Source organism: Streptomyces monomycini (genome assembly GCF_022271435.1).
Lineage (GTDB): Bacteria > Actinomycetota > Actinomycetes > Streptomycetales > Streptomycetaceae > Streptomyces > Streptomyces monomycini.
Genome location: NZ_JAFIQY010000034.1, coordinates 1 through 57369, shown reverse-complemented (window position 1 = coordinate 57369; position 57369 = coordinate 1). Strand labels below are relative to the sequence as shown.

General features: G+C 72.2%; 48 protein-coding genes and 2 pseudogenes (1 of these 50 only partly in view). 20 read left to right on the top strand and 30 right to left on the bottom strand.

Annotated elements, in window-relative coordinates:
• Positions 1-119: the end of a LacI family DNA-binding transcriptional regulator gene (locus tag JXZ78_RS29755; RefSeq protein ID WP_372498455.1), read on the top strand. 1015 nt of this gene lie to the left of the window's left edge; only the last 119 of its 1134 coding nucleotides appear in the window; its start codon lies beyond the left edge, outside the window; the stop codon is at positions 117-119.
• A gap of 153 nt (positions 120-272) precedes the next feature.
• Here JXZ78_RS29755 and prcA read toward each other — a convergent pair whose 3' ends face one another.
• From prcA to arc, 6 genes and pseudogenes are all read right to left on the bottom strand, one after another.
• Positions 273-1058 (bottom strand): proteasome subunit alpha, encoded by a 786-nt coding sequence (prcA, locus tag JXZ78_RS29750; protein WP_030017434.1) that lies wholly within the window; start codon positions 1056-1058, stop codon positions 273-275.
• 63 nt (positions 1059-1121) lie between these two features.
• A complete protein-coding gene (gene prcB, locus JXZ78_RS29745) occupies positions 1122-1967 on the bottom strand; it encodes a proteasome subunit beta (RefSeq protein WP_030017433.1) in 846 nt (281 codons plus the stop codon).
• A pseudogene (locus JXZ78_RS29740) lies at positions 1919-2097 on the bottom strand (endonuclease domain-containing protein); the annotation flags it as partial. The gene prcB and the pseudogene JXZ78_RS29740, both read right to left, overlap by 49 nt.
• 277 nt (positions 2098-2374) lie before the next feature.
• On the bottom strand, positions 2375-2593 hold the full coding sequence (locus tag JXZ78_RS29735; RefSeq protein WP_030017432.1) for a ubiquitin-like protein Pup: 219 nt from the start codon (positions 2591-2593) through the stop codon (positions 2375-2377).
• Positions 2594-2771: 178 nt separating this feature from the next.
• Positions 2772-4283 carry a depupylase/deamidase Dop gene (gene dop, locus JXZ78_RS29730; protein WP_341865863.1) on the bottom strand — a complete coding sequence of 504 codons (1512 nt, stop codon included), beginning with the start codon at positions 4281-4283 and terminating at the stop codon, positions 2772-2774.
• Positions 4284-4559: 276 nt separating this feature from the next.
• Positions 4560-6326, bottom strand: a complete 1767-nt coding sequence (gene arc, locus JXZ78_RS29725) for a proteasome ATPase (RefSeq protein ID WP_030017429.1) — start codon at positions 6324-6326, stop codon at positions 4560-4562.
• Between the two features lie 241 nt (positions 6327-6567).
• Here arc and JXZ78_RS29720 point away from each other — a divergent pair, with 241 nt between their 5' ends.
• Positions 6568-6855 carry a ferredoxin gene (locus tag JXZ78_RS29720; RefSeq protein WP_030017428.1) on the top strand — a complete coding sequence of 96 codons (288 nt, stop codon included), beginning with the start codon at positions 6568-6570 and terminating at the stop codon, positions 6853-6855.
• A 15-nt stretch (positions 6856-6870) separates the two neighbouring features.
• On the opposite strand, the gene JXZ78_RS29715 is transcribed toward JXZ78_RS29720, so the two are convergent.
• From JXZ78_RS29715 to JXZ78_RS29705, 3 genes are all read right to left on the bottom strand, one after another.
• Complete coding sequence (locus tag JXZ78_RS29715) at positions 6871-7470, bottom strand: hypothetical protein (RefSeq protein WP_030017427.1); 600 nt, start codon at positions 7468-7470, stop codon at positions 6871-6873.
• 226 nt (positions 7471-7696) lie between these two features.
• The gene (locus tag JXZ78_RS29710; RefSeq protein ID WP_003981600.1) at positions 7697-8605 is read right to left on the bottom strand and encodes a tRNA (adenine-N1)-methyltransferase; all 909 of its coding nucleotides are present in this window, start codon (positions 8603-8605) and stop codon (positions 7697-7699) included.
• 1234 nt (positions 8606-9839) lie between these two features.
• The gene (locus tag JXZ78_RS29705) at positions 9840-11150 is read right to left on the bottom strand and encodes a site-2 protease family protein (RefSeq protein ID WP_030021485.1); all 1311 of its coding nucleotides are present in this window, start codon (positions 11148-11150) and stop codon (positions 9840-9842) included.
• 486 nt (positions 11151-11636) lie between these two features.
• Between JXZ78_RS29705 and JXZ78_RS29700 the strand changes: the two genes are divergently transcribed.
• Together JXZ78_RS29700 and JXZ78_RS29695 are read left to right on the top strand one after the other, a co-directional pair.
• Positions 11637-12584: a RecB family exonuclease gene (locus tag JXZ78_RS29700; protein ID WP_078624403.1), complete on the top strand. Its 948-nt coding sequence runs from the start codon at positions 11637-11639 to the stop codon at positions 12582-12584.
• Positions 12585-12597: 13 nt separating this feature from the next.
• On the top strand, positions 12598-13269 hold the full coding sequence (locus JXZ78_RS29695) for a response regulator (RefSeq protein ID WP_003981597.1): 672 nt from the start codon (positions 12598-12600) through the stop codon (positions 13267-13269).
• A 107-nt stretch (positions 13270-13376) separates the two neighbouring features.
• On the opposite strand, the gene JXZ78_RS29690 is transcribed toward JXZ78_RS29695, so the two are convergent.
• The 4 genes from JXZ78_RS29690 to metH form a co-directional block, all read right to left on the bottom strand.
• The gene (locus tag JXZ78_RS29690) at positions 13377-14966 is read right to left on the bottom strand and encodes an ABC transporter substrate-binding protein (protein ID WP_030021483.1); all 1590 of its coding nucleotides are present in this window, start codon (positions 14964-14966) and stop codon (positions 13377-13379) included.
• A gap of 164 nt (positions 14967-15130) precedes the next feature.
• Positions 15131-16741: an ABC transporter substrate-binding protein gene (locus tag JXZ78_RS29685; protein ID WP_030021482.1), complete on the bottom strand. Its 1611-nt coding sequence runs from the start codon at positions 16739-16741 to the stop codon at positions 15131-15133.
• Between the two features lie 374 nt (positions 16742-17115).
• On the bottom strand, positions 17116-17817 hold the full coding sequence (locus JXZ78_RS29680) for an HAD family hydrolase (protein ID WP_030021481.1): 702 nt from the start codon (positions 17815-17817) through the stop codon (positions 17116-17118).
• Positions 17818-17976: 159 nt separating this feature from the next.
• Positions 17977-21486, bottom strand: a complete 3510-nt coding sequence (gene metH / locus JXZ78_RS29675; protein ID WP_030021480.1) for a methionine synthase — start codon at positions 21484-21486, stop codon at positions 17977-17979.
• Positions 21487-21795: 309 nt separating this feature from the next.
• On the opposite strand from metH, the gene JXZ78_RS29670 reads away from it, so the two are divergent.
• The 4 genes from JXZ78_RS29670 to JXZ78_RS29655 all read left to right on the top strand — a co-directional run bounded on the left by JXZ78_RS29670 (position 21796) and on the right by JXZ78_RS29655 (position 26779).
• Complete coding sequence (locus JXZ78_RS29670; RefSeq protein WP_030021479.1) at positions 21796-22569, top strand: IclR family transcriptional regulator; 774 nt, start codon at positions 21796-21798, stop codon at positions 22567-22569.
• Positions 22570-22795: 226 nt separating this feature from the next.
• Complete coding sequence (locus JXZ78_RS29665; RefSeq protein WP_030021478.1) at positions 22796-23584, top strand: MIP/aquaporin family protein; 789 nt, start codon at positions 22796-22798, stop codon at positions 23582-23584.
• Positions 23585-23624: 40 nt separating this feature from the next.
• On the top strand, positions 23625-25166 hold the full coding sequence (gene glpK / locus JXZ78_RS29660) for a glycerol kinase GlpK (RefSeq protein WP_030021477.1): 1542 nt from the start codon (positions 23625-23627) through the stop codon (positions 25164-25166).
• 2 nt (positions 25167-25168) lie between these two features.
• Positions 25169-26779 (top strand): glycerol-3-phosphate dehydrogenase/oxidase, encoded by a 1611-nt coding sequence (locus tag JXZ78_RS29655; RefSeq protein WP_030021476.1) that lies wholly within the window; start codon positions 25169-25171, stop codon positions 26777-26779.
• Positions 26780-26851: 72 nt separating this feature from the next.
• Here JXZ78_RS29655 and JXZ78_RS29650 read toward each other — a convergent pair whose 3' ends face one another.
• Entirely contained in the window at positions 26852-28348 is a 1497-nt protein-coding gene (locus JXZ78_RS29650; protein ID WP_033038370.1) for a GMC family oxidoreductase, read from the bottom strand.
• Between the two features lie 236 nt (positions 28349-28584).
• On the opposite strand from JXZ78_RS29650, the gene JXZ78_RS29645 reads away from it, so the two are divergent.
• From JXZ78_RS29645 to JXZ78_RS29620, 5 genes are all read left to right on the top strand, one after another.
• A complete protein-coding gene (locus tag JXZ78_RS29645) occupies positions 28585-29181 on the top strand; it encodes a 1,2-dihydroxy-3-keto-5-methylthiopentene dioxygenase (protein ID WP_030021474.1) in 597 nt (198 codons plus the stop codon).
• Positions 29178-30569, top strand: a complete 1392-nt coding sequence (gene mtnC, locus JXZ78_RS40435; RefSeq protein ID WP_078624397.1) for an acireductone synthase — start codon at positions 29178-29180, stop codon at positions 30567-30569. The genes JXZ78_RS29645 and mtnC overlap by 4 nt, the downstream gene beginning before the upstream one ends.
• A gap of 134 nt (positions 30570-30703) precedes the next feature.
• Positions 30704-31459 (top strand): phosphorylase family protein, encoded by a 756-nt coding sequence (locus tag JXZ78_RS29630; RefSeq protein ID WP_030021472.1) that lies wholly within the window; start codon positions 30704-30706, stop codon positions 31457-31459.
• The gene (locus JXZ78_RS29625; protein ID WP_030021471.1) at positions 31456-32799 is read left to right on the top strand and encodes an amidohydrolase; all 1344 of its coding nucleotides are present in this window, start codon (positions 31456-31458) and stop codon (positions 32797-32799) included. The genes JXZ78_RS29630 and JXZ78_RS29625 overlap by 4 nt, the downstream gene beginning before the upstream one ends.
• A gap of 182 nt (positions 32800-32981) precedes the next feature.
• A complete protein-coding gene (locus JXZ78_RS29620) occupies positions 32982-33653 on the top strand; it encodes a FadR/GntR family transcriptional regulator (protein ID WP_030021470.1) in 672 nt (223 codons plus the stop codon).
• 39 nt (positions 33654-33692) lie between these two features.
• On the opposite strand, the gene JXZ78_RS29615 is transcribed toward JXZ78_RS29620, so the two are convergent.
• The 9 genes from JXZ78_RS29615 to JXZ78_RS29575 form a co-directional block, all read right to left on the bottom strand.
• Positions 33693-34439, bottom strand: coding sequence for a glucose 1-dehydrogenase (locus JXZ78_RS29615; protein WP_030021469.1), 747 nt, complete (start codon positions 34437-34439; stop codon positions 33693-33695).
• Positions 34440-34625: 186 nt separating this feature from the next.
• Positions 34626-35021 (bottom strand): hypothetical protein, encoded by a 396-nt coding sequence (locus tag JXZ78_RS29610; protein WP_030021468.1) that lies wholly within the window; start codon positions 35019-35021, stop codon positions 34626-34628.
• Positions 35022-35079: 58 nt separating this feature from the next.
• Complete coding sequence (locus JXZ78_RS29605; protein WP_078624396.1) at positions 35080-35946, bottom strand: amidohydrolase family protein; 867 nt, start codon at positions 35944-35946, stop codon at positions 35080-35082.
• Positions 35943-36959 (bottom strand): aldo/keto reductase, encoded by a 1017-nt coding sequence (locus tag JXZ78_RS29600; protein ID WP_030021466.1) that lies wholly within the window; start codon positions 36957-36959, stop codon positions 35943-35945. The genes JXZ78_RS29605 and JXZ78_RS29600 overlap by 4 nt, the downstream gene beginning before the upstream one ends.
• An 87-nt stretch (positions 36960-37046) precedes the next feature.
• Entirely contained in the window at positions 37047-38081 is a 1035-nt protein-coding gene (locus JXZ78_RS29595; RefSeq protein WP_030021465.1) for an ABC transporter permease, read from the bottom strand.
• Positions 38078-39727, bottom strand: coding sequence for a sugar ABC transporter ATP-binding protein (locus JXZ78_RS29590; protein ID WP_238783460.1), 1650 nt, complete (start codon positions 39725-39727; stop codon positions 38078-38080). The genes JXZ78_RS29595 and JXZ78_RS29590 overlap by 4 nt, the downstream gene beginning before the upstream one ends.
• A gap of 12 nt (positions 39728-39739) precedes the next feature.
• Positions 39740-40762 carry a sugar ABC transporter substrate-binding protein gene (locus JXZ78_RS29585; RefSeq protein ID WP_030021463.1) on the bottom strand — a complete coding sequence of 341 codons (1023 nt, stop codon included), beginning with the start codon at positions 40760-40762 and terminating at the stop codon, positions 39740-39742.
• A gap of 85 nt (positions 40763-40847) precedes the next feature.
• Positions 40848-41663, bottom strand: coding sequence for an SDR family NAD(P)-dependent oxidoreductase (locus JXZ78_RS29580; RefSeq protein WP_050502652.1), 816 nt, complete (start codon positions 41661-41663; stop codon positions 40848-40850).
• Entirely contained in the window at positions 41660-42991 is a 1332-nt protein-coding gene (locus JXZ78_RS29575) for an enolase C-terminal domain-like protein (RefSeq protein ID WP_030021461.1), read from the bottom strand. Before JXZ78_RS29575 ends, JXZ78_RS29580 begins: the two co-directional genes overlap by 4 nt.
• Before the next feature lie 327 nt (positions 42992-43318).
• Here JXZ78_RS29575 and JXZ78_RS29570 point away from each other — a divergent pair, with 327 nt between their 5' ends.
• Both JXZ78_RS29570 and JXZ78_RS29565 read left to right on the top strand, forming a co-directional pair.
• On the top strand, positions 43319-44518 hold the full coding sequence (locus JXZ78_RS29570) for a PAC2 family protein (protein WP_078624394.1): 1200 nt from the start codon (positions 43319-43321) through the stop codon (positions 44516-44518).
• A 150-nt stretch (positions 44519-44668) separates the two neighbouring features.
• On the top strand, positions 44669-45865 hold the full coding sequence (locus tag JXZ78_RS29565) for a serine hydrolase domain-containing protein (RefSeq protein WP_033038368.1): 1197 nt from the start codon (positions 44669-44671) through the stop codon (positions 45863-45865).
• Between the two features lie 13 nt (positions 45866-45878).
• Here JXZ78_RS29565 and JXZ78_RS29560 read toward each other — a convergent pair whose 3' ends face one another.
• Positions 45879-46877 carry an NADP-dependent oxidoreductase gene (locus JXZ78_RS29560; protein ID WP_030021458.1) on the bottom strand — a complete coding sequence of 333 codons (999 nt, stop codon included), beginning with the start codon at positions 46875-46877 and terminating at the stop codon, positions 45879-45881.
• 129 nt (positions 46878-47006) lie between these two features.
• Between JXZ78_RS29560 and JXZ78_RS29555 the strand changes: the two genes are divergently transcribed.
• Entirely contained in the window at positions 47007-47552 is a 546-nt protein-coding gene (locus JXZ78_RS29555; RefSeq protein WP_030021457.1) for a TetR/AcrR family transcriptional regulator, read from the top strand.
• A gap of 118 nt (positions 47553-47670) precedes the next feature.
• Positions 47671-48582, top strand: coding sequence for a ribosome-inactivating family protein (locus JXZ78_RS29550; protein WP_238783459.1), 912 nt, complete (start codon positions 47671-47673; stop codon positions 48580-48582).
• Between the two features lie 101 nt (positions 48583-48683).
• On the opposite strand, the gene mshC is transcribed toward JXZ78_RS29550, so the two are convergent.
• From mshC to JXZ78_RS29530, 4 genes are all read right to left on the bottom strand, one after another.
• Positions 48684-49913 (bottom strand): cysteine--1-D-myo-inosityl 2-amino-2-deoxy-alpha-D-glucopyranoside ligase, encoded by a 1230-nt coding sequence (mshC, locus tag JXZ78_RS29545; RefSeq protein WP_030021454.1) that lies wholly within the window; start codon positions 49911-49913, stop codon positions 48684-48686.
• A gap of 213 nt (positions 49914-50126) precedes the next feature.
• Positions 50127-50945, bottom strand: coding sequence for an SCO1664 family protein (locus JXZ78_RS29540; RefSeq protein ID WP_050502656.1), 819 nt, complete (start codon positions 50943-50945; stop codon positions 50127-50129).
• Positions 50946-51142: 197 nt separating this feature from the next.
• Positions 51143-51733, bottom strand: coding sequence for a DUF3090 domain-containing protein (locus JXZ78_RS29535; RefSeq protein ID WP_078624393.1), 591 nt, complete (start codon positions 51731-51733; stop codon positions 51143-51145).
• Between the two features lie 129 nt (positions 51734-51862).
• On the bottom strand, positions 51863-52561 hold the full coding sequence (locus tag JXZ78_RS29530; RefSeq protein ID WP_030021451.1) for a histidine phosphatase family protein: 699 nt from the start codon (positions 52559-52561) through the stop codon (positions 51863-51865).
• 111 nt (positions 52562-52672) lie between these two features.
• Here JXZ78_RS29530 and corA point away from each other — a divergent pair, with 111 nt between their 5' ends.
• Complete coding sequence (gene corA, locus JXZ78_RS29525; RefSeq protein WP_030021450.1) at positions 52673-53656, top strand: magnesium/cobalt transporter CorA; 984 nt, start codon at positions 52673-52675, stop codon at positions 53654-53656.
• A 13-nt stretch (positions 53657-53669) separates the two neighbouring features.
• On the opposite strand, the gene JXZ78_RS29520 is transcribed toward corA, so the two are convergent.
• Positions 53670-54458 (bottom strand): hypothetical protein, encoded by a 789-nt coding sequence (locus tag JXZ78_RS29520; RefSeq protein WP_030021449.1) that lies wholly within the window; start codon positions 54456-54458, stop codon positions 53670-53672.
• 322 nt (positions 54459-54780) lie between these two features.
• A complete protein-coding gene (locus tag JXZ78_RS29515) occupies positions 54781-55836 on the bottom strand; it encodes an LLM class F420-dependent oxidoreductase (RefSeq protein ID WP_030021448.1) in 1056 nt (351 codons plus the stop codon).
• 197 nt (positions 55837-56033) lie between these two features.
• On the opposite strand from JXZ78_RS29515, the gene JXZ78_RS29510 reads away from it, so the two are divergent.
• Both JXZ78_RS29510 and JXZ78_RS29505 read left to right on the top strand, forming a co-directional pair.
• A complete protein-coding gene (locus tag JXZ78_RS29510) occupies positions 56034-57017 on the top strand; it encodes an aldo/keto reductase (protein ID WP_030021447.1) in 984 nt (327 codons plus the stop codon).
• Positions 57014-57369: pseudogene (locus JXZ78_RS29505) on the top strand (hypothetical protein); the annotation flags it as partial. The gene JXZ78_RS29510 and the pseudogene JXZ78_RS29505, both read left to right, overlap by 4 nt.

Sequence of the window (57369 nt, the reverse complement as noted above, 5' to 3'; positions counted from 1 at the left end):
AGGAGGTCGGGGCCGCCGGGATGCGCGCCCTGATGACCGCCCTGGACGGCGGCGCTCCGGAGCCCGTGACCTTGCCCGTCGAACTGCTCGTGCGCGGCTCGACGGCACCGCCGCCGTAGGGGACGCGGGCTGGGCGGCCACAGCGGTCGCACAACGCGGCGCGCCCCGGCGGGTGCATACCCACCGGGGCGCGTGAAGGCCCGTGGCCGTACGGACGGCAGCGCGTCCGCGCGCGGCGGCCTACGGTCCCGCCGTACGCCGCCCGCGTCGCGTCACGACGTGCCGGCGCCACCCTCGGAACCGGAAGTGCCCTCGGAGTCCGAGGCGTCGTCCGCGGCTTCGTCGGAGGCGGCGGTGCCGTTCTCCTCCAGCAGCCGGGAGAGCTGACGGCCCAGGATCCGCTTGAACTTCCGCTGCTGCGGACGCGTACGGTCCAGGGTCGCGACCTCCAACTGGTCGGCCGCCAGCGCGCGTTCGCCGCCGTTGTTGTCACGGGAGAGCGACTCGACGGCCAGCTTCAAAGCCTCGCCCAGCGTCATGCCGTCGCGGTGCCGCTGATCGAGGTAGCTGCTGATCTGATCGGCGTTGCCGCCGACCGCGACCGAGCCGTGCTCGTCCACGATCGAACCGTCGTGCGGCAGGCGGTAGATCTGGTCGTCCTCGGGGGCGTTGCCCACCTCCGCGACGATCAGCTCCACCTCGTAGGGCTTCTCGGCGGCGCTGGAGAAGATCGAACCGAGGGCCTGGGCGTAGACATTGGCAAGGCCGCGCGCGGTCACGTCCGCGCGGTCGTAGGTATAGCCGCGCAGGTCGGCGTAGCGCACGCCGGCGATGCGCAGTGCCTCGAACTCGTTGTACTTGCCGACCGCCGCGAAGGCGATGCGGTCGTAGATCTCGCTGACCTTGTGCAGGGCACGGGACGGGTTCTCGGCGACGAAGACCACGCCGTCGGTGTATTGCAGCACCACGACGCTGCGGCCGCGTGCGATGCCTTTGCGGGCGTACTCCGCCCGGTCGGCCATGGCCTGCTGGGGTGAGACATAGAACGGCGTCGACACCGGCTATCCGTCCCTTTCTGTCAATGACTCTCTCAGTGGCGCGTGCATGACGGTCTCCCGTCCTCAGAGCAGCGCGGCACGCGGGCCGTCGGGCTGGTCGAGCCGCCGCTCGTGGATGGCGCGGGCGATCTCCGACACCTCCGCCTCGGTGTACCGCTTGAAGCCCTCGTCGGTGATCACCGTGACGATCGGGTAGATCCGGCGGGCCAGGTCCGGGCCGCCGGTCGCCGAGTCGTCGTCCGCGGCGTCGTACAGCGCCTGGACCACGGCCGTGGCGGCCTGGTTCTCCGTGAGGTCTTCGCGGTAGAGCTTCTTGAGGGCGCCGCGCGCGAAGACCGAGCCGGAGCCCGTCGAGGCGAAGCCGTGCTCCTCCGAGCGCCCGCCGGTCACGTCGTACGAGAAGATCCGGCCCTTCTCGCGGTCCACGTCCCAGCCGGCGAACAGCGGCACCACGGCCAGGCCCTGCATGGCCATGCCGAGATTGCTGCGGATCATCGTCGAGAGGCGGTTCGCCTTGCCCTCCAGGGAGAGTTGGGCGCCCTCGACCTTCTCGAAGTGCTCCAGCTCCAACTGGAAGAGCTTGACCATCTCGACCGCGAGACCGGCCGTGCCGGCGATGCCGACGGCCGAGTACTCGTCGGCCGGAAAGACCTTCTCGATGTCGCGCTGCGCGATGACGTTGCCCATCGTCGCGCGGCGGTCACCGGCGAGCACCACCCCGCCGGGGAACGACGCCGCGACGATCGTGGTGCCGTGCGGCGCCTCGATGGTCCCCTGCACGGGCAGCGGCGGACGCCGGCCCGGCAGCAGCTCCGGCGAGTGCTCCCCGAGGAAGTCCATGAACGACGAGGACCCGGACGTCAGGAAGGCAGCTGGTAGATGCCCGGCGTTACGAGTGTTGGCTTCCACACGTTTCCTTCCGGATATTCGGCCGCCGCCCCAAGACGTCCGGCCGATCCTTGAATTGGCCCAGCGCTGCGTTGCAGCTGAAGCACAGTACGTCCCGGACCTTACCTGTCCTGCGGTCATGATCCACATGCACGCGGGAACGGACCGGACGACGGCGGTGGCGGCCCTTCGCCTTCCGGCTCCGCGGTCGTGCGCCGGCGCCCGGGACGGCCTGTGCGCACGCGCTCACCGAGCGCGAACCGGCACGTCCGGGAGCGCGCGGCAGCCTGTGCGACCGCGCGCCCCCGGAGCCGGAGCCGGGAACCGTCACGCCGGTCCGTGCGCACGGACCGCGCGGTGTGCGCGGACCGTGGCCCGCCGCGCCCGCGCCTCCGGCGCACCGGCTGCCGACGGAACCCGGCGATCCGTTACTGTCCGCCCTTTTGCACGAACGACCGCACGAAATCCTCGGCGTTCTCTTCGAGCACGTCGTCGATCTCGTCCAGCACGGAGTCGACGTCGTCCGACAGCTTCTCCTGCCGCTCCTTGAGATCGTCCGCGGCCTGCGCGTCCTGCGACTGCTCCTCGGCCTCCTCGGTCGAACGCGTCGCCTTCTGCTGTCCGCCGCCGGTGTCCTTGGTCGCCATGTCCCTCACCCCGCTCGGTTCGCCCCGCTCGATGTGACTGTCAAGATCAGACCCTACAAGGAAGGTCTGACATCGGCCCTGTTCTCGGTCGTCTTCGTACAACGTCCGGGAGTCACCCCGATGATTCCCGGCCGGGGGACCTTTCAGCCCCGGTTCGCGTGCCCGATCGAATCCGCGGTCACCCTCCGGACAGGACCCGCACCAGGTCCTCGGCCGTACGGCACCGGTCGAGGAGTTCCTTGACGTGGTTGCGCGTCCCGCGCAGCGGCTCCAGCGTCGGCACCCGTTGCAGCGAGTCACGGCCCGGCAGATCGAAGATCACCGAGTCCCAGGAGGCCGCCGCCACGTCGTCCGCGTACTGCTCCAGGCACCGGCCGCGGAAGTACGCCCGGGTGTCCTCCGGCGGCGCCTGGGCCGCCCGCGCGACCTCCTCGTCGGTCAGCAGGCGCTTCATCTTGCCGCGGGCCGCGAGACGGTTGTAGAGGCCCTTGTCGGCCCGTACGTCGGCGTACTGGAGGTCGACGAGGTGGAGGCGGGCCGCGTCCCACTCCACGCCGTCCCGGCGCCGGTAGCCCTCCATCAACTCCCGCTTGGCCACCCAGTCCAGCTCACCGGACAGGCTCATCGGGTCGTGCTCCAGGCGTCCCAGCACGTCCTCCCAGCGGGCCAGGACGTCCTTGGTCTGCTCGTCGGCGTCCGCGCCGAGCCGGTCCTCCACGTACTTGCGCGCCAGCTCGAAGTACTCCATCTGGAGTTGTACGGCGGTCAGGGTCCGGCCGCTGCGCAGGGTGATCAGGTGGCGCAGCGTCGGGTCGTGGGAGACCTGGTGGAGGGCGCGTACGGGCTGGTCGACGGCGAGATCGACGGCGATGAACCCGTCTTCGATCATGGACAGGACCAGTGCGGTGGTGCCCAGCTTCAGATACGTGGAGATCTCGGAGAGGTTCGCGTCTCCGATGATCACGTGCAGCCTGCGGTACTTCTCGGCGTCGGAGTGCGGCTCGTCGCGGGTGTTGATGATCGGCCGCTTGAGCGTGGTCTCCAGGCCGACCTCGACCTCGAAGTAGTCGGCCCGCTGACTGATCTGGAAGCCGTGCTCGTGGCCGTCCTGGCCGATGCCGACCCGGCCGGCGCCGGCGTAGACCTGACGGGAGACGAAGAAGGGCGTCAGGTGCCGCACGATGTCCGAGAACGGGGTCTCCCGCTTCATCAGGTAGTTCTCGTGCGTGCCGTAGGAGGCGCCCTTGTTGTCGGTGTTGTTCTTGTAGAGGTGGATGGGCTGGGCGCCGGGGACCTGGGCCGCGCGCTCGGCGGCCTCGGCCATGATGCGCTCCCCGGCCTTGTCCCACAGCACCGCGTCGCGTGGATTGGTGACCTCCGGCGAGCTGTACTCCGGATGCGCGTGGTCGACGTACAGACGTGCCCCGTTGGTGAGGATCACATTGGCCAGCCCGATGTCCTCGTCGGTGAGCTGGCTGGCGTCGGCGTTCTCGCGGGCGAGGTCGAAGCCTCGGGCGTCCCGCAGCGGGTTCTCCTCCTCGAAGTCCCAGCGGGCGCGTCGCGCCCGGTGCATCGCCGCCGCGTAGGCGTTGACGACCTGGGACGAGGTGAGCATGGCATTGGCGTTCGGGTGGCCGGGGACGGAGATCCCGTACTCCGTCTCGATTCCCATTACTCGCCGTACGGTCATGCGGCCCTCCTTGCCCGGCGGCGCCCCCGGATGGGGTCGGCGCTCAAGTACCGCTGCGCTTCCGGTCCGTGTGCGGCCCCCGCTTCCGCAGTGCGCGACGCGGCGGTACCGAAGAGCCTAGAACGCCTTTGCGGCGCTGGGGAGATCATTACAGTCATTGCTCCAGTCCGGTTTTCACCTGCTCCGTCGCGGCCTTCCGGGGATCACCCGCGGAGTCCCGGAAATGCGTCCGGCTGCGGACGCCCCGTGCAGGACATCCGCAGCCGGTCGGCGGTGTTACAGGTATTGGCCGGTATTCGCCACCGTGTCGATGGAGCGGCCGGTGTCCGCGCCCTGCTTGCCGGTGACCAGGGTGCGGATGTAAACGATCCGCTCGCCCTTCTTGCCGGAGATGCGGGCCCAGTCGTCCGGGTTGGTGGTGTTGGGCAGGTCCTCGTTCTCCTTGAACTCGTCCACGCACGCCTGGAGCAGGTGGGCGACGCGAAGACCCTTCTGGTTGTGTTCGAGGAATGCCTTGATGGCCATCTTCTTGGCGCGTCCGACGATGTTTTCGATCATTGCGCCGGAGTTGAAGTCCTTGAAGTACAGGACTTCCTTGTCACCGTTGGCGTAGGTGACCTCCAGGAAGCGGTTCTCCTCGGATTCCGCGTACATCTGCTCGACGACCGACTGGATCATCGCGCTGACCGCGGCCTTGCGGGAGTCGCCGTGCTCGCCGAGGTCGTCGGCGTGCAGCGGCAGGCGCTCGGTGAGGTACTTCGAGAAGATGTCCTTGGCCGCCTCGGCGTCCGGACGCTCGATCTTGATCTTCACGTCCAGCCGGCCGGGGCGCAGGATGGCCGGGTCGATCATGTCCTCGCGGTTGGAGGCGCCGATCACGATGACGTTCTCCAGGCCCTCCACGCCGTCGATCTCGGAGAGCAGCTGCGGGACGATGGTGTTCTCCACGTCCGAGCTGACCCCGGAGCCGCGGGTGCGGAAGAGGGAGTCCATCTCGTCGAAGAAGACGATGACGGGGGTGCCCTCGCTCGCCTTCTCCCGGGCCCGCTGGAAGACGAGGCGGATGTGCCGCTCCGTCTCACCGACGTACTTGTTCAGCAGCTCGGGGCCCTTGATGTTGAGGAAGAAGCTCTTCCCCGCGGGCTGGCCGGTCACCTCGGCGACCTTCTTGGCGAGCGAGTTGGCGACGGCCTTGGCGATGAGCGTCTTGCCGCAGCCGGGCGGTCCGTAGAGCAGTACGCCCTTGGGCGGGCGCAGTTCGTGCTCCTTGAACAGGTCGGGGTAGAGGTACGGGAGCTCGACCGCGTCGCGGATCAGTTCGATCTGGCCGCCCAGACCGCCGATCTTCGTGTAGTCGATGTCCGGGACCTCTTCGAGGACGAGCTCCTCGACCTCGCTCTTGGGAATGACCTCGTAGACATAGCCGGAGCGGGGCTCCAGGAGCAGGGCGTCGCCGGCGCGGATGTTGATGTCCAGCAGCGGCTCGGCGAGCCGCACCACCCGCTCCTCGTCGGTGTGCCCGATGACCAGGGCGCGCTCGCCGTCCTCAAGGATCTCCTTGAGGGTGACGATGTCCCCGGCGTTCTCGTACTCCATGGCCTCGACCACGTTGAGCGCCTCGTTGAGCATGACCTCCTGGCCACGCCGGAGCTCGTCGAGGTCGACGCTGGGACTGACGTTCACCCGGAGTTTTCGGCCTCCGGTGAAGATGTCGGACGTGCCGTCCTCGTTCGCCTGCAGGAAGACGCCGAAACCGGCCGGCGGCTGCGCGAGCCGGTCGACCTCTTCCTTGAGGGCCACGATCTGGTCGCGCGCCTCGCGCAGTGTGTTGGCGAGTCGCTCGTTCTGTGCCGAAACACCGGCCAGGTTGGTCTGCAGCTCGACGATCCGCTCTTCGAGAATCCTCGTGTGACGCGGAGAGTCGGCGAGCTTGCGTCGCAGGACGGCGATCTCCTGCTCAAGATAGGCAACCTGGCCGGCAGGGTCGTCAGACCCCCGCCCCGGCCGGATGCCGCGGTTGATGTCGTCGTCGTGGGCTGCCACGGTCCTCACCTCCTCCAAGGGGAGCTGGACGCTTCCTGACCCTACCTGGGCCGGTGCAGGTTGAAACCCCTAGATCGAAAAGACTGTCGGGGTGTGTCCGATCTTCACCCTTGCGCACGTCCTCACCTCAGGGGGATACCCACCCAACAACATCAGAAAGCGACCGGTTGTATCGTCGAGACGGTCAACACCCGTCAGGGTGGGCCCCATTTGATTCACGTACGCAGGAACGGCAGGCGAGATGACGGCGCAGGACGAAGCACTGGAGGTCTGGATCGACCAGGACCTCTGCACCGGCGACGGCATCTGTGCGCAGTACGCGCCGGAGGTCTTCGAACTCGACATCGACGGTCTGGCTTATGTGAAAAGCGCCGACGACGAGCTGCTCCAGGACAAGGGGGCCACCACCCCCGTCCCCCTGCCGCTGCTCAATGACGTACGGGACTCCGCCAAGGAATGCCCGGGCGACTGTATTCACGTACGCCGCGTAGCGGACCGGGTGGAGGTCTACGGCCCGGACGCGGAGTAGTCACCGTGTGACCGATCACACACCCTCGGTGTCGGACGAGGCGGGAAGTTCGCTCTGGACGAACTTCCCGCCTTTCCATTGCCACTTGGTCCGCACGCGGACGTCCGGGCAGCAGCGCGGCACGCCGGTCGAGGAGTAGCCCAGGAGTGTCGCGGCGACCGCACCGTCGCGTACGGCGAAACCGTCCACGCTGCGCTGCTGTGCGGGCGCGAGAAGGGTCGCGACGACCCGCGGGGCGCCCTGGCCCGTCTTACCCGCCGCGGGACCGCTGAGGACGTACACGCCGCTGGGCGGGGTGCCGGTCTCGGTGTGGCAGCGCACCACGGCGACGGTCTCGGGGCTGCCGTCGCCGTCGAGGTCGCCGGTGGCGCTGTCGACCACGTCGAGGCGGTTCGGGCCGCAGTCCACCGGATAGGACGCGGCGTGCGGGTCCGGGGCCGGGGCGGCGGCCGCGCGGGCGGCGGAGGCGGCGTCGGTGGTGGCCGTGGCCGTGGCATCGGGGGGCTGGACGAAGGACGCGGCCGCGACGACCGCGGCCAGGGCGGCAGCGGTGGCGAGCCAGTGCAGGGCGCGGGTGCGGGTGTGCGGAAGGTCCTGGCCGGCCGTGAACTGCACGCGGGGTAACTCCTGTGAAGAGCTGTGGCGGTGGGAGTGCCCAGCATCGTTCCACAGGCCGGGCCGCCGGGGAACACTCGGGCGGGGTTTCCCGCCAGGCCTCCACCCGCTGAACGCGACGGCGCCGCCGACGGTTCCCGCGGGACGGGAACTGGTCGGCGGCGCCGGACGGTTCGAGGGGGCGTGCGAGGCGCGTCGGCCGCGCTACGCCGGGGCGTGCGCCGGGTCAGCCGCGCTCCGCGCCCCCGCTGGAGCTGCCGGGACCGGAGTAGTCCTCGCCGTACGCGCCCTTGGCGGGGCGGCGGCGGCGCAGCGGCGGCTCGACACCGTCCGCGAGACGGCGGGCGGTCAGCAGGAAGCCGGTGTGACCGATCATGCGATGGTCGGGGCGGACGGCCAGGCCCTCGACGTGCCAGGTGCGGACCATGGTCTCCCAGGCCGACGGCTCGTTGAAGGTGCCGTGCTCGCGGATGGCCTCGACGGTACGGGCCAGCTGCGTCGTGGTGGCCACGTACGCGCACAGGATGCCGCCCGGGACGAGCGCCTTGGAGACGGCCTCCAGGCACTCCCAGGGAGCGAGCATGTCCAGGATGACCCGGTCGACGTCGGTGTCGGAGAGGTTGTCCTGAAGGTCACCGACGGTGAGCGTCCACGCCGGGTGCGGACCGCCGAAGTACCGCTCGACGTTCTGCGTGGCGATCTCGGCGAAGTCGGCGCGCCGCTCGTAGCTGTGCAGCATGCCCTGGTCGCCGATGGCGCGCAGCAGGAAGCTGCTGAGCGAGCCGGACCCCACCCCCGCCTCGACGACGCGGGCGCCGGGGAAGATGTCGGCCATCGCCAGGATCTGCCCCGCGTCCTTGGGGTAGACCACGGCGGCACCGCGGGGCATGGACAGGACATAGTCGGGGAGCAGCGGGCGCAGCGCGAGGTAGGCGACGTTCCCGGTGGTACGGACAACACTGCCCTCGGGAGCACCGATCAGCTCGTCGTGGGGGAAGGCTCCCTTGTGGGTGTGGAAGCTCTTGCCCTCTTCGAGCGTGAACGTGTAGTGGCGTCCCTTGGGATCGGTGAGCTGGACCTGGTCCCCGACCTTGAAGGGCCCGCGACGGCGGGCGGCACCGGTCGGTTCGGACATGTGACCAGCGTACCGGGCGATGGGGGTGCTCTTTACCAGGGTGGTGGGGGGCGGGGGTGCGGGTCGGGGGCGGGAGGGCGGGTCGGAGGCGGGCGGGGTGGGGGCGTGGCCGGGGCGGTGGGGCGGGGTGCGTGGCGGCGCTCGGCGTGCGGGGGGGTCTGGCGCGTGCGGGCGCTTGGCGTACGGGGTGATGCCGTGCCGGGGTGCGTGGCGGGCGCTCGGCGTACGGGGTGGGGTCTGGCGTGCGGTCGCTTGGCGTACGGGGTGAGCCATGCCGGGGTGCGTGGCGAGCGCTCGGCGTACGGGGCGGGACCGGGGCGCGTGGCAGGTGCCTTGCCCATGTGAGGTGAGGCCTGGGGCCCGTGGCGGTCGCCTGCCGGAGCGAGACCTGGGATTCGTGGCAGTCTGCCCGCCATACGGGGCACACACGAACGTCCCCCAGCGGGGGTTTACCCAGGTGGGGCGGGCACCAAGCGGCCGAGAGGGGCCGGGGCAGGGCCCAGGCCGTCGTCCGCCGCACGGGGTGAGATCGCGTTCGTGGCAGCCGCCCGCCATACGGGACAGCACACGAACATCCCCCACCGGGGGTCTACCCAGGTGCGGCGAGCACGAAGCCGCCGAGCCAGGCCCAGTGGGGCCGGGACAGAGCCCGGGGGCGGAGCGCGGGGCAGTCGCTCGCCATACGGGGCGGAACCCGAACATCCCCCAGCGGGGGTTTACCCAAGTGCGGCGAGCACGAAGCCGCCGAGCCAGGCCGAGTGAGGGCCCGGAGCGGGGCCCGGGGAGGCAGGCCCGGAACCCGGGCGGCGGGCCGGGCGGCGTGGACGGTCGCCCTACGGGGTGAATCGAACGCGATCATCCCCCCGGACCCAGGGGTGGGGGCCGTGAAGCCTGCGGCCGGCGGGGGCTTACCCGCGGGTGCCCGCGGGTGGGGACGGGAAGCCTGCGGCCGGCGAGGGGCTTACCCAGGCTGGCGGGGGGGCTCACCCGCGTGTGGGGGACGGGAAGCCTGCGGCCGGCGAGGGCTTACCCGCTGGTGCCCGCGGGTGGGGGCCGTGAAGCCTGCGGCCGGCGAGGGCTTACCCGCGGGTGCCCGCGGGTGGGGGCGGGAAGCCTGCGGCCGGCGGGGGCTTACCCGCGGGTGCCCGCGGGTGGGGGACGGGAAGCCTGCGGCCAGCGGAGGCTTACCCGCTGGTGCCCGCGGGTGGGGACGGGAAGCCTGCGGCCGGCGGGGTCAGGACGGGCGGGCCATGGCGGCCATGAAGGCGCGCTCGACGTCGGCGGTGGACAGGACGCCGTAGATCTCGCCGGTCTCCTCGACCACCAGGTACTCGGTGGCGGGGGTGGCGCGCAGGTAGTCCAGAAGGTCCTCGCCGGCCAGTTCGGCGGAGACCCGCATGCCGTCCTTGAGGTCCTGGGCGAGGCCACTGACGGCGACCCAGGGGCGGCGGTGTTCGGGGACGCCGACGATGGCGGTCTCGCGGACCACGGCGGTGGGCCGGCCCACCCGGTCCACGACGACCAGGGCGCGGGCGCCCGCGTCGTTGGCGCGGCGCAGGGCCTCGGACAGCGGGGTGTCGGCCTCCACCGGGACCGCGCGCCGGGTGAGCGTGCGGGCCTGGAGGGCCGGGAGGCGTTCGCGCAGGCGGGCCATGCGCAGGCTGTTGCCCGCGCCGGTCCAGATGATCGCGGCGAGGATCGCGGCGAGCAGCGCGTCGGTGATCGAGTCGGCGCCGCCGAGGTCGGTGGGGGCGTTGCCCAGGGCGCCGGTGTGGGTGAGCAGCGGCAGGCCGATCAGGACGGAGACGGCGAGCGCGCGGCCGACCCAGGCGGCGGCGACGGTGCCGGTCATCGGCTTGCCGGTGAGCTTCCACACGACGGCGCGGAGCATCCGGCCGCCGTCGAGCGGCAGGCCGGGCAGCAGGTTGAAGACAGCGACGATGAGGTTGGAGATCATCAGTCCGGCGAGCAGCACACCGGGTACGGTGCCGGGCTCGACCACCTTCATCCCGCCGTAGAAGACGCCCGCGAGGACCAGCGAGAGCAGCGGGCCCACGAAGGCCAGGACGAACTCGCGGCCGGGTGTCTCGGACTCCTTCTCGATCTCGGAGACGCCGCCGAAGAACTGGAGCTGGATACGGCGCACGGGAAGCTTGAAGCGCAGCGCGGCGACGGTGTGCGCCAGCTCGTGGACGAGCACCGAGGCGTAGAAGGCGACGGCGAAGAAGAGCGAGACGAGGTAGCGGGCGGAGCCGAGCTCCGGCAGGATCCGTTCGAGCTGGCCGCCGAAGACCCAGGTGATCAGGGCGGCGACGACGAACCAGCTGGGGGCCACGTAGACCGGTACCCCGAAGGGGCGGCCCATGAGGATGCCGCCGCCGGTGCGCCTGCCCTGGCCGCCCTTGGCCGGGCGCTGCGCGGAGGGGCGGTTCCCGGACGGCCGCGTACGGCCGGTGGCGCGGGCCGGGTCGGACGGTCCGGGCGGGTCGGGCGGTCCGTGGTGCGCGGACTCCTCAGGGTCCTGCGGCTTCCCACTCTCGTCCACGGCGTCCCCTCGTCGATTGCGGCCTTCGCTCCTGTCCGTCCGGGTGCTGTCCGGTACGGCATGTCGATCATGCAGGGCGAAGGGGTCTGGCGTCGATGGTATGCGGAGCGCTTCGCGTCACCCCGCCTCGGTCTCCCATTGTGATCCCTCGGTCGCGGTAGCTGTCAGTGGCGGGCCGTAGGGTCGGGTGTCATGGGAACGAGCACCGAAGAGGCCGGACCGGACGCCGCGGACGGCGGTCAGGGCGAACAGGGCGGGCAGGGCCGACCGGGCCCGCTGAGCCCGCTGGGCCCGGTGGGCCGACAGGGCGGGGCGTCCGGGGCGGCCCCGGACGCCGGAGCCGCCGGGGAGAGCGACGCCCCCGGCGCGCCTGGCGACCCCAAGGCGGTCGGCGCGCGCGGCCTCGCTGTGACATCCGCCGCACTCATCGTTCCCGTGCCGGACGCCGGGCCGGCCACCGCCGCCGGAGCCACCACGGACGCTGGTATGGACACGGCCGGCACCGACACGGGCACGGACACGGCCGGCACGGACACAGCCACCGGTACCCCCGCTCCCCCGCCCGCCGCCCGTCCCGTCGCCCTCTCACCGTCACGGGCGGGCGACTTCATGCAGTGCCCGCTGCTGTACCGCTTCCGTGTGATCGACAAGCTGCCGGAGAAGCCGAGCCCCGCGGCGACGCGCGGCACGGTGGTGCACGCGGTGCTGGAGCGCCTCTTCGACGCCCCGGCGGCGCAGCGCACGGCGGGCGGTGCGCGCTCGATGGTGCCGGGTGAGTGGGAGAAGCTGCTGGCGAAGCGTCCCGAGCTGGCCGGGCTGTTCGAGGACGATCCGTCGGGTGAGCGGCTGGCGGCGTGGCTGGCGGACGCCGAGGCGCTGGTGGAGCGGTGGTTCACGCTGGAGGACCCGACGCGTCTGGAGCCCGCCGACCGCGAGCTGTACGTGGAGACGGTGCTGGACTCGGGGCTGCGGCTGCGCGGCTTCATCGACCGGGTGGACGTGGCGCCGACGGGCGAGGTGCGGCTCGTCGACTACAAGACCGGCAAGGCGCCCCGCCCGGAGTACGCCGACGGTCCGCTGTTCCAGATGAAGTTCTACGCGCTGGTGATGTGGCGGCTGCGCGGCCGGGTGCCGCGGCGGTTGCAGCTGGTGTACCTGGGCAGTGGTGACGTGCTGACGTACGACCCGACCGAGGCCGACCTGCGGGGTGTGGAGCGCAAGCTGCTGGCGCTGTGGGACGCCATCCAGCGGGCGACGGAGACCGGTGACTGGCGGCCGCGCCGTACGAAGCTGTGCAGGTGGTGCGACCACCAGGCGGTGTGCCCGGAGTTCGGCGGTACTCCCCCGCCGTATCCGCTGCCGGTCGCGGGTCCCGGCCAGGCGCTCCCCGTGGCGGTGTCCGGGGCGGGGCAGGGCAGAATGGACCTGGTCTAACGAAGGAGTCCCTGTGGCAATCCGCGTCCTGCTGGTCGACGACCAGCCGCTGCTGCGTACCGGTTTCCGGATGATCCTGGAGGCCGAGCAGGATCTCGCGGTCGTCGGCGAGGCCGGGGACGGTCTGCAGGCGCTGGAGCAGGTGCGGGCGCTGCAGCCCGACGTGGTGCTGATGGACATCCGGATGCCGCGGATGGACGGGGTCGAGGCGACCCGGCAGATCACCGGGCCGGCGAAGGACGGTCCGGCGAAGGTGCTGGTGCTGACCACCTTCGATCTGGACGAGTACGTGGTCGAGGCGCTGCGCGCGGGGGCCAGCGGCTTCCTGCTGAAGGACGCGCCGGCCCAGGAGCTGGTGCAGGCGATCCGGGTGGTGGCGGCGGGCGAGGCGATGCTCGCGCCGAGCATCACGCGTCGTCTGCTGGACAAGTACGCGGGTCATCTGCCGTCCGGTGAGGAGCCGGTGCCGGACACGCTGCACACCCTCACCGAGCGGGAGGTGGAGGTGCTGAAGCTGGTGGCGCGCGGTCTGTCGAACGCGGAGATCGCCGCGGATCTGTTCGTGAGCGAGACGACGGTCAAGACGCACGTCGGGCACGTGCTGACGAAGCTGGGGCTGCGGGACCGGGTGCAGGCCGCGGTGTACGCGTACGAGAGCGGGCTGGTGCGTCCCGGGGCCCAGTAGTCCCGGCCCGTCGGCGCCGCCCGTCCGAGGTGGCTGCGAGAACGGCCCGGCCCGCCCCGCTCCCGGAAGGAGCGGTGGCGGGCCGGGCCGTTGCCGTAGCGGGCGGGTCAGCCCTTCTTCAGCTCCCAGAAGCGGAAGACGGTGGTGGCGTCCAGCGTCCACTGGAGGCCGTCGACGTTCTGGCGGGCGACGGCGTACTGCTTGCCCTGCCACACCGGTATGACCGGCAGGTCCTCGGCGACGATGTCCTGCACCTCGCGGAAGGCGGTCTTGGTCGCCTGCCGGTCGGGCTGGCCGGCGGTGCCGGGCAGCAGCTTCGAGGTGATGCGCTTGGCGTCGTAGTTGTTGCGCAGGACGTTGTCCTTGCCGAAGAACGGCTGGGTGAAGTTGTCGGGGTCCGGGTAGTCGGGGACCCAGCCCTTGACGTAGGCGCCGTACTTCCCGGCTTCCACGCCCTGCTCGAACTCCTCGATGGGCACGCTCTTGACCTTGGCGTCGAAGAGGCCGCTGGCGTTGAGCTGCTGGGCGATCTCCTGGAAGGCCGGGACGGTGCCGGGGCCGTAGCGGACGGGGGTGGCCCAGAGGGTGAGCGGCACCTTCTTGTTGTTGTAGCCGGCGTCGCGCAGGGCGGCGAGGGCCTTGTCGGTCTGCGGCCGGTCGCCGTAGGTGGAGAAGAACGCCGTGTTGTGGCCGGTGATGCCGGCGGGCACGATCGAGTACAGCGGTTCGGCGGTGCGCTTGTAGACGTCGCGGACGAGCGTGGAGCGGTCCAGCAGGTAGGCGATGGCCTTGCGGACACCGAGCTTGCCGGCCACCGGGTCGCGCATGTTGAACACCAGGTGCATGACCTCGGCGCTCTTGCCTTCGACCACCTGGACGCCGTGCGTCTGGCTGTCGGACGCCTGGTCCAGCGAGGCGATGTCCTTCATGGCCAGACCGCGGTAGGCGATGTCGATGGAACCGTCCTGGACCGCCTTCTTCAGCGTGTCCTGGCTGGTGAAGAACTTCATGGTCATGCCGGAGTTCTTGACCTTGGCGGGGCCCTTGTAGGAGCTGTTGACGCCGAAGACGGCCTGGGAGGAGGCGTCGTACTCGTTGAGGGTGTAGACGCCGGAGCCGACGGCCTTGTCGTCGGTGCGCAGCTTGTCGGGCGCGTACTCACGGTGGTCGACGATGGAGCCGGCACCGGAGGCGATCTTCATGGGGAAGGTCGCGTCGGGGGTCTTGAGGCGGAAGACGACGGTCTGGGCGTCGGGGGCCTCGACCTTCTCCAGACCGGCGAACATCACGGCGGGGCCGCGCTTGTCGTTGATCTGCTTGATCCGGTCGAAGGAGAACTTGACGTCCTCGGAGGTGAGGCTGTTGCCGTTGCTGAACTTCAGGCCGTCCTTGAGGGTGCACTTGTAGACGGTGCTGCCGCCCTCGACGAAACCGCAGGAGTCGGCGGCCTCGGGTTCGGGGGTGGTGCTGCCCTTGGGGAAGCTCAGCAACGACTGGAAGACGTTGTTGAACAGCAGCCAGGAGACCGGGTCGTAGCCGGCGGCGGGGTCGGTGGACACGACCTTGTCGGTCATGCCCATCACCACGGGCTCCCCGCTCCCGCCGTCCGAGCCCTCGCCGGTTCCGCAGCCGCTGAGCAGAGCGGCGACGAGCCCTGCCCCCAGCGGTGCGGCGAGCCACTGGTCGCGTTTCCTCACGTGCGTGTTCCTCACAGTCGTCCTGGCGGTTCAGCGGTGTGTCCGCGCCGGCGGGTGCCGGTGTCGGTGTGCCGGCAGGGTGCCGTCATCGGTTGTGGTGGTGCGCGCCGTCTCGGGGATGCGGCAGCCGGCCGGCGCGCGGTGGCGCCGGCCGGAAGTCGTCGTCAGTTGCTGCTCACGCCGCGGCCCAGTTCCCAGATCTGGAGGGCCGAGGAGGAGTTCAGGGCCCACTCGGCGCCGGTGATGTCGTCGCGGGAGGCGACGTACTGCTTGCCCTGCCACGGCGGGAGGACCGGTACGTCGTCCGCGATGATGTCCTGGGCCTGCTTGAAGCCCTCGGCGGCGGAGTTGCGGTCGGTCTGCTGCCGGGTGGTGGGGATCAGCTGGGACTCGATCTTGTTGTTGCGGTACGGGGAGTTGAGGAAGTTCCCCTTGCCGATGAACGGCGCGATGTAGTTGTCCGCGTCGGGGAGGTCGGCGAACCAGCCCATGCCGTAGACGGCGTACTTGCCTTCGGACTGCTCCTTGCGGAACTGCGTCCAGTTGTCGACGCCCTTGATCTCGACGTCGAACAGGCCGCTCTTGTTGAGCTGGGACTGGAGTTCCTTGAACTCCTTGGCGGTGCTGGAGCCGTAGTGGTTCGCGGTGTAGGTGAGGGTGAGCTTCACCGGGGTGTTGATGTGCGCCTGCTGGAGGATCTTGCGGGCGGCGGGGACGCTCGGGTTGCCGTACTTGGTGAAGAACGAGTTGATGTGGCCGGTGAGGCCCTTGGGCACCAGGGAGTACAGCGGGTCGCCGGCGTAGGAGTACACGTCGCGGACCAGCGCGGAGCGGTTGACCAGCTGGGCCATGGCCTGGCGGACGGCCTTGTCGGAGACTGACGGGTCGTCGGTGTTGAAGGCCAGGTAGCGGATCTCGGAGCCGGGTACGGCCGTCAGGGCGACGTGTTCGTCGCGGGCGTTCTCCAGGCCCTTGATCTGGTCGGGGGCCAGGCTGCGGTTCATCAGGTCGATGTCGCCCTTGCGCAGGGCCTTCTCCATGCTGTTGGAGTCCTCGAAGAACTCCATCTCGACGTGGGAGTTCTTCGCCTCGATCCCGCCCTGATAGTCGGGGTTCTTGGTGAAGACGGCCTTGCTGATGCGCTCTCCGCTGTGCTCGACCTTGACGGTGTACGGACCGGAGCCGGACACCTCGAAGCCCTTGTAGAGGCCCTTGGCCGGATACACCTCGCTGTCGACGATGGCCGCCGCCGGGGTGGCGAGCTTCTGCGGGAAGGTGGCGTCCGGCTTCTTGAGGTGGAAGACCACCTCGGTCTCGCTGGGTGTCTCGACCTTGTCGACGTTGTCCACCAGGGAGATGGGGCCGCGGTCGTACTTGATGGCCAGCATCCGGTCGATGGAGAACTTCACGTCCTTGGACGTCAGGGCGTGCCCGTTGGAGAACTTCAGTCCGTCGCGGAGTTTGCAGCGGAACTGCTCGTTCTGGGTGTCCCGGAATCCGCAGGACTCGGCGGCCTCGGGAACCGGCGCGGTGCCGCTCCGGGGCAGGCGCATGAGCGTCTGCAGGGTTCCGCGCAGCACGTTCCACGCGTCGACGTCGTACGCCTGGGCGGGGTCGAGCGGGGCGGGCGCGTCCTTGGTGGCCTCCAGTTGGGCGGTGGTGCCGACCTTGATCGGCTTGCCGCCTTCGCCGGAGCCGTCCGAACTGCCGCAGGCGGCGAGTGTGGGGACGAGCAGACCGGCCAGAGCCGGCAGCACCAAGGTCTTGCGATTCATCGTCGGCAGGTTCCTTATCAGCGCAGAGGTGTTGCTCGCGTTGACATTAGTAGGAACGGCCAGGGCCTCCGGGACACAACAGAGTTGAACGGATATCACGCCCGGATAACGGATGCCCGATGATCGATATCCGGACGGTGGAACGAACCGTACGTGCCTCCATCAATCCGGACACTTACCCCCAGGGAAACCAGGCGAAAGCCCCCTTGGAACGACCACGTGCCGCACTGTCGACGGGTCTGCGCGTGAGAAACGTCACTCCGCCATTGAGGTGAACGTCCGGCTGAATTCAGCCGCCGCATTCGTCACGGAAAATGAGCGGACCGCTCCTTACAGTTTCTTCCGTTTTCAGCGGAACACGCTCAGTGCACACCTCACCGGCCGTCCGTGATGAGCGACCGGAGAAATGGGAGATCGACTTCTTCCAGCGATCCGACCACGGTGCGGCCCGCGCCAGGGCCGATCGGGGTCACCGACGGCACCGCGACGACCTGGCAGCCGGCCGCCTCGCCCGCCGTCACACCGGTGACGGTGTCCTCCACCACGGCGCAGCGCCGGGGGTCCACGCCGAGCCGGGCGGCCGCGGTCAGGTAGGGGTCCGGGTGGGGTTTCGTACGGGGCAGGTCGTCGCCGGCCAGCGTCAGGCGGAAGTGCTCGGGGCCCAGGGAGTGCAGCATCCGGTCGATGACGGTGCGGTGCGAGGCGGAGACCAGGGCGGTGGGCACGCCGTGCGCGGACAGTTCCGCGAGCAGCCGGCGGGCGCCGGGCATCAGCGGCACGCCGCGGGCGATGCGCTCGGAGAACCGGGCATTGAGCAGCACGCTCAGGTCGGCCAGGCCGATGTCGGCGCCGGTCACCTCGATCAGGTACGCGGCGCTGCGCTGCATCGGCCCGCCGACGACGACCTGGCGGTGGTGGTCGTCCAGTACGTGGCCCAGCTCGGCGAAGACCTGGGTCTCCGCCTCCCACCAGAAGCCCTCGGTGTCGACGAGGGTGCCGTCCAGGTCGAGGAAGACGGCCTGGAGGGTGGCGCCGTCGGCCGTACGGGTACCTACCGCGGGGATGCTGCTGGTCATCCGTGCACCTCCGTACTCGCGCGTCCCCGGAGGGACGAAAGGGCCGGTCGCTCTCCCACGCGGGAGAGCGACCGGCCGCTACCGGACCGACCAGTGTACGACGGTGCGGGGGGACGCGCGTGGCCCGCGGGAACTTCCGTGGCCTCGCCGGTCCCGGTGCTACCGCGCGTTGAAGTACTTCGCCTCCGGGTGGTGGATGACGATCGCGTCGGTGGACTGCTCCGGGTGCAGCTGGAACTCCTCGGAGAGTTGTACGCCGATCCGCTCCGGCCGCAGCAGGTCGGCGATCTTGGCGCGGTCCTCCAGGTCGGGGCAGGCCCCGTAGCCGAGCGAGAAGCGGGCGCCGCGGTACTTCAGCGCGAACATGTCCTCGACGTCCGCGGGGTCCTCACCGGCGAAGCCCAGCTCGGCGCGGACGCGGGCGTGCCAGTACTCGGCGAGGGCTTCGGCGAGCTGCACGGACAGGCCGTGCAGTTCCAGGTAGTCGCGGTAGGAGTCGGAGGCGAACAGTTCGGCGGTGGCCTCGCCGATCTTCGAGCCGACGGTGACGACCTGGAGGCCGACCACGTCCCGCTCGCCGGACTCCTCCGGGCGGAAGAAGTCGGCCAGGCACAGCCGGCGGCCGCGGCGCTGGCGCGGGAAGGTGAAGCGGGTGCGCTCGGTGCCGTCCTCGTTGAGCAGGATCAGGTCGTCGCCCTTGGAGTAGCAGGGGAAGTACCCGTGGACGACGGCGGCCTCCAGGAGGTTCTCGGTCTGGAGCTTGTCCAGCCAGCCGCGCAGCCGGGGCCGTCCCTCGGACTCGACCAGTTCCTCGTACGAGGGTCCGTCCCCCGTACGGGCCTGCTTGAGGCCCCACTGGCCCTTGAACAGGGCGCCCTCGTCCAGCCAGGACGCGTAGTCGGCGAGCTGGATGCCCTTGACGACGCGGGTGCCCCAGAAGGGCGGGGCGGGGACAGGGTTGTCGGTGGACACGTCGGAGCGGACGGTGCCCTCCTCCTGCTCCGGCTCCTTGATCTCGATGTCGCGCTTGGGGACGCGGCGCTGCTTGAGCTCGGGCAGGGTGGCGCCGGGCACGCCGCGCTTGACGGCGATCAGGGCGTCCATCAGGCGCAGGCCCTCGAAGGCGTCACGGGCGTAGCGGACCTCGCCCTCGTAGATCTCGTGCAGGTCCTGTTCGACGTAGGCGCGGGTCAGGGCGGCGCCGCCGAGGATGACGGGGAAGTCGGCCGCCATCTTGCGCTGGTTGAGCTCCTCCAGGTTCTCCTTCATGATCACCGTGGACTTGACCAGCAGGCCGGACATGCCGATGACGTCGGCGCGGTGCTCCTCGGCGGCTTCCAGGATGGCCGAAACCGGTTGCTTGATGCCGAGGTTGACGACGTTGTAGCCGTTGTTGGACAGGATGATGTCGACGAGGTTCTTGCCGATGTCGTGCACGTCGCCGCGGACGGTCGCCAGGACGATGGTGCCCTTGCCGTCGGCGTCGGTCTTCTCCATGTGCGGCTCCAGGTAGGCCACCGCGGTCTTCATGACCTCGGCGGACTGGAGCACGAACGGCAGCTGCATCTGGCCGGAGCCGAACAGCTCACCGACCACCTTCATGCCTTCGAGCAGGGTGTCGTTGACGATGTCCAGGGCCGGGCGTTCGGCGAGCGCCGCCTCCAGGTCGGCGTCCAGGCCGTTCTTCTCGCCGTCGATGATGCGGCGCCGCAGCCGCTCCTCCAGGGGCAGCGCGAGCAGTTCCTCGGCCTTGCCGGCCTTCAGCGACTTGGCGGTGGCGCCCTCGAACAGCTCCAGGAGCCGCTGGAGCGGGTCGTAGCCCTCTTCCCGACGGTCGTAGATCAGGTCGAGGGCGACCTTGACCTGCTCCTCCTCCAGGCGGGCGATCGGCAGGATCTTGGAGGCATGCACGATCGCCGAGTCCAGTCCGGCCTTGACGCACTCGTCGAGGAAGACGGAGTTGAGCACGATGCGGGCGGCCGGGTTGAGGCCAAAGGAGATGTTGGACAGGCCGAGCGTGGTCTGCACGTCGGGGCGACGCCGCTTCAGCTCGCGGATGGCCTCGATGGTGTGGACGCCGTCCTTGCGGGACTCCTCCTGACCGGTGCAGATGGTGAACGTCAGGCAGTCGATGAGGATGTCCGACTCGCGGATGCCCCAGTTGGTCGTCAGGTCCTCGATGATGCGCTCGGCGATGGCGACCTTGTTCTCGACGGTACGGGCCTGGCCCTCCTCGTCGATGGTCAGCGCCATCAGGGCGGCGCCGTGCTCCCGGGCCAGCGCGGCGACCCTGGCGAACCGCGACTCGGGGCCGTCGCCGTCCTCGTAGTTGACGGAGTTGATGACCGCGCGGCCGCCGAGCTTCTCCAGCCCCGCCTGGATCACCGGGACCTCGGTGGAGTCCAGCACCAGGGGCAGGGTGGAGGCGGTGGCGAAGCGGCCGGCCAGTTCCCGCATGTCGGCGACGCCGTCCCGGCCGACGTAGTCCACGCACAGGTCGAGCAGGTGGGCGCCCTCGCGGATCTGGTCGCGGGCCATCTCCACGCAGTCGTCCCAGCGGCCTTCCAGCATCGCCTCGCGGAACTTCTTGGAGCCGTTGGCGTTGGTGCGCTCGCCGATGGCCAGGTACGAGGTGTCCTGGCGGAACGGGACGGTCTGGTAGAGGGAGGCGGCGCCGGGCTCGGGGCGCGGGCTGCGCTCGGTGGGGGCCAGGCCCCGTACCCGCTCGACGACCTGGCGCAGGTGCTCCGGCGTCGTACCGCAGCAGCCGCCGACGAGCGAGAGCCCGTACTCGGCGACGAAGGTCTCCTGGGCGTCGGCCAGCTCGCCCGGGGACAGCGGGTAGTGGGCGCCGTCCTTGCCGAGGACGGGCAGACCGGCGTTGGGCATGCAGGACAGCGGGACGCGGGCGTTGCGGGCGAGGTAGCGCAGGTGCTCGCTCATCTCGGCAGGGCCGGTGGCGCAGTTCAGGCCGATCATGTCGATGCCGAGCGGCTCCAGCGCGGTCAGCGCGGCGCCGATCTCCGAGCCGAGCAGCATGGTGCCGGTGGTCTCGACGGTCACCGAGCAGATCACCGGCAGGTCGGTGCCGGTGGCTTCCAGGGCGCGGCGGGCGCCGAGGACGGCGGCCTTGGTCTGGAGCAGGTCCTGGGTGGTCTCGACGAGCAGCGCGTCGGCGCCGCCGGCGATCATGCCTTCGGCGTTCTGCTGGTAGGCGTCGCGCAGGGTGGCGTAGTCGACGTGGCCGAGGGTGGGCAGCTTGGTGCCGGGGCCCATGGAGCCGAGCACCCAGCGCTGCTGTCCGGTGGAGGCGGTGTACTCGTCGGCGACCTCGCGGGCGATGCGGGCGCCCGACTCGGACAGTTCGAAGACCCGTTCGGGGATGTCGTACTCGGCGAGGGCGGCGTAGTTGGCGCCGAAGGTGTTGGTCTCGACGCAGTCGACGCCGACCGCGAAGTACTCCTCGTGGACCGAACGGACGATGTCCGGACGGGTGATGTTCAGGATCTCGTTGCAGCCCTCCAGCTGCTGGAAGTCCTCCATCGAGGGGTCCTGTGCCTGGAGCATCGTGCCCATCGCCCCGTCGGCCACCACCACGCGGGAGGCGAGGGCCTCGCGGAGTGCCGTGGTGCGGGATGTGCGGGTGGACGATGGCGTGTACGAGGCCATGGAGGTGCTCCCCTGGTTGCGACGGCTGTCGGCTTTGCGTCTTCCGGTAGAAGGCGCACCCGGTCAGGGTAGCGGGCGTGGCTGCCGGTGGCCCGGGTGTCTTACGGCGTGGACGGTTCACCGGCCGTGTCATGCCCGGTTCCGGGCCGGTTCCGGACTTGGTCAAGATCATTGACAGGTGTCGGTCGACTGCCACAGGGTCGGCATTCACCGATATCGTTCAGCATTGCCGAACCGCTCTCCCGGGCCGGTCGCGCGCCGTACACCGCACCATGTCACCCGCTTCACCGCTTCACCGGAGGTTGCCCGATGGCACGGAACATCCAGTCACTGGAACGTGCCGCCGCGATGCTGCGGCTGCTGGCCGGCGGTGAGCGGCGGCTGGGCCTCTCCGACATCTCGTCCGCGCTGGGCCTGGCCAAGGGCACCGCGCACGGCATCCTGCGCACCCTCCAGCAGGAGGGCTTCGTCGAGCAGGACCCGGCGTCCGGCCGCTACCAGCTGGGCGCCGAGCTGCTGCGCCTCGGCAACAGCTACCTGGACGTGCACGAGCTGCGCGCCCGCGCGCTCGTGTGGACGGACGACCTGGCGCGCTCCAGCGGCGAGAGCGTCTACCTGGGGGTGCTGCACCAGCAGGGCGTGCTGATCGTGCACCACGTCTTCCGGCCCGACGACAGCCGCCAGGTGCTGGAGGTCGGCGCGATGCACCCGCTGCACAGCACGGCGCTGGGCAAGGTGCTGACGGCGTACGACCCGGTGGCGCACAGCGAGGCGGCGGAGGCCGAGCGGCAGGCGTTCACGCCGCGCACGGTGACCGCGCTGGAGGACCTGGAGGGTGTGCTGGATCTCACCCGGGCGCGCGGCTGGGCGGCCGACGTGGAGGAGACCTGGGAGGGCGTGGCGTCGGTGGCCGCGCCCATCCACGACCGGCGCCGGATGCCGGTCGGCGCGGTCGGCGTGACCGGTGCGGTGGAGCGGGTCTGCCGGGACGGTGAGCCGGGTGAGCTGCGGCCGGAAATCGTCGCCGCCGTGCGGGACTGCGCCCGTGCGGTGTCCCGGGACCTCGGCGCAGGGCGATTCTGACCCTTCCAGTCCCATATGTTCACCTAAGTTTTCAGTCACAGAACCCTTGACGGGTTGCTACGTGTGAAGAAAACTGCCGTTCGTCGGTCGGCATTGTCGAACACCAAACGACAATATTGGTTATGGTGGACAGTGCCGGAGGCCGACCAACGCCCTCTCGGAGGGCGCGGACCTCGGAGAGACCCGGGGTCCGCCTTCCCCTGGACGAAGGACAAAGGAGTCGCGGGTGTCCAGCTCCGACATCTTCATCAGCGAGACCATCGGTACCGCTGTTCTGATCCTGCTGGGCGGTGGCGTCTGCGCCGCCGTCACGCTGAAGCGCTCGAAGGCATTCGAGGCGGGATGGGTGGCCATCGCCTTCGGGTGGGGTTTCGCCGTACTCACCGGCGCGTACATCGCGACGAAGTCCGGCGCGCACCTCAACCCGGCGGTCACCGTGGGACTGGCCGTCAAGGGCGGCACGCCGTGGGGCGACGTACCGGTCTACTTCGCCGGGCAGCTGCTCGGCGCCATGATCGGCGCGGTGCTCGTGTGGCTCGCGTACTACGGCCACTTCAAGGCCCATCTGACCGACCCGGAGATCGTGGGCGAGCAGAGCGGCCAGGAAGGCATGGTCGACAAGGCGGCGGCCCCCAAGGCCGGCCCGGTTCTCGGGGTCTTCTCCACCGGACCCGAGATCCGCAACGCGGTGCAGAACGTGACCACGGAGGTCATCGCCACCATCGTGCTCGTGCTGGCGATCCTCACGCAGGGCCTCAGTGACGACGGCAAGGGCGTCGGCGTCATCGGAGCGCTGCTGACCGCGTTCGTGGTCGTCGGCATCGGTCTGTCACTCGGCGGCCCGACCGGCTACGCGATCAACCCGGTTCGCGACCTCGGTCCGCGTATCGTCCACTCGCTGCTTCCGCTGCCGAACAAGGGCGGGTCGGACTGGGGCTACGCGTGGATCCCGGTCGCCGGTCCGCTGATCGGCGGCGCGATCGCCGGTGGTATCTACAACCTCGCGTTCGCCTGAGCCGCGCCGCCCGACCGAAGATTTTTGGAGCACACACACCATGAGCGACAACCACAGCACCGCCTCGCACGGCCACGGGCCGTTCATCGCGGCCATCGACCAGGGCACCACGTCCAGCCGCTGCATCGTGTTCGACAAGGACGGCCGGATCGTCTCGGTCGACCAGAAGGAGCACGAACAGATTTTCCCCAAGCCGGGGTGGGTCGAGCACGACGCCAAGGAGATCTGGGAGAACGTCCAGCAGGTCGTGGCCGGTGCCGTCGAGAAGGCCGGCATCACCGCCAAGGACGTCAAGGCGATCGGCATCACCAATCAGCGTGAGACCACGCTGATGTGGGACAAGAACACCGGCGAGCCGGTCCACAACGCCATCGTCTGGCAGGACACCCGCACCGACGGGCTCTGCCGCGAGCTGGGCCGCAACGTCGGCAAGGACCGCTTCCGCCGCGAGACCGGCCTGCCGCTGGCCTCGTACTTCGCCGCCCCGAAGATCCGCTGGCTGCTGGACAACGTCGAGGGCCTGCGCGAGCGCGCCGAGGCCGGCGACATCCTCTTCGGCACCATGGACTCCTGGGTCATCTGGAACCTGACCGGCGGCGCCGAGGGCGGCGTGCACGTCACCGACGTCACCAACGCCTCGCGCACCCTGCTGATGAACCTGCGCAAGCTTGAGTGGGACCAGAAGATCCTGCACTCCATCGACATCCCGGCCGCGGTGCTGCCGGAGATCCGCTCGTCGGCCGAGGTGTACGGCACCGCCGCCGCGGGCGCGCTGGCCGGCGTGCCGGTCGCCTCGGCACTGGGCGACCAGCAGGCCGCGCTGTTCGGCCAGACCTGCTACGACAAGGGCGAGGCCAAGTCCACGTACGGCACCGGCACCTTCATGCTGATGAACACCGGTGACGAGCCCGTCAACTCCTACAACGGGCTGCTGACCACGGTCGGCTACCGCATCGGCGACGAGCCGCCGGTGTACGCCCTGGAGGGCTCGATCGCCGTCACCGGTTCGCTGGTGCAGTGGATGCGCGACCAGATGGGCCTGATCAACTCGGCCGCCGAGATCGAGACGCTGGCCAGCACCGTCGAGGACAACGGCGGCGCGTACTTCGTCCCGGCCTTCTCCGGCCTGTTCGCCCCCTACTGGCGCTCGGACGCGCGCGGCGTGATCGCGGGCCTGACCCGCTACGTCACCAAGGCGCACATCGCCCGCGCCGTCCTTGAGGCCACCGCCTGGCAGACCCGCGAGATCACCGACGCCATGACCAAGGACTCCGGCGTCGACCTGACCTCGCTGAAGGTCGACGGCGGGATGACCTCCAACAACTTGCTGATGCAGACCATCTCGGACTTCCTGGACGCCCCCGTGGTGCGCCCGATGGTCGCCGAGACGACCTGCCTCGGCGCCGCCTACGCCGCCGGACTGGCCGTCGGCTTCTGGCCGGACACCGACGCGCTGCGCGCCAACTGGCGCCGGGCCGCCGAGTGGACCCCCCGCATGGACGCGGAGACCCGCGACCGCGAGTACAAGAGCTGGCTCAAGGCCGTCGAGCGGACCATGGGCTGGATCGAGGACGAGGAGTAATCATGAGCACCCTGCAGAGCGTCCCGGCCCTCGGGACGCACCCGGCCGACGGTTCGACCCAGAGCCGCGCCGAGACTCGGGAGCAGCTTTCCAAGGCGACGTACGACCTCCTGGTGATCGGCGGCGGCATCCTGGGCATCTCCACTGCCTGGCACGCCGCGCAGTCGGGGCTGCGGGTTGCGCTGGTGGACGCCGGTGACTTCGCCGGCGCCACCTCCTCCGCCTCCTCCAAGCTGCTGCACGGCGGTCTGCGCTACCTGCAGACCGGCGCGGTCAAGCTGGTGGCGGAGAACCACTTCGAGCGCCGTGCGGTCTCGCGTGAGGTGGCCCCCCACCTCGCCAACCCGCTGACCTTCTACCTGCCGGTCTACAAGGGCGGTCCGCACGGCGCGGCCAAGCTCGGCGCGGGCGTCTTCGCCTACTCCGCGCTGTCCGCCTTCGGTGACGGTGTCGGTCACGTCATCAGCCCGTCCAAGGCCCAGCGCGACGTGCCGGAGCTGCGGACGGACAACCTCAAGGCCGTCGCGGTGTACGGCGACGACCAGATGAACGACGCGCGGATGGCCCTGATGACGGTCCGCGCGGCCGTCGAGGCCGGCGCCACGGTCCTCAACCACGCCGAGGTCACCGGCCTGCGCTTCACCCAGGGCCGGGTCACCGGTGCCGAGCTGAAGGACGGCACCGACGGCTCCGAGTTCGGTGTCAACGCGCGCCTGGTCCTCAACGCGACCGGCCCCTGGGTCGACCACCTGCGCAAGATGGAGAACCCGAACGCGGCGCCCTCCATCCGCCTGTCCAAGGGCGCGCACCTGGTCCTCAAGCGCACCTCCCCCTGGAAGGCCGCGCTGGCCACCCCGATCGACAAGTACCGCATCACCTTCGCCCTCCCCTGGGAGGACATGCTGCTGCTCGGTACCACCGACGAGGAGTTCGAGGGCGACCCGGCGGACGTCCGCGTCACCGAGAAGGACACCGCGCAGATCCTGGACGAGGCGGCCTTCTCCGTCCGCGACCAGCAGCTGTCGCGTGACCTGATCACGTACTCCTTCGCGGGCCTGCGGGTGCTGCCGGGCGGCCCCGGCGACACCTCCAAGGCCAAGCGCGAGACGGTCGTCACCGAGGGCGCGGGCGGCATGCTCTCCGTCGCGGGCGGCAAGTGGACCACCTTCCGCCACATCGGCCGTACGGTCATGAACAAGCTGGCGGCGCTGCCCGGCCAGCCGCTGGCCGAGGACATGGAGCCGATCGCGCACCTGCCGAAGAAGCTGCCGCTGCCGGGTATCGCCAACCCCAACGCGGTCGCCCACCGCCTGCTGGTCGACGGCTCGGTCCCCGGCCCGCGCATGGCGCCGGAGACCGCCCGCCACCTGGCCACCCACTACGGTTCGCTGTCCTTCGACATCGCGCGGCTGGCCAACGAGGACGCGGCGCTGGCCGAGCGCATCCACCCGGACGCGCCGGAGATCTGGGCCCAGGTCGTCTACGCCCGTGACCACGAGTGGGCGGAGACGGTCGACGACGTGCTGCGCCGCCGCACCACGCTGACCATCCGCGGCCTGGACACGGAGGACGTCCGCGCCCGGACCAAGTCGATACTGGAGCAGCGCGGCTGACCCGCTGCCTCCCCTGTCGTCCTGAGGGCGGCTCCCCGGCGGGGAGCCGCCCTTCGGCGTGCCGGAGGAACCTCAGAGTCCCCGCACGCAGTGCTCGGCGACGGCCATGGCGGTGAGGTTGGTGTTGGCGGCGGGCAGCGTCGGCATCACGGAGGCGTCGATGACGTGCAGGGCCTCGACTCCGTGCACGGCGCCGGTGGTGGAGACCACCGCTCCGGGGTCCGTTGCCGGGCCCATCCGGCAGGTCCCGGCAGCGTGCTGGTAGCCGCTGACGGTCTGCCGCAGCGCTTCCGCCAGCTGTACGTCGGTGGTGACGGCGGGGCCCGGCGCGCGCTCCTCGCGGAGCAGGCCGGACAGGGGTGCGGTACGGGCGAGGGAGCGGGCCAGCCGCATGCCCGTCAGCAAGCGGCGGGTGTCCCCCGGGTCGCGCAGGAAGCCGGCGTCGATGCGCGGGGCATCGCGGGGGTCGGCGGAGCGCAGCCACAGTCGGCCGCAGGAGGAGGGCCGCAGCAGCGCCACCCAGAAGGTGAGCACCGTCGCCCCGTTCTCGTCCGTTTCGGGGCCCGAGGGGAAGACCTGGAGGTCGGGCGGGCCGTCGCCGCCGCTGAGGTCGCAGGTCAGGAAGGTTTGCAGCACCGGGTCGCGCGGGCCGGGCGGCGGGGCGTCGGTGGCGTACCTGAGGGTGACGGCAGGGTGGTCGCGCAGGTTCTCCCCCACGCCGGGCAGGTCGGCCGTCACGGGGATGCCGAGGCCGCGCAGGTGGTCCGCCGGGCCGATGCCGGAGCGCAGCAGGACCGGCGGGCTGCCGTAGGCGCCGGCGGCGAGCACGACCTGCCGGGCGGGCAGCACCGTACGGGCCGGGTCGGCCAGCTGGACGCCCGCCGCCCGGCCGTCGCGCAGGACGACCCGGTCGACCAGGATGTCGCCGCGCACGGTGAGGTTGTCCCGGCCGCGGGCCCGGGCGAGGTAGGTGAGGGCGGTGCTCTGCCGGACGCCGCCGATCCGGTTGACCGGGACCGGGCCGACACCGCGGGCGCCGGGGGCGTTGTGGTCGGCGACGGGCGGGTGGCCGAGGGCGGTGCAGGCGTGGTGGAAGGCGCGCTGCCACCGGTTCGTCTCGTCCTTGCCGTACCGCCGTACGGGGACCGGGCCGTCCGTGCCGTGCCAGGGCGGCCCGGCGTCCAGGTCGCGTTCGACGCGGCGCAGGCTGGGCAGGAAGTCCGCGAACGACCAGCCGTCGTTGCCCTGGGCGGCCCAGGCGTCGTAGTCCTGCGGATGCCCGCGCAGGGCGATCGCGGAGTTGATCGCCGAGGAGCCGCCGACGAGCTTGCCGCGGGGCAGCGCGACGGTGCGGCCGAGAGCGCCGGGCTCGCTCACGTACCCCCAGTCGTGGCTGTGCGTGGCGGCGGGGCTGGTGGCCACGTCGTCGGGCAGGCCGTCGGGCGAGCTGCCGTGGTCGGGCCCGGCCTCCAGCAGCAGTACGGAGCGTCCGGGGTCCTCGGTGAGCCGGTCGGCCAGTACGCCTCCGGCCGAGCCCGCGCCGACGACGATCACGTCCCATGCGTCCATGACCTGCGCTCTTCGCCTCCTGCCGGTTTCGTCTTCGCGCTTCCGGCTCCCTGAGGTACCCGCCGGGCAAAGATCGCACACGTACCGGGCGGGCCGTCGCGAAGAGGGCGCGGACGGGCCCGTATCCGAGGGTCCGGCTCCGGACGCCCGCACTAGCATCGCCAGGCAGGGGCCCGGCCACTCCTGCGGCCCGTGTCCCGTGTTTCTCCAGCCCGTCACCGACCTTGGAGATCCTCATGACCTTGCTGACCACCTGGCCGGAGAGCGGCCCGGAGACCGTGCTGCGGCGCACGGCCGAGCCCGCGGAGATCGCCGCGGCGCTGGCACCGATCGGAGTGCGGTACGAGCAGTGGCCGGTGCGTACGGACGTGGCGCCGGACGCGGAGCCCGCGGCCGTCCTCGCGGCGTACCGGGCGGAGATCGGCACGCTGACCGCCGAGGAGGGGTTCGCGACGGTGGACGTGGCGTCCCTGCACCCCTGCGACGATCCGGCGTGGCCGGACCGGGCGAAGGCGGCGCGGGAGAAGTTCCTCGCCGAGCACACCCACGAGGACGACGACGAGGTGCGGTTCTTCGTCGCCGGGTCAGGGGTGTTCTATCTGCACGCGGGCGGCGAGGTGCACGCCGTGCTGTGCGAGGCGGGCGATCTGCTGGGTGTGCCGCGGGGCACCACCCACTGGTTCGACATGGGCACCCGCCCGTCGTTCACGGCCCTGCGCTTCTTCCACGAGGAGGACGGCTGGATCGGCACGTTCACGGGCGACGACATCGCGCTGCGGTTCCCGGACTTCGACACGCTCACGGCCGGCCGGGCGGAACGGGGTGCGGTGTGACGCACACGTTCGACGTGGACCATGTGGTGCTCGACATCGAGGGCACCACCAGTGCGACGGGTTTCGTCGTCGGCGAGCTGTACCCGTACGCACGCAAGCGGTTCGGGCGGCTGCTGACCGAGCGGGCCGCGGAACCCGAGGTGCGGCGGGCCGTCGGGCAGATACGGGCGATGCTGGACGAACCGGCCGCCGACGCGGCGCGGATCGAGCGGGCGCTCGGCGCGTGGCTGGACGAGGACCGCAAGGCCACGCCCTTGAAGACCCTCCAGGGCATCGTGTGGGCCGAGGGCTTCGCGAGCGGGGAGCTGGTCTCGCACTTCTACCCGGACGTGCTGCCCCGGCTGCGGGAGTGGCACGCGGCGGGGGTACGGCTGCACGTGTACTCGTCGGGGTCGGTGGCAGCGCAGCGGGCGTGGTTCGGGCACAGTCCGAAGGGCGATCTGCGGCCGCTGGCCGGGGAGTTCTACGACACGGAGAACGCCGGGCCCAAGCTGGTGGCCGCGTCGTACGAGGCGATCACCGCCGACCTGGGGGCCGCGCCGGGGCGCATGCTGTTCCTGTCCGACCGGCCCGGTGAGCTGGACGCGGCGCGGTCGGCGGGCTGGCGCACGGCCGGGGTGCGGCGGCCGGGTGAGCCGTACTACGAGAGCGGGGTGGGTGATCATCCCGAGGTGGCGTCCTTCGCGGAGCTGGAGATCCGTACGGGAGACGGGGCCCGCGCGTCGGCCGGGACCGTGGCCGCGGCGCCGGACGGTCCGGTCGTCGGCGTCGACGAGGTGCGGCGGGCCGGGGCCCGGCTGGCCGCCGAGGCCGCGCGGTTCGCCGGGCTCGGCTGGATGCGCGGGACGTCCGGCAACCTGTCGGTCGTGCTGGCGCGCGATCCGCTGCGGCTCGCGGTGACCGCGAGCGGCCGGGACAAGGGCGAGCTGACCGCTGACGACGTGGTGCTGGTCGACGGCCGGGGCGCCGCCGCCGCGGGGACGGCGGGCGTGGTGGCCGGGTCCGGGAAGCCGTCCGCCGAGGCCGGGCTGCACGCGCGGGTGGTGCGGCTGACCGGGGCGGGCGCGGTGGTGCACGTCCACACGGTCGCCGCCGTGGCGATGGGACGGCGGCGGCCCGGCGGCATCGTCTTCCGGGACCTGGAGATGCTCAAAGGGCTCGGCCTGCCCGCCGAAGGGACGGCGGTGCGGCTGCCGGTCATCGCCAACAGCCAGGACATGGACGTACTCGGAGAGCGTCTGGAGGCGGCAAGGGAACCGCGGATGCCTGCTGTGGTCGTCGCAGGGCACGGCCTGTACGTGTGGGGAGCCGACCTGCTCCAGGCCCGGCACCACGCCGAAGTCGTGCAGTGGCTGCTGGAGTTGGAGGTGGCGTCGGGGCGGGGATGAGCGCCTGCCGGGACGGCCGCGCGGGACCACGTTGCGGGTGTGCCGGGGCGGGCCCGTAGGTTGGGGGGCGACCGCCGTCCCGTCCGCATTGTCCCGTGTCCCGGGCCGTGCGCCCGACCCCCTGGAGCCCACCCGTGTCCCCAGAGTTGTCCCCCATCGCCCGCCTGCCGCGCGGCGGGCTGCCGCCGCAGGCCGTCGTGGTCGGCGACCCGGCCCGCGCCGCCGCCGTGGCCGAGCTGCTCGACGGCGCCGAGGAGATCGCGTACCACCGCGAGTACCGGACGTTCACCGGCACCTGGCAGGGCCTGCCGGTGGTCGTCGCCTCGCACGGCGTGGGCGCGCCCGGGGCGGTGCTGCTGTTCCAGGAGCTGGCCGACGCGGGCGTACGCACCTTCGTACGCCTCGGTACGGCGGGCGCGGTCCGGCCGGGGATCGGTGACGGCGACCTGGTGATCACCGAGGCGGCCGTACGGGACGACGGGGTGACGCAGCAGCTGGTGCCGCCGGAGTACCCGGCCGTGGCCGCGCCGGAGGCGGTGCTGGCGCTCGCCGGGGCGGCGGCGCGGGCCGGGGCGCCGTACCACCGTGGGGTGGTGTGGACCCGTGCGGCGTTCCAGCCGGGGCTGCTGCCGCTGCCGGTGGCGGCGTACACCGCGGCGGGCGTGGCGGCGATCGAGATGGAGGTGTCCGCGCTGCTGGTGACCGCCGGGCTGCGCGGGCTGACGGCCGGCGCGGTCCTGGTGATCGACGGGGTGAACGCGGACGAGCTGGTCGACGAGGCGGCCACCGGCGGGTACGACCCGCACCGGGACGCCGTCGCCGAGGGCGTGGCGCGCGGCTCCGTCGTCGCGCTGGAGGCCCTGCGGACGCTGGCGGAGGAGGCCCGGTGAGCGCGGTACGGAACACGGAGGCGACGGGGCGCGTCCCGGCGGCGGCCGATCTGCTGGTGCACGGCGGTACGGTGCTCACCGTCGACGCGGCGGGCACCGTGCTGACCGACGGCGCGGTGGCCGTACGGAACGGGGAGATCGTCGCGGTCGGCGCGGCCGACGGGCTGCGGGCCGCGTACCGTGCGGCCGAGGAGATCGACGCCGGCGGGTGCCTGGTCCTGCCCGGGCTCGTCAACACCCACACCCACCTGGCGATGACGCTGCTGCGCGGGCACGCCGACGACCTGGACCTCCAGGGGTTCCTGGGGCGGGTGGTGCCGCGGGAGAACGCGCTGCTGTCCCCGGAGGCGGTGACCGCGGGCCTGCGGCTGGCCGTCGCGGAGAGCGTACGGGGCGGGGTGACCACCGCCCTGGACATGTACTGGTTCCACGAGGCGGCCGAACGGGCGGCGCGGGACGCCGGCTGGCGGCTGCTGTCCGGCCCGACGTTCATGGACGTGCCGGGGCCGCCCGACCGGATGCCGTACGGGAACCGGATGGCGTGGGCGCACGGCTACCTCGACGGCCGCGCCCCCTCCCCCGGCACCCGCCCGGTGGTCTTCGCACACAGCGCCTACACCCTGGACGCCGCGCAGCTCACGGACATCGCGGCGCTGGCCAGGGAGCACGGCGCGCTGCTGCACCTGCACGCCGCGGAGAACGCCAACGAGGTGGCGACGGTACGCGAGCGGCACGGCAAGCGCCCCGTCGAACTGCTGGACTCCCTGGGGCTGCTGGGCCCGGACACGCTGCTCGCGCACGCCGTCGAGCTGACCGCCACCGAGATCGCCGCGCTGGCCGCGACGGGTACGGGCGTCGCGCACTGCCCGGTCTCCAACCTGAAGCTGGGCAGCGGCATCGCCCCGGTCCCGGAGCTGCTGCGGCAGGGCGTCCGGGTCGGACTCGGCACGGACGGCGCGGTCAGCTCCAACTCCCTGGACATGGTGGGCGCGTTGGGGCTGGCGGCACTGGTGCACAAGGCGGGCGGCGACCCCACGGCGGTCGGCGCCGAGCAGGCCGTACGCATGGCGACGATCGAGGGGGCGCGGGCCCTGGGGCTGGGCGGGCAGCTCGGCTCGCTGGAGGTGGGCAAGCGCGCGGACCTGGCGGTGCTCGACCTCGGCGGTACGCACTTGGCGCCCCGGCACGACCCGTGGTCGACGCTGGCGTACTCGGCGCGGGCCGGTGACGTCCGGGACACGGTCGTCGACGGCCGGGTGCTGATGCGCGACCGGCGGCTGACGACGCTGGACGAGGCGGCCGTGTCGGCCGACGCGGAGGCGCTCGTCCGGGCCGTCTGAGGGCGACGGCGGACTCCCGGGCCGCGGGGCGCACTCCTTACGCGGCCCGGGAGTTCACCCGGCGCGGACTTTCCCGCGCGGTCCGCACCAGGCTCCCGAGGCCGTGCTTCCGTGGCCATAATGACGCAGACATCGGATGTCTGCGGGCATCCGGCGGCGGCGCGAGCGGGAAGGCTGCGGACATGGCGGTCACGGACGAGGCCATAGAGAAGATCAAGGCGATGATCGTCTCCGGTGCGCTGCGGCCGGGCGACCGGCTGCCCAAGGAGAGCGAACTCGCCGCGGACCTGGGCCTGTCCCGCAACTCGCTGCGCGAGGCGGTACGGGCCCTGTCGCTGATCCGCATCCTGGACGTCCGCCAGGGCGACGGCACCTACGTCACCAGCCTGGACCCGCAGCTCCTCCTCGAAGCGCTGAGCTTCGTGGTGGACTTCCACCGCGACGACACGGTCCTGGAGTTCCTGGCCGTCCGGCGCATCCTGGAGCCGGCCGCCACCGCGATGGCGGCCGGCCGCATCCGGGCCGCCGAACTGGACGAGCTGGAGCGGCAGTTGGACGCGCTCGGCCCGCATCCGCCGGTGGAGGGCCTGGTCGCCTGCGACCTGGAGTTCCACCGGCGGATCGTGGCCACCGCCGGCAACTCGGTGCTGTGCTCCCTGCTCGACGGCCTGTCCGGGCCGACGACCCGGGCCCGGGTCTGGCGCGGGCTGACGCAGAAGGACGCCGTGAGCCGCACCCTCACCGAGCACCGGGCGATCCTCGGCGCCCTCCGCGACCGGGACGCGGAGGCGGCGCGGGCCTGGGCGACGGTGCACATCGCCAACGTCGAGCAGTGGCTGCGCTCGGCGCTGTGAGGAGGGCCGCTCCCCCGGAAGCGGCCTTCCCCTTCCCGGTCAGGCGGTGAACCCGCCGTCCACCGCGATCGACGCGCCGGTGACGTACCGGCCGTCCTCCCCCGCCAGGAACGCCACGGCCGCCGCGATGTCCGACGGCTGCCCGTAGCGCCCGAGCGCGGTCAACTGGGCCTGCACCGGGGCGCTCTCGCCGTCGGCCGGGTTCATGTCGGTGTCGACCGGGCCCGGGTGGACGAGGTTGGCGGTGATGCCGCGCGGGCCCAGTTCCCTGGCCAGGGTTCTGGTCAGGCCGGTGAGCGCGGCCTTGCTCGTCGCGTACAGCATGCCGCCGGGGAAGGGGGCGCGCTCGGCCATGCAGCTGCCGATGCCGATGATCCGTCCGCCGTCGCCCATCCGGCGGGCCGCGGCCTGCGCGGCCAGGAACGGCCCCCGGACGTTGACGGCCAGCACGCGGTCCACGTCCTCCTCGGCGATCTCCTCGATCGGCCCCAGCACGCCCGCACCCGCGTTGTTGACGAGGATGTCCAGCCGCCCGAACCGCTCCACAGTGCCGTCGACGGCCGCGCGTACGGCCGCCGCGTCCGCGCTGTCGGCCCGCACCGCCCAGGCACGCCGCCCCAGTTCCTCGATCCGGACCACCACCTTGGCGGCGGAGGCCTCGGCACCGCGGTAGGTGAACGCCACATCGGCCCCGTCGGCGGCGAGCCGTACCGCGACGGCCTCCCCGATCCCCCGGCTGCCGCCGGTCACCAGTGCCACCTTGCCGTCGAGCTGTGCGGTCGTCATGTCCGCCCCTTCGTATGCGCCGCGCCTGTCGCGCGATGTACCGAGCTGCACGGGAATCCACCGAGATACATGCGGATCCACTTGCATGTCGTGATGTGTCGCCTCGGCGACCTGTCTCGATACTCGTGCGCGGCGGACGGCGAAGCCGGCGGAATCCGGACGGCGCATCGGGGCCGCCCGCGCCCGTCACCAGATGATCACTCCGCCGCCCGCCTCCCGGGCCCGGCGAGCCGCGTCGATGATGTTGTCCAGCCGCTGTCCGAGCCCGAGCAGCAGTGCCTCGTACGTCGTGGACGGCGCACTGCCCTCCGCCTCCAGCACGGCCCGGGCGACCGTCTCCAGGTGATCGCGCAACAGCAGGCACTCCTCGGTGAACTCAGCCACTTCCTGCGGCTGTACCCGGCAGTCGTCGTCGAGCAGCCGGGGCAGGAACCGCGCGCCCAGCGACCGTACGGCCGGGGAGCCCCACACCGTCCGGCGCCAGCTCTCGAAGCCCGCGAGGTCCGAGGCTCCGGGCGGTACGTCGAGCACGTCCCGCTTCCCGTCCGCCCCGACCATGAACACATCGACCGAAAGACTCATGGCTCCAGTGGATCATTTCGGCGGACAGCACCGCGGCACCGGTCCGGCGGCCGCGCGGTCACACCCCGTACACCCGCGCCGCGTTCCCCCCGAAGACCGCCGCCCGTTCGTCCGGAGTGAGGTGGGCGGTGGACGTCCCGGCGAGGGTCACGACGACGTCGTACGGGGCGGCCAGGGTGCAGACCGGCCAGTCGGAGCCGAACAGGACGCGGTGCGGGCCGAACGTGTCCAGGACGTGCCGGGTGTACGGGGTGATGTCGACAGGGCGCCATGTCGGCCAAGAGGCCTCGGTGACCAGGCCGGAGAGCTTGCACACGGTGTTCGGCAACCGGGCCAGGGCGGCCAGGTCGTCGGCCCACGGCTGCCACGCGCCGACCGCGATCGCGGGCTTGGCAGCATGGTCGAGGACGAGGCGGAGGCCGGGGAGCGCGTGGGCGACGGCGGACGCGGCGGGCAGGTGGTGCCGGGTGATCAGGAGGTCGTAGACGAGTCCGGCGTCCGCGACGGCGGCCAGTCCGCGCCGTACGGCGGGCCGGGCCAGCCAGTCGGGGTCGGGCTCGTCCTGCACCTGGTGGCGGAGGCCCACGAGCTGCGGGGGCATCGCCGCCAGGAGGTCCGGCAGCCCGGGGTCGGTGAGGTCGGCCCAGCCGACGACACCCCTGACGGCGGGTGCGCGGGCGGCGAGCGCGAGGAGTTCGGCGGTCTCGGCGGCGGAGGCCGAGGACTGGACCAGGAGGGTGCCGTCGATGCCGTGGGCGGCGAGGTGCGGGGTCAGGTCGTCGAGGGTGTAGGTACGGCGGACGGGGTCGGCCCAGGCACCGTCCATCCAGGGCTGCGGGCGGCGGGTCAGGTCCCAGAGGTGGTGGTGCGCGTCGATGCGGACGGCCGGGGGCGGCTGACCGGGCCCGGCGGCGGGGGCGGTCACGAGGGGGCTCCGGGGTCGGCGGTGGGCAGCGGCAGGCCCGCGTCGAGGAGTCCGCGGTCGGTGAGCGCGTGCCAGAGGGCGTCGGGGACGTCGTACGTGAACAGTTCCGCGTTCTCCCGGGCCTCCTCCGCCGACGCGGCGCCGACCAGCGCTCCCGCCACGGCGGGGTGGCCGAAGGGGAAGCGCAGGGCCGCGGCCTTGAGAGGGACGCCGAACTCCGCGCACACGGCCCCGAGCCGCCGCGCCCGCTCCACCAGCGCGGCGGGGGCCGGCGTGTAGTCGTACGGCGCGCCGGGCGACGGGTCGGCCAGCAGCCCCGAGTTGTAGACACCGCCGACGACGACCGACGTACCGCGGCGCACGCAGACCGGCAGCAGGTCGTCGAGGGCCGACTGGTCGAGCAGGGTCCAGCGCCCGGCGCACAGCACCACGTCCACGTCGAGATCGGCGACGAACCGGGCCAGTGGGCCGCTGCGGTTCATGCCGAAGCCGATGGCGCCGACCACGCCCTGCGCGCGCAGTTCGGCGAGGGCGGGGAAGCCGGATGCGTGCACCGCGGCCTCCTGCCCCTCGACGTCGTGCAGGTAGACGATGTCGACGGCGGGGACGCCGAGCCGTTCCAGAGAGGCGTCGAGCGTGCGGCGGATGCCGTCGCGGGTGTAGTCCCGTACGCGGGCGCGCGGCGGGGTGGCGGTGTAGCCCTGGCCGTCCACCGCCTCGCCCGGCGCGAGGGGACGCAGCCGCAGGCCGACCTTGGTGGACAGGACGTACGAGGCGCGGTCGCGGCCTGCCAGCGCGCGGCCGAGGCGCTCCTCGGACAGGCCGAGTCCGTAGTGCGGCGCGGTGTCGAAGTGGCGGACGCCGGTGTCGAGGGCGGCGCGCACGGTCTGCTGGGCGCGGTCCTCGGTGAGGGGCCGGTAGAGGTTGCCGAGGGGCGCGCAGCCCAGTCCGAGGGGCGGTACGGTCACGTGCGTGCGCCCCAACCGGCGTCGCCCGTGCGGGGTGTACGGCATGTCGGCCTCCTTGGAGCTGCTGCTCGGTTCCGGTTCCCGGGCCTGCTCTTCTGCCTGTTTCCCAGCCCTGTTTCCCAGCCCTGTTTCTCAGTCCTGTTTCTCGCCGCCGGTGAAGCGGGAGATGACCAGCGCGATGATGATGATCAGTCCGTTCAGGAACTGCGTCCACAGAGGTGGTACCCCGCCCAGCGTCATGACGTTGATGACGAGCTGGAGGGTCAGCACGCCGGTGAGCGCGCCGAAGAGGGTGCCGCGGCCGCCCTTGAGGCTGATGCCGCCGATGACGGCGGCGGCGAAGACCTGGAAGATCCAGCCGTTGCCCTGACTGGCGGAGACGGCCCCGTAGTGGCCGGTGTAGAGAATGCCCGCGAAGGCCGCCAGCAGGCCGCCGACGGCGAGGACGGTCCAGGTGATCCGGTCCACGCGGATCCCGGCCGAGCGCGCGGCTTCCGGGTTGCCGCCGATCGCGTACAGCGCGCGGCCGTGCCGCAGGTACCCTAGGGCCGCGCCTCCGAGGGCGAACAGCGCCAGGCAGAGCCAGACGGCGGCCGGGACGCCCAGCCAGACGGCTTTGCCCAGGTAGGCGAAGGACTCCGGGACGTCGCCGATCGACCGGCCTTCGGAGAGACCGAGGTGCAGGCCGCGCAGCATGGTCAGCATGCCGAGGGTGGCGATGAAGCCGTTGACGCGCAGCTTCAGCATGAGGAAACCGTTGGCCGCGCCGATCGCGGCGCCCACGGCCAGGCACAGGGGTACGGCCGTCCAGGCGGGGAGCAGTTCCAGGCCCTCGAAGCGCCCGCCGTGCGCGGGGGTCACGAGCCACAGGGCGGCGACCGGCGCCAGGCCGATGGTCGATTCCAGCGACAGGTCCATCCGGCCGCTGATCAGGATCAGCGCCTCGCCGAGGACGAGCAGGCCGAGTTCGGTGGACTGCTGGACGACGCCGATCAGGTTGTCGCGGGTGAGGAAGGCGGGCGAGACGACGAAGCCGGCGACGCCGAGGACGAAGATCACGGGGACCAGGGAGACGTCGCGCCAGCGGGCGAACGCGGGGTGCGGGCGGCGGCCGGCGGCGAGCGCGCCCGCCCGGCCGGTGGGCCGCTGCTGTGCCGTGTCGGTCATGGCCTGGGGCCTCCGTCCGTCTCGGTCACGGCCTGGGGCCTGACGCCCCTGTCGGTGGGCCTGTCGGTGGGCCTGTCGGTGGGCCTGTCGGTGGGCGCGGCCGGGCCCGGCGCGCGGTCCGGGCTCTCCCCGGCCCCCACCCCCTCCATCGCCGCCACCAGCTCCCGTTCCGCCCAGTCCCGCCCGAACCGGGCGACCACCCGCCCGCGGTGCACCGCCAGCACCCGGTCGCAGATCCGCAGGTCGGCCGGCTCGTCCGAGACGAGCAGTACGCCGCTGCCCGCCGCGGCCACCTCCCGTACGACGCCCAGCAGCGCTTCTTTGGACTTCACGTCGACCCCGTTGGTGGGCCGGACCGCGACCAGGACGGCCGGGTCGCGCGCCAGGGCCCGGGCGACCACGACCTTCTGCTGGTTGCCTCCGGAGAGCCCGGACACCGGCTGTCCGGGGCCGGCCGTCCGGATGTCCAGGGCGCTGATCATGCGCCGGGCGACGGCGCGGGCCCGGGAGGGCAGCACGGTGCCGAGCGGGCCGAGCCGGTCGGTGACGGCCAGGGTCGTGTTCTCGGCGACGCTGCGGCCGGGGACCAGCCCGTCGCGGTGCCGGTCCTCCGGTACGTATCCGATGCCCGCCGCGATCGCGTGCCGCACGCTGCCGGTCCGTACCGGCCGTCCGCGCACCTCGATCCGCCCGTGGTCCGGTGTCCGCACCCCGGCCAGGGTCTCGCCGATGGCGGTGGTGCCGCCGGCCGCCGCCCCGGCCAGTCCGACCACCTCGCCCGCCCGTACGGTCAGGTCCAGGGGCGCGAACGCGCCGCGCAGGGCCAGCCCTTCGGCGTGCAGCACCGGTTCCCCCGGCGGCCGCCGGGCGGAGCGCGCCGGAGGGCCGGACGGCGCCGCCTGCCCTCCCGTCATCGCCGCCACCAGGTCGTCCTCGGCCAGCCCGGCCACGGGGGCGGTGAGCACCGGGCGGGCGTCGCGCAGGACGGTGACGGTGTCGCACAGGTCGTACACCTCGTGCAGGTGGTGCGAGATGAACAGGAACGCGGCGCCGGTGGCGCGCAGGGCGTGCAGCTTGGTGAAGAGGCGCGCGATGCCGCCCGCGTCGAGCCGGGCGGTGGGCTCGTCGAGGATGATCAGGCGGGCGCCGTCGGACAGCGCGCGGGCGATCTCGACGAACTGCCGCTGCTCGACGCCGAGGTCCTTCATCCGGGCCGCGGGGTCGACCTCGACGCCGTACTCGGCCAGCAGGCGGGCGGCCCGCGCGCGCAGCGCCCGCCACCGGATGACGCGGCCGTCCGGGAACCGGTCGAGGTGGAGGTTCTCCGCCACGGTCAGCTCCGGGACGGTCATCGGCCGCTGGTGGACGCAGGCGGCCCGGCGCCGCCAGGCAGCGGTGTCGCCCCAGCGGGGTGCCGGGAGGCCGTCGAAGGTGACCTGTCCCGCGTCCGGCCGCGCCAGGCCGGTGAGGACGGACACCAGGGTGGACTTGCCGGCGCCGTTGCGGCCGACGAGGGCGTGCGCCTCGCCGCGCCGTACGGTCAGGGTGGCGCCGTCGAGGGCGACGGTCGGGCCGTAGCGTTTGACGATGCCCTCGGCGTGTACGGCGGGCGGTTCTCCCGCCGTCTCCTCCGTCGCGTTCCGCACGGCCGCCACCGCCTACCTGCCCGCCGGCTGATTGGCCCACAGCTTCGGGTCGTCCACATTGGCCCGGGTCACGAGCGGGGCCGGGAGCCGGTCCTCCAGGCCGTTCGGGATCTTCACGATCTTCGAGCCGTGGCCGGTCGGACCGGGCCGGAAGGTCCGTCCCGCCAGGCCGGCGCGGGCGTAGTACAGCGCGTACTTCGCGTAGAGGTCGGCGGGCTGGGAGAGGGTGGCGTCGATCGTCCCCGCCCGGATCGCGGCCAGCTCCTCGGGGATGCCGTCGTTGGAGACGATGGTGATGTGCCCGGCGGTACCGGCCGGTCTGAGCAGTCCCTTCTGTTCGAGGAGGGACAGGACGGGCCGGAGGAAGGCGCCGCCGGCCTGGAGGTAGACGCCGTCGGTGTCCGGGTGCTGGGCCAGCAGGCTCTGCAGCTTGGCGGAGGCGACCTCGCCCTTCCAGTCGGTGGGCAGCTCGTGCACGGTGATCCCGGGGTACTTCCGCCGCATGCAGGCCGCGAACGCCTCGGAACGGTCCCGGCCGTTGACGGAGCTGAGGTCGCCCTGGAGTTCGGCGACCCGGCCCCGGCCGCCCAGTTTCCGGCCCAGGTAGTCGCAGGACTTCTGCCCGTACGCGCGGTTGTCGGCCCGTACGACCATGTAGACGGCGCCCTCGTCCGGCCGGGTGTCGACGCTGACCACCGGGATCTTCTTCGCCGCGAGGCGGTGCAGTTCGGCGGTGATCGCGCCGGTGTCCTGCGGGGCGATCACGACCGCCTCGGCGCCCTGGCCGGTCAGGGCCTGCACGTTGGAGACGACCTTGGCGATGTCGTTCTGGGAGTTGGACAGCGGCAGCGCCCGGACCGTCCCCGAGGCCAGCTCCCGCTCCAGGTACTCCTGGTAGGAGTTCCAGAAGTCGGTGTCCGTGCGCGGCAGGTCGATGCCGATCCTGCCCCGGGCGTCGCTGCCGCGGTTGCAGCCGGTGAGCGCGGCGGCGAGCAGTACGGCACAGGCCGCCGCGCCGGTCGTACGCAGTCTCATGGTTCCGGTCCCGTCCTTGGTCGGGGTGTACGGCCGTGCCGCGTCGTCACCCGCTTCCGTACGACTCGCGTTCCTCTCCTACGGCTCAGGTGGCGGGGCGCGGCCTCAGCCCCTGCATCCCGCCGTCGACCGCGAGCGAGGCACCCGTGATGCCGGAGGCCGCCGGGGACGCCAAGTGGGCGATGGCGGCGGCCACTTCGTCCGCGGTGACCATCCGGCCGGTCGGCTGCCGGGCGTTGAGCGCGGCCCGCTCGGCAGCCGGGTCCGGGGCCTGGTCCAGCAGCCGTCCGATCCAGGGGGTGTCGGCCGTACCGGGATTGACGCAGTTGACGCGGATGCCCTCACGGACGTGGTCGGCGGCCATCGCGAGGGTGAGGGAGAGCACGGCTCCCTTGCTGGCGCTGTACAGAGCGCGCTGCGGCAGTCCGGCCGTGGCGGCGATCGAGCAGGTATGGGTGATCGAGGCACGGCCGGGCCGGGCGGCGGCCGTGCGCCGCAGGTGCGGCAGGGCGGCCCGCGCGGTGCGCACCAGTCCCGACACGTTGACGTCGAGGACGTGCCGCCACTCCGCGTCGGTGTTGTCCTCCACCGTGCCGACGGCGCCGATGCCCGCGTTGCCGACGAGGGTGTCCAGCGCACCGCCCAGCGCGTCCACGGCCGCCGCGACGGCTGCCCGTACGGCGGCGTCGTCGGTCACGTCGGCCGTGACGGGCACGGTGCCGGGCGGCGCCCCGGACGGGTCGCGGTCCAGTACGGCGACCCGGGCGCCGCGGCGCAGCAGGAGGGCGGCGGTGGCGGCGCCGATGCCGGAGGCGCCGCCGGTGACGAGCGCCGTCATACCGGCGAAGTCGCGTCCTTCCGTGGGGGCCGGGGATGCGTACGGTCCGACGGCGCCGCTCATTCCGCGTCCTCCTGTCCCCCGGCCCGCCACACCGGTCCGTCCGGGAAGCGGTACGCGGCGACCGAGGCGGGCTTCATGCGGGCCGAGAAGCCGGGGGCCGTGGGCGCCCGGTAGCGGCCGCCCTCGACGACGGCCGGGTCGGTGAAGTGCTCGTGGAGGTGGTCGACGTACTCGATCACCCGGTCCTCCCGGGTCCCGGACACCGCGACGTAGTCGAACATGGCCAGGTGCTGCACCAGCTCGCACAGCCCGACCCCGCCCGCGTGCGGGCACACCGGCACGCCGTACTTGGCGGCGAGCAGCAGGATCGCCAGGTTCTCGTTGACGCCCGCCACCCGGGCCGCGTCGATCTGCACGAAGTCCACCGCCCGGGCCTGGAGCAGCTGCTTGAAGACGACGCGGTTGGCGGCGTGCTCCCCGGTGGCGACCTTGACCGGCTGGCCGGCCCGTACGGCGGCGTGCCCGAGGATGTCGTCGGGGCTGGTCGGCTCCTCGATCCAGTACGGCCGGTACGGCGCGAGCGCGGTCATCCAGCGCACCGCGTCGGCCACGTCCCAGCGCTGGTTGGCGTCGACCGCGATACGCACCGCGGGCCCGACGGCCTCCCGCACCAGCCGCAGCCGCCGCAGGTCGTCGCCGAGGTCGGCGCCCACCTTGAGTTTGATCTGCCCGAACCCGTCGGCCACCGCCCGCTCGGCCAGCCGTACGAGGGTGGCGTCGTCGTGGCCGAGCCAGCCGGGCGAGGTGGCGTACGCGGGGTAGCCCTCGGCGCGGAGCCGGGCGGCGCGTTCCGCGCGGCCCGGTTCGGCGGCCCGCAGGATCGCCAGCGCCTCGTCCGGGGTCAGCGCGTCGGTGAGGTGGCGGAAGTCGACGAGGGAGACCAGTTCCTCGGGCGACATGGCGGCGAGGAAGGCCCACAGCGGCAGGCCGGCGCGGGTGGCGGCCAGGTCCCAGGCGGCGTTGACGAGCGCCCCGGCCGCCATGTGCGTCACCCCCTTCTCCGGGCCGAGCCAGCGCAACTGCGAGTCGTGGGTCAGATCGCGGTGCAGGGCGGCCAGGCCGGCCGCTGTCGTGGGGGCCGGGCGGCCGGTCACGAACGGGGCGAGGACGCGGATCGCGGCGGCGGCGAGGTCGTTGCCGCGGCCGATGGTGAAGCACAGGCCGTGCCCCCGGCCGCCGTCGGCGGTGTGCAGGACGACGTAGGCGGCGGAGTAGTCGGGGTCCGGGTTCATGGCGTCCGAGCCCTCGCGCCGCCGCGAGGTGGGGAAGCGGACGTCGTGGACCTCGACCTCCGTGACGGGCGCGGGTGCGGGTGCGGTGACGGCCATGCGTACGCCTCCGGCGAGGTGCGGAAGGAACATCGGACCTTTCCCGGACCTCCGATGTATAGCGCCGCTCTCGCACCACCGTCCAGAGGACGCGGCGAAGTTGCCCGCCCCGGTCCGAACCCGGACGCGGGGCGGGGTTCTCCCGGCCGCGGGCGGCGGACGGGAGGCGAGCCGGACGGAATCCGAACACGTCGGATGTATGCACACTCGTTCGTGCACAGGGGCTGCGTCGGGGTCCCACGGACGCCGTAGGCTGGGGGCGCACGCAATGGAACTGCTGCCGGTGACCGTCCCGAGGAGGCGGCGCCGGTCGGAAGGAGGCGCTGGGTGATCGAGCTCGACGGAGTTCCCGAGCTGATCGACCCGGTCATGGTGGCCGCGTTCGAGGGCTGGAACGACGCCGGCGACGCCGCCTCCGCCGCGGTCGCGCACCTGGACCGGGAGTGGAAGGGGGAGGTGTTCGCCGCGCTGGACGCGGAGGACTACTACGACTTCCAGGTCAACCGCCCGACGGTCTGGCTGGACGGCGGCGTCCGCAAGATCACGTGGCCCACGACGCGGCTCTCCGTCGTGCGGATCGCCGACGCGAACGGCAAGGGCAAGCCACGCGACCTGGTGCTGGTGCGCGGCATCGAACCCAGCATGCGCTGGCGCTCGTTCTGCAACGAGATTTTGGGCTTCGCCCACGAGTTGGGCGTGGAGATGCTGGTGGTGCTGGGCGCGCTGCTCGGCGACACCCCGCACACCCGGCCGGTGCCGGTCAGCGGTGTCACCTCCGACCCGGACCTGGCCCGCACGATGGACCTGGAGGAGACCCGGTACGAGGGCCCCACCGGCATCGTCGGCATCCTCCAGGAGGCGTGCACCCACGCGGGCGTCCCGGCGGTCAGCCTGTGGGCGGCGGTCCCGCACTACGTCTCGCAGCCGCCCAACCCGAAGGCGACCCTGGCCCTGCTCAACCGCCTGGAGGACCTGCTGGACCTGCGCATCCCGCTGGGCGAGCTGAGCGAGGACGCGCGCGCCTGGCAGCTGGGCGTCGATCAGCTGGCGGCCGAGGACAGCGAGGTCGCCGAGTACGTCCAGTCGCTGGAGGAGGCCCGGGACACCGCCGACCTCCCGGAGGCGTCGGGCGAGGCCATCGCCCGGGAGTTCGAGCGCTACCTGCGGCGCCGGGACCCGCAGGCCGGGCCCGGCCTGGCGACCGAGGGCGGGGTCGCCGACGGCCGCGACGGCTCGTACCTGCGCGACACGGCGAGCGGCCGCACCCGCCCGCCGAAACCGGCACCCAAGGAGCCGAAGGACGCGAAGGAGCCGAAGGACCCCCGGGAGGCCAAGAGCCCGAACGGCGAGCCCGGCAGCCCGGCGGAGGCCACGGGGCCGGGGATCACGGGTCCGGATGCCGGGGGCCCGGACGCCTCGGAACCGGGGTCCGGGAAGCCTGACGCCAAGGGGACGCCGGAGGGCGGCCGCGGGGACGACAGGGCCGACGACCGAGTGGACGGCCGGGCGGACGACTCCGAGGACTGACGGCGCCGGGGGGCGGCCTCCGGGTCGTCCCCTAAGGCACGGCCGGGGTGGACTCCTCCTCATCGGTGATCTTTGGTGAGTCCGTGCGGGAAAAGCTGATCTTCGTCTTCGTACGAACGAGCCCCGGCTCGCCCGCCCCTTGGAGCGCCCTTGCGCACGCACCTACGTACGGTCGCCCTGGCCGTCGCCCTGACCACCACGCTCGTCACGGGGGCCACCGCAGTGCCGGCGGCCGCGACGCCCGCACCGGCCGGGGCGTCCTGCACGCACACGGCAGCATCCTCTCCGCAGCCGCAGCCCGGCCTGGACACCGAAGCGCTCGCCCAGGCCCTCCGCGAACTACCGGACCGGGACACGACCGCCGCGCTGGTGCGCGTGGGCGGGCGGGAGACGTGGCACGGCAGCGCCGGGGTCCGTTCCTTGCGGACCGGGCGCGGCCCCCTGGAGAACGCCCGGTTCCGAGCGGGCTCGACCACCAAGGTGGTCACCTCGGCGCTCGTGCTCCAGCTCGCCGCCGAGCGGAAGCTCGACCTGGACGGCACCGTGCAGCGCTACCTGCCCGGCCTGCTGCCCGCGACCTTCGAGCCGATCACCGTACGGCAGTTGCTGACCTTCACCAGCGGACTGCAGCCGGGTGCGTCCCTCGGCGCGGAGGACGCCGAGGGCTACGAGAACCGCTTCCGGACCCTCACTCCGCGGGCCGTCGTCGCGGCGTCCGCCGCCAAGGGCCCCTACCTGGGGCCGGGCGAGGGACCGGGCAAGAAGCAGCGCTATGCCAACATCGACTACACCGTGCTGGGCCTGCTGATCGAGAAGGTCACCGGCGACACGTACGCACACCAGGCGCGGAACCGGATCTTCCGTCCGGCCGGCATGACGCGCACCTCGTTTCCCGCGGGGCCCGACCCGCGGATCCACGGCCTGCACCACCGGGGCTACCAGCGCCTGACGAACGGCTCGGTGGTGGACGCCACCGAGTGGAACATGTCGGACCGCTGGGCCGCCGGAGACATGATCTCCACCACCGCCGACCTGGAGAAGTTCCTCGTCGCACTGTTCCGGGGCGAGCTCGTGCCGCAACCGCTGCTGGACGCGGAGATGTTCACCGTCCCGGACGTCGAGGGCGCCCGGCTGAGCGCCGGACTCCAACGCCAGGATCTCGGCGGCGGCCGGATTCTCTGGGGCAAGACCGGTGCCCGCCCCGGCTACAACACCCTCTTCGCCGCCGACCGGAACCTGTGCCGGACGCTCGTGTACTCCGTCAACGCGGTCGACGCCAAGGCCGAGGCGATGAACCCGGTCGCCGAGCGGCTCGTAGAGGCCGTCTTCGCGCCGGGCAGGCGCTGAGACGCAGCGCGCCCTAAGGAACCGTCAGTATGATCTTGCCCTGGATGTGCCCCCGGGCGGCGCGCTCGTGCGCTGCCCGGGCGTCCGCGAGCGGGAACGTGCTGTCGATCGCGACACGGATCGCGCCCGTGTCGAGCAGGCGCCCCAGTTCGGCGAGTTGGGCGCCGTCGGCGCGAACCTGGGTGCCGGTGACGGTGACACCCAGTTCCGCGTTCTCCCGGTCGTCGAACTCCCCGAAGTACACCGGGTACAGCGCGCCGCCGCGCTTGAGGGTGGGCAGGAAGCGTCGGCTGGCGGGCCCTCCGACGGTGTCCAGGACGAGATCGACGTCCCGGACGATGTCCTCGGGACGCTGCCGGGTGTAGTCGATGTACTCGTCGGCGCCGAGGTCGCGCAGGAGCGTCTCGTGGGCGCCGGAGGCCACGGCGATGACGTGGGCCCCTCGCCACTTGGCCAGTTGCAGGGCGAGGTGGCCCACTCCGCCGCCGGCGCCGTTGACGAGCACGGTGGTGTCGCTGCCCAGCGCCCTGGGGCGGTGCCGGGCCTCCTGGAACGGGGAGGGATGGTCGTGCCCGACCTCGATCAGGTACTGCCATGCCGTCAGCCCCGACATGGGCAGCCCGGCGGCGTGCGTGTGGTCGATGCCGGCCGGTTTGCGGGCGAGGTCGGTGGCCGGTGCGGTGACGTACTCGGCGTACGCGCCGCTCTGCAGCAGGACGGGGAAGCGCAGCAGGCCCATCACCTCGTCCCCGGCCGCGAAATCCCGGACATCGGCGGCGACGGCTTCCACGACGCCCGAGATGTCGGTCCCCGGGACGAGGGGCAGGTCGAACGGTGGCCGGAATGCGGGAGGGATGCCGGGCATGCCCTCGCGTACGTACCAGTCGGGCGGATTGAGACCGACCGCGCGGACCCGGACGAGCACCTCGCCCGGCGCCGGCTCGGGGACCGGCACCTCCTCGTGGCGCAGCACCCCGGGGCCGCCGAACTCGTGCAGCCGGATCGCCTTCATCGTGTGGATCGGCACGGTCTTCCTCCTGTCACAGCGTGGAACACGCTAATCTGGATCAGTGAACCGTATAAGCGGTTCACTGATCCGAATATATGGATCAGTGAACCGTTTCGTCAACCGAGGGAACCGATGCGGGCCGACGCCAAGAGAAACCGTGACCATCTGCTCGCCGTGGCAGGCACCGCCGTCGCCGAACAGGGCGTCGACGTGTCGATGCGCGACATCGCGCGCACGGCCGACGTCGGGCTCGCGACGCTGCTGCGGCACTTCCCGACGCGCGAGGCACTGCTGGAAGCCCTGCTGCACACGAGCTTCGGCGACCTGACGGCCAAAGCGGACGAGCTGGAGAAAGCGCGGGCGGCCGGAGACGCTCTCGTCTCATGGGTGCGCGACTGCGTTGCCTGGACGACCGAGTACCGCGGGGTGACGGTGCTGATGGCAGCCGCGATCGAGGACCCCGACTCCGCGCTGCACTCCTCGTGCGTCACGCTGCGCGCAGCCGGCGCCCGCCTCCTCGGCCGGGCCCAGGCCGCAGGCGCGGCCCGGGACGACATCGACGGCGACGACCTGTTCGCGCTGATCGCCATGCTCGCCTGGGCCGGCGACCAGCCCGCGCTCGCATCGCGCGCCGGCCACCTCTTCGACATCGTCGCGAGCGCCGTGCTGGCGAGCTAGGACGGCGGCGGGGGAAGTCGCGACGGAGGGGCGTTCAGTGCCGACATTAGATGTCCGTTAGGCCGGCACGGCAGGGTCGAGGACATCCGCCGGGGAATCGATCCTTAAGGACTCAACCGTGACATCAACTCTGCGCGCCGCGCTCGCGCGCTTGCTGGCAGCCTCGCTCGCCGTGCTGGCCTTGGCCGGCCTGACCGCTCCCGCCGCCCATGCTGACACGACGCGCCCGCGTGAGCAGATCATCTGGAACGTCCACAGCCTCTTGCAGGGGGACATGCAGGATGCCTACACCCGCTACTGGAGCATGATCGCCGCCTTGCGGAATGCCGCCGGCCACTACGTCGGGAACAGCATCGGCGCCACTGAGCGCCTGCGAGCGGACGGGCCCCGCGCCGTCGAGATCCGCCTCATGGACGGCGACCGGGGCGTCGCCGCCCTCTACGTGCGCTCCGACAACCTCTACCTGATGGGTGTGTGGACACCCAGCTCGCTCAGTGGTTCCCCGTCCGGTCTGGTCGGCTTCCGTGACCAGCGCGACCACATGCAGGCCGTCCTGCAGCGCAACGGCACTCCGGCCGCGGTCGGCGACTTCCGCTTCGACTCGAACTACGACGCGCTCGGCAGCGGCATGCGCGCGAATGTGGGCATGAACGGCTACACGATCGCGAATGCCGTCCGCGCGGTGAGCGGTTACGACACCCACATGACCCGTACCGCGCAGACCGGCTTCCAGACCGACCTGATCATCCTGATTCAGGCTGTCTCCGAAGCAGCCCGGTTCCAGGACATCGCCATAACGGTGAGCGACAACATCCGCAGTGGCCGGTCGGGGTCGGTCACCCGGCTGTCGCTCGGCCAAGTGAACCTGGAGAACCGCTGGGGCGGCATCTCGCAGTGGCTCCACTCCGCCCTCAATCCCGTGCCGGGCACGACCCTCGCCGTCATGAACCTCAACGGCACGGACTACCGCAGCCTGGAGGAGTACACCCGGCGCTACCACTACACCATGGCGCTGGGAACCTACTTCTGACCCTGCCCGGGGGCCCGAGCGAACCGGGGCGCTCCCTCGTGAGAGGGAGCGCCCCGGGCGGAAGGGAGCGGCGAACCGTTTCGCCGCGGTTGGTCAGCGCCTCACAGGGCGACGCCGAGCAGCGCGTCCACGGCCCGCGAGACGAGGCCGGGCGCACCCTCGTCGCTGCCGCCGTCCGCGGCCTGCGCGGCGGCCCAGCGGTCGACCGCGGCGAGCGCGGCCGGCGAGTCCAGGTCGTCCGCCAGCGCCGTACGGATCTCCTCCAGCAGCGCGTCGGCCGACGGGCCGTCCGGGCGGGAGACCGCGGCGCGCCAGCGCGCCAGCCGCTCCACGGCCTCGTCCAGGACCGCGTCCGTCCACTCCCAGTCGGCCCGGTAGTGGTGCGCGAGCAGGGCCAGACGGATCGCCGCCGGGTCCGTGCCGTCGCGCCGCACCTTGGAGACGAAGACCAGGTTGCCCTTGGACTTGGACATCTTCTCGCCGTTCAGGGCGACCATGCCGGCGTGCACGTACGCCTGGGCGAAGGGGTGCTCGCCGGTCAGGGCCTGGGCGTGCGAGGCGCCCATCTCGTGGTGCGGGAAGGCGAGGTCGGAGCCGCCGCCCTGCACGTCGAAGCCCATGCCGAGGTGCCGCAGGGCGATGGCGACGCACTCGATGTGCCAGCCCGGACGGCCGCGCCCGAGCGAGGCGCCGTCCCAGCTGGGGTCGCCCTCGCGGGCGGCCATCCACAGCATCGGGTCGAGCGGGTTCTTCTTGCCGGGGCGCTCCGGGTCGCCGCCGCGCTCGGCGGACAGCACCCGCATCGCCTCGGCGTCGAGCCGGGAGACCTCGCCGAAGTGCCGGTCGGCCTCGACGGAGAAGTAGATGTCGCCTTCGAGCTCGTAGGCGGCGCCGCTGTCGCGCAGCCGCTCGACCATCGGGACGATCCACGGTATGGCCTCGACGGCGCCGACGTACTCGCGCGGCGGGAGCATCCGCAGGGCCGTCATGTCCTCACGGAACAGGGCGGTCTCGCGCTCGGCGAGGGCGGTCCAGTCGTCGCCGGTGGCCAGCGCCCGCTCCAGGAGGGGGTCGTCGACGTCGGTGACGTTCTGCACGTAGTGCACCTGGCGCTTCGTGTCGAGCCACACGCGCTGAACCAGGTCGAACGCGTTGTAGGTCGCCGCGTGCCCCATGTGGGTGGCGTCGTACGGCGTGATGCCGCAGACGTAGATGCGGGCGACGGGACCGGGGGCGAGGGTCACCCGTCCGCCGGTCGCGGTGTCGTGGATCTCCAGGTCGCGGCCCTGACCGGGCAGGGCGGGGACCTCAGAAGCGGGCCATGCATGCATGTCTTGAGCGTAACCGGATGCATGTTCCGCATACGAACCGGACCTCGGATCTTGGCCGAGAAGGCACTCTTGTGCCGCGGGGTGATCTGTGCTTGCCGAGCCGCTGCCAGGGCCCGGGTAAAGCCCCGGGCCTGCTACGACGCGCTACAGCGGGCTCCCGGACGGCTCGCAGCGGCGGCCCGGCGGGCGGCCGCGGGCCGCCGCCACCGCGTCTCAGACCGGTGGCCAAGGGATCGGCGGCCAGTCTCCTCCGGGGTGCGGGTGCACACCGGTGCGCAGCAGGTCCGCCACCCGGGCGCGCAGCGCCGCCAGCTCGGCGGCGGTGATCAGCCCGGCGAGCCGGGCGGCGAGCGGAGCGCCCTCCTCCAGCGCCGTGGCGAGCCGCCCCAGCACCTCGCGGGCCTCCTCGGTCAGCGGCTCCCCCGCCCAGCCCCACAGGAGCGTACGCAGCTTGTCCTCGGCGTTGAAGGTCACGCCGTGGTCGATGGCGTAGAGCCGGCCGCCGTCGGCGGGCAGCAGATGGCCGCCCTTGCGGTCGCCGTTGTTGATCACGGCGTCCAGGACCGCCAGGCGCCGCAGCCGCTCGTCGTCGGCGTGTACCAGGAGTGCCGTACGTCCTTCGCCGACCTCGGCGAAACCCACCGGTTTCCAGCCGGGCCCCGGCTCCTCGCCCTCGACCAGCGCCAGCAGCTCCGCGCCCTCGGGCGCCGCCTCGATCCACTCCTGGACCATGCCCTGCCCGTACGGGCCGTCGCGCAGCACGGTGGTGGGGACCAGGTCCCAGCCGGTGGCCCGGGACAGCTCGTACGCGGCGACCTCGCGCTGGGCGAGGGTGCCGTCGGGGAAGTCCCAGAGGGGGCGCTCACCGGCGACGGGCTTGTAGACGCAGGTGCCGCTGACGTCCTCGTGGGTGATCGTGCAGTACAGGACGGCGTTGGAGGCCTCGCGGACCTGTCCGCGTACGGTCAGCTCGCCGTGCGTGAGGACGTCGGCGGTCAGCTGCCCCGGGCGGCCCGCGGCGCGGGCGGATATACCGCCGTCCGCACTGCCGTTCCCGCTGTCGCTCACCCCGCCGGGTGCCCCGTCGCTCCCGCCGCCGTTCGCCTGCCCGTCCGGGCCGCCTCCCTGGCCGTCGCCCCGGCCGTCACCCGTACGGCCGCCCGCCACCTGGCCCGCCGCCGACCGGCCGGCCGGTCCGCCGCCCGCCGTCACCGTCTCCTCCCCCGGCATCACGCGTCCCGCCGGTATCCGTTCTGACGCGGGCATACGTGTCCCTCCGGGTCGAGCGGCAGGCTGCACAGGGGGCAGGGCGGGCGCCCCGCGTTGACGACTTCCAGGGCGCGCTTGGCGAAGGAGCGGGCCATCGTGCCGGTGAGGCGCACGCGCAGCATCGGCGGCCCGTTCTCGTCGTCCTGGAGCAGCCGCTCCTCGGCCTCGGCGAGGTCCTCGTCGGTGTCGGCCTCCAGCTCGACCAGCGCCTGAGCTTCGATGATCATGCGCTGTTCGTCGCCGTCCCAGGCGAGCGCCATCGTGCCGACCCGGAACTCCTCTTCGACCGGCGATTCCAGCGGCGCGGTGTCGGACAGTTCGGCGGGGGCCACCGCGGGGACGGGCGCGTTGCCGCCGCTGCGGCGCACCACCTCGTCCAGCAACTCGTCGACACGCTCGGCGAGCGCGGCGACCTGGGTCTTCTCCAGGGCGACACTGGTGGTACGGCCGGAAGCCGTCGCCTGGAGGAAGAAGCTACGGCGGCCAGGCAGCCCGACCGTACCGGCCACGAAGCGGTCCGGCGCGTCGTAGAAGAACACCTGACGGGACAACGTCCTGCTCCGTTTGCTCGACTGCGGGGTCTTTGCGGTCGCTGCGGTTCCTGTGGGTGTGGCTTCCGGGTCCGGAACGCAGGAGGTGTGGCGGGCAGCGCCGTCGCACCACCCTACTGCGCCCGCTGATCACGCTCCGCCCGCGCCACCGCCGACGGCCGCGTCCCGGTCGTCCGCCGCCGTGCTGCCGTCCGCCCGCGGCGCCAGCCCGCCGAAGTGGCCGGTGTCGCCGAGGCGTACGAGGTAGGGCCGCAGCCGGGTCCAGCGGATCGCGGTCAGCGAACAGGGCTCGACCGAGATCCGCTGGAAGAGGTCGAAGTGCAGACCGAGGGCCTCGGCGACGAGGGACTTGATGATGTCGCCGTGCGAGCACATCGCGTAGACCGCCTCGGGGCCGTGCTCCGCCTCGATCCGGGCGTTCCAGTCGCGCACCGCGTCCACGGCACGGGCCTGCATGGCACGCATGGACTCGCCGCCCGGGAAGGCGGCGGCGGACGGGTGCTGCTGGACGACCTCCATCAGCGGCTCGTCGTTGAGTTCGGCCAGTTTGCGGCCCGACCAGTCACCGTAGTCGCACTCGTTGATGCGGTCCTCGACGTGCAGCGGCAGGCCGGGCCGGGCGTCCAGGAGGGGTTGCAGGGTCTCCAGGCAGCGTTCCAGCGGGCTGCTCACGGCGGCGACGAGCGGCAGGTCCGCGAGGCGGCCGGGAAGCGCGGCGGCCTGGGCGGCACCCCGCTCGTCGAGGGTCACCCCGGGGGTTCGCCCGGCGAGCAGGCCGGACGTGTTGGCGGTGGAGCGGCCGTGCCGCACCAGGATCAGCGTGGGCATGGCAGCCAGCCTACGTTCCAGGGCGGCGGCGCCGGACACGGGACCACCGCCCCGGGAGCGCGGGCAGCGGGCTCCTGGCACGACGCGCCACGGCGAGTGACAATTCCCTGTGTGATCGTCGACTGCGCCATCTATCAGGACGGCCGCCGCACCGAGGGGCCGGAGGACTTCTCCGACGCCCTCGAAGCGGCGCGCGCCGAGGGTCACTCCTTCCTGTGGCTCGGGCTGCACGAGCCCACCAGGGAGGAGTTCGACCATGTCAGCAGGGAGTTCGGGTTGCACCCGCTCGCCGTGGAGGACGCGCTCAAGGCCCATCAGCGGCCGAAGCTGGAGGTGTACGACGACTCCCTGTTCGTGGTGCTCAAACCGATCGCCTACGACGACGCGGCGGGCTCCGTCTCCGCCAGCGAGTTGATGATCTTCCTCGGGGACTCCTTCGTCGTGGTCGTCCGGCACGGCGCGGCCAGCCCGCTCACCGCCGTACGCCGCCGCCTGGAGCACGAGCCGGACGTCCTGCGGCACGGTCCCACCGCGGTGCTGTACGCGGTCGGTGACGCGGTGGTCGACCACTACATCGAGGTGGCCACGGAACTCCAGGTGGACCTGGAGGAGTTGGAGGCGGAGGTGTTCGCGCCGTCCCGGTCGGACAGCGGCAACACCGCCGCCGCGATCTACGCGTTCAAGCGCGAGGTGCTGGAGTTCCGGCGGGCCACCAATCCGCTGGTGGAGCCGATGCTGCGGCTCCAGAACCCCGGTGTGCCCTTCGTGCACGACGAGGCCCGGCCGTTCTTCCGGGACGTCAGCGACCACCTCACCCGCGCCAACGAGTCCGTCGAGGGCCTGGACCGGCTGCTGTCCGACATCCTCAGCGCCCACCTGGCGCAGATGGGCGTGCGCCAGAACGACGACATGCGCAAGATCTCCGCCTGGGCGGCCCTGGCGGCCGTACCGACGCTGATCGCGGGCGTCTACGGCATGAACTTCGACCACATGCCCGAGTTGAAATGGTCCTGGGGCTACTACGGCATCCTGCTGCTGATGGTGATCATCGAGCTGTCCCTGTACCGCCTCTTCAAGCGGCGCGACTGGCTGTGAGCGGCCACCCGCCTCAGCCGAACCCGGGCGCCGGGGCGGCCGGGCCGCCCAGCGCGTCGCGCCGCTCCGGGAGGCGCAGCGAGACCATCCGGCGCCACCCGGCGAGCCGCTCGTAGACGTACACCGCGCGGATGCCGGCGGCGAGGAGGGCGGACTTCGGCCGCGGCCAGCCCAGGATGCGTCCCATGCGGTCCATCACGGCCAGGCTGACGTCCCGGTAGACCTCGATCTCGACGCGTGCCGCGTCGCGCAGCGTGCGCCGGATCGCCGGGCCGTGGCCCCGCGCCGCCAGCCGCAGCAGTTCCTCGTGGCAGTAGGCGAGGTGGTTCTCCTCGTCGTGGGCGATCATCAGGACCGCCCGGCCGATGTCCGGGTGGCCGCCGAAGTGCTTCTTGAGCAGGTCCATCTGCTCGGCGGCGCGCTGCTCGGTGACCCGGCTGTGCGCGAGGTAGACGACGACGTCCTGCTCGGTCAGCGGCTCGTCGCGGCGCAGCTTGTCGTGCGCCAGGCCGATGCCGCGGCGCTCCAGCAGGACGGTGTAGTCGGTGGCTCCGGGGACGGAGACCGGGTCCAGGCCGCGCTTGCGGAGCAGGGCGTGGAACAGCCGTCCGTGCTTGTCCTCGTCGGCGCCGTGCCGGGTGGCCTTGGGGGCCAGCTCGCGCAGTGACCCGGGGATCAGCGCGGCGATCCGGCCGTTCTCCCAGCCGCCCTGGGCCTCGCCGCCGGCCGCGATGGAGCAGAAGAGCCGGTAGGACTCGTCGTGGTCGAGAATCTCCTGGAACAGGCTTCTGGCCGAGAGCACCGGGACACCTCCGCTACACCGCATCCGCAGAAGAAAAGTGAAGTGCGGTACGGCGAAGGTGGCAACCGTGGTGTCGGCCATGTCCCCCGAACAGGTGACAGGGCGGGTGGCCGGGGGGGGCCTGAAGGTGGACGCGGAGACGGTCCGGCGGCCGGACGGAGCACCGCGGCGTAACCAGGCGGGGCGTCCCCGCGTTGTGCCGGGTGACGGCCGTGGCGGGGAAGACCCCCGAGCCCCCACCACGGCCGCAGGCTTCCCGGGGCCGGGTGCCCGGCCCGGCGCCCCCGCGCCGCCCGGGCCCGTTCCGCGCCTCCCGCGCTCCTTACGCCAGCCCCGCGCGCTCCAGGGCCTCGGTGCCCGCCCGCAGCGAGGCGATGCGCTCCTCCAGCGTGAAGCCGGCGGGCGCGAGGGTCAGCGTGGTCACGCCGGCCGCCGCGTACGCCTGCATCCGGTCCGCGATGCGCTCGACGGAGCCCAGCAGCGTGGTCTGGTCGATCAGCTGCTGCGGAATCGCGGCCGCCGCGCCCTCCTTGTCGCCGGAGAGGTACTTGTCCTGGATCTCGGCGGCCTCCTTCTCGTAGCCCATCCGCTGCGCGAGCTGGTTGTAGAAGTTCTGCTTGCGGCTGCCCATGCCGCCCACGTACAGCGCCGTGTACGGGCGGAAGGTGTCGGCGAGCGCGCTGACGTCCTGGTCGGCGCCGACGGCCAGCGGCAGCGTCGGACAGACGTCGAAACCCTCCAGGGTCTTGCCCGCCTTCTCCCGGCCGGCCCGGATGTGGGTGATCGCCGTCTCCTCCAGGTGGTCGGCGGACGGGAAGATCAACAGCGCGCCGTCGGCGATCTCACCGGTCTGGGTGAGGTTCTTGGGGCCGATCGCGGCGATGTAGAGCGGGATGTGCTCGCGCTGCGGGTGCACCGTCAGCTTCAGCGGCTTGCCCGGGCCGCCGGGCAGCGGCAGCGTCCAGTGCTCCCCTTCGTAGGACAGCCGTTCGCGGGTCATCGCCTTGCGGACGATCTCCACGTACTCACGGGTGCGGGCCAGCGGCTTGTCGAACTTCACGCCGTACCAGCCCTCGGAGACCTGCGGCCCCGAGACGCCCAGGCCCAGGCGGAAGCGGCCGCCGGACAGCGAGTCGAGGGTGGCGGCCGTCATCGCGGTCATCGCGGGCGTACGGGCCGGGATCTGGAAGATCGCCGAGCCGACGTCGATGCGCTCGGTCTGCGAGGCGACCCAGGAGAGCACGGTGGGGGCGTCGGAGCCGTACGCCTCGGCCGCCCAGCACACCGCGTAGCCGAGCCGGTCGGCCTCCTGCGCGACGGCCAGATTGTCCGCGTCCATCCCGGCGCCCCAGTAGCCGAGGTTGATCCCGAGCTTCATACCGCTCCCCTTACTGATCAGTAACGTCGGTGTTCCGGGGACTCTAGCGCGGGGTGGCGCCGGCCGTCACCGGCCGGCCGGTCACGGGCCGCCCGCGCGGCGGGCCGCGGGGTTGTCCACAGGCCGGCGGCGCACCGTGCGGCCGGTTGTCCACAGGGTCCCGTGCGCCGGGCGACGGGCCAGTAACCTCAGGGCCCATGGAGCAAAGGCACCTCGGCCGTACGGGTCTGCGCGTGTCCCGTCTCGGCCTCGGCACCCTGACCTGGGCCAGGGACACCGACGAGCACGACGCCGCCGAGCAGCTCAAGGCGTTCTGGGAGGCCGGCGGCACCCTCGTGGACACCGCGGACGTGTATGCCGACGGCGGCGCGGAGTATCTGCTCGGGCGGCTCTGCGAGGGCCTGGTGCCGCGCCGGGACCTGGTCGTCGCGACGAAGGCGGGCAGCGTCCTGGACGCGGACCGCCGCGTCGACGGCTCCCGCCGCCATCTGCTGGACGCGCTGGACGCCTCGCTGGAACGTCTCGGCACGGACTACGTGGACCTCTGGCAGCTGCACGCCTTCGACCCGCACACCCCGCTCGAAGAGACGCTCCAGGCGCTCGACATCGCCGTCGCCACCGGCCGCGCGCGCTATGTCGGCGTCTCGAACTTCTCCGGCTGGCAGCTGGCCAAGGCGGCGACCTGGCAGCTCTCCGCCCCGTCCCTGCGCACGCGGCTGGCCGGCACCCAGATGGAGTACTCGCTCCTCCAGCGCGGCATCGAGCGGGAGCTGCTGCCCGCCGCGCGGGACCTGGGCGTCGGCCTGCTGCCCTCGTCGCCGCTGGGCCGCGGGGTGCTCACCGGCAAGTACCGGCACGCCACCCCGGCCGACTCGCGCGGCGCCTCGGAGCAGCTGGCGCCGTTCGTCGCGCCGTACCTGGACGACACGGCGGGCCGGATCGTCGAGGCGGTCAGCACGGCCGCCGACGGGCTCGCCGTCACCGCGTTGCAGGTGGCTCTCGCCTGGGTGCGCGACCGGCCGGGAGTCACCGCCCCGGTCGTCGGCGCCCGCACGGCACAGCAGCTCAGAGCCGCGTTGTCAGTGGAGACCCTTAGTCTTCCTGACGAGATCTGCCGGGCCCTGGACGATGTCTCGGCCCCGGTGCACCACTACCCCGACCACGACTGGAGCACGCTGTGAGTACCGACCGCCTCTCCGAGGACGCGCCCGAGCCCACCGCGCCCGGCCCGGAGACCGCCCCCGAGGAGGCCGCCACGACGGCTGCTCCGGGGGCAGCCGGGAGGGAGGGCGAGCCGGGCGGCGGCACGGACGGTGACGCGAGCGGCGACCCGGACGGTGGCGCGGACGGTGGCGCGGACGGAGTCTCCGGGGACGCTGCGGGTGCCGAGGGCACGGTGGCGGCCGAGAGCGCGCCGGCGGCCGGGGACGTGCCGGCGGCCATGGCTGCGGGCGGTCCGGAGGCGGGTGCGCGCGAGTCGGCGGCGGACGGTGGCCGGGCCGCCGGGCGGGGCGGGGCGCTCAGTGCCGCCGC

Excerpts from the sequence above, each read along its gene's own strand:
- JXZ78_RS29735 (WP_030017432.1), bottom strand. The coding sequence starts at position 2,593 with ATGGCGACCAAGGACACCGGCGGCGGACAGCAGAAGGCGACGCGTTCG.
- dop (WP_341865863.1), bottom strand. The coding sequence starts at position 4,283 with ATGACCGTACGGCGAGTAATGGGAATCGAGACGGAGTACGGGATCTCC.
- JXZ78_RS29720 (WP_030017428.1), top strand. The coding sequence starts at position 6,568 with ATGACGGCGCAGGACGAAGCACTGGAGGTCTGGATCGACCAGGACCTC.
- JXZ78_RS29710 (WP_003981600.1), bottom strand. The coding sequence starts at position 8,605 with ATGTCCGAACCGACCGGTGCCGCCCGCCGTCGCGGGCCCTTCAAGGTC.
- JXZ78_RS29700 (WP_078624403.1), top strand. The coding sequence starts at position 11,637 with ATGGACACGGCCGGCACCGACACGGGCACGGACACGGCCGGCACGGAC.
- JXZ78_RS29685 (WP_030021482.1), bottom strand. The coding sequence starts at position 16,741 with ATGAATCGCAAGACCTTGGTGCTGCCGGCTCTGGCCGGTCTGCTCGTC.
- JXZ78_RS29680 (WP_030021481.1), bottom strand. The coding sequence starts at position 17,817 with ATGACCAGCAGCATCCCCGCGGTAGGTACCCGTACGGCCGACGGCGCC.
- metH (WP_030021480.1), bottom strand. The coding sequence starts at position 21,486 with ATGGCCTCGTACACGCCATCGTCCACCCGCACATCCCGCACCACGGCA.
- JXZ78_RS29670 (WP_030021479.1), top strand. The coding sequence starts at position 21,796 with ATGGCACGGAACATCCAGTCACTGGAACGTGCCGCCGCGATGCTGCGG.
- glpK (WP_030021477.1), top strand. The coding sequence starts at position 23,625 with ATGAGCGACAACCACAGCACCGCCTCGCACGGCCACGGGCCGTTCATC.
- JXZ78_RS29655 (WP_030021476.1), top strand. The coding sequence starts at position 25,169 with ATGAGCACCCTGCAGAGCGTCCCGGCCCTCGGGACGCACCCGGCCGAC.
- JXZ78_RS29650 (WP_033038370.1), bottom strand. The coding sequence starts at position 28,348 with ATGGACGCATGGGACGTGATCGTCGTCGGCGCGGGCTCGGCCGGAGGC.
- JXZ78_RS29645 (WP_030021474.1), top strand. The coding sequence starts at position 28,585 with ATGACCTTGCTGACCACCTGGCCGGAGAGCGGCCCGGAGACCGTGCTG.
- JXZ78_RS29620 (WP_030021470.1), top strand. The coding sequence starts at position 32,982 with ATGGCGGTCACGGACGAGGCCATAGAGAAGATCAAGGCGATGATCGTC.
- JXZ78_RS29615 (WP_030021469.1), bottom strand. The coding sequence starts at position 34,439 with ATGACGACCGCACAGCTCGACGGCAAGGTGGCACTGGTGACCGGCGGC.
- JXZ78_RS29610 (WP_030021468.1), bottom strand. The coding sequence starts at position 35,021 with ATGAGTCTTTCGGTCGATGTGTTCATGGTCGGGGCGGACGGGAAGCGG.
- JXZ78_RS29600 (WP_030021466.1), bottom strand. The coding sequence starts at position 36,959 with ATGCCGTACACCCCGCACGGGCGACGCCGGTTGGGGCGCACGCACGTG.
- JXZ78_RS29595 (WP_030021465.1), bottom strand. The coding sequence starts at position 38,081 with ATGACCGACACGGCACAGCAGCGGCCCACCGGCCGGGCGGGCGCGCTC.
- JXZ78_RS29585 (WP_030021463.1), bottom strand. The coding sequence starts at position 40,762 with ATGAGACTGCGTACGACCGGCGCGGCGGCCTGTGCCGTACTGCTCGCC.
- JXZ78_RS29580 (WP_050502652.1), bottom strand. The coding sequence starts at position 41,663 with ATGAGCGGCGCCGTCGGACCGTACGCATCCCCGGCCCCCACGGAAGGA.
- JXZ78_RS29575 (WP_030021461.1), bottom strand. The coding sequence starts at position 42,991 with ATGGCCGTCACCGCACCCGCACCCGCGCCCGTCACGGAGGTCGAGGTC.
- JXZ78_RS29560 (WP_030021458.1), bottom strand. The coding sequence starts at position 46,877 with ATGAAGGCGATCCGGCTGCACGAGTTCGGCGGCCCCGGGGTGCTGCGC.
- JXZ78_RS29555 (WP_030021457.1), top strand. The coding sequence starts at position 47,007 with ATGCGGGCCGACGCCAAGAGAAACCGTGACCATCTGCTCGCCGTGGCA.
- mshC (WP_030021454.1), bottom strand. The coding sequence starts at position 49,913 with ATGCATGCATGGCCCGCTTCTGAGGTCCCCGCCCTGCCCGGTCAGGGC.
- JXZ78_RS29530 (WP_030021451.1), bottom strand. The coding sequence starts at position 52,561 with ATGCCCACGCTGATCCTGGTGCGGCACGGCCGCTCCACCGCCAACACG.
- JXZ78_RS29515 (WP_030021448.1), bottom strand. The coding sequence starts at position 55,836 with ATGAAGCTCGGGATCAACCTCGGCTACTGGGGCGCCGGGATGGACGCG.
- JXZ78_RS29510 (WP_030021447.1), top strand. The coding sequence starts at position 56,034 with ATGGAGCAAAGGCACCTCGGCCGTACGGGTCTGCGCGTGTCCCGTCTC.